Origin of the sequence: Bacillus luti (genome assembly GCF_001884105.1) — a bacterium.
Classification (GTDB): Bacteria; Bacillota; Bacilli; order Bacillales; family Bacillaceae_G; genus Bacillus_A; species Bacillus_A luti.
Genome location: NZ_MACI01000018.1, coordinates 1 through 57,671, shown reverse-complemented (window position 1 = coordinate 57,671; position 57,671 = coordinate 1). Strand labels below are relative to the sequence as shown.

The following is a 57,671-nucleotide window of genomic DNA, read 5'->3' as shown; positions in this document are numbered from 1 at the left end:
CTGGTTTATATAATGCCTTAATGGCTTTTGCAATAATCTTAGACGCATCCATAATCGATTTTGCTACAACATCATCTAATTCATCTACCTCTAACACATGTTGCTTTGGCACAATTAAAGTATGTCCTGGATAGAAAGGTTCATGATCTAAAAAACAAGTTACATAGTCATCTTCATATACTTTATATATCATTTCTTCTTCGTTTGCTAATTGACAACCTAAACATTTCATAATACTTCCTCCTCTGTTAAAAACATAAAAACGTGAGAGCCGTATTCTCACGTTTTTATGTTTCACTTTATCAATTCAATTGTTTCCGTAATTTTTATACTATCTTTTACAGATTGAACAATCGTGCAATTCTTCACTGCAAGCTGCAACGCCTTGTCCAACTGCTCTTCTGTAATGTTTTCCGCTTTAATTTTATAGTGCAAATGAATACTTTCAACTGGTTTCGATAAAGCTTCACTTCTCCCAATTTCAGTTTCAATTGTAAACGTATCGTATGTAATGCGTTTCTTTTCTAAAATTGTGCGAAAGACAATTGCACTGCATCCCGCGATAGAAGAAACGAGTAATTGTAACGGTGAATACCCGTTTTCTTTTCCAATCGCTAATGGACCATACGATAAATCTGCCTCAATATCATCGTGTTTGATTGTTAGTTTCATTTGTTGTCTCCACTTTCATCGGTTTCTTCCGTTTCTTACTCATATAATAATATATATAGCAGAAAATGATAAATGGAATACCACAATATAACGCCATTCGTTGTTCAGGAATAAACGCTAAACTAATAACAACGATACTATTTGTAATTAAAGCTAAAATAGGAACAATCGGATATAACGGTGTTCTATACTTTAAGTCCTCTAACTTTCCTCCGCCTTTTATATACTGACTTCTAAAGCGCAGTTGCGATAGAGCAATAATAATCCAACTTGATACAGCCGATAAACCAGCTATAGATAATAAGTACATGTATACTGTATCTTCTGCAAGGAAACCTGTGAATAAAGAAAGACCAGCTACCGCAATCGTTACGACTAGCGCTGTAATTGGAATACCTCGCTTATTTACTTTCTTGAAGGAAGTTGGTGCCATTCCTTCATTTGCAAGTGACCATAATATACGAGTTGCTGCATATAACCCTGAGTTCGCTACAGATAATAAAGCAGTAATAATAACGAAGTTCATAATATCAGCTGCGTATGGAATACCGATTTTATCAAATACAACTACGAATGGACTTTCAATTACGCCTGCTTCTTTCCAAGAAATTAATCCTACTAAAATTGTCATTGTTAAAATGAAGAATAACATAATACGCCATACTGTATTACGAATCGCGCGTGGAATTGTTTTTTCAGGATCTTTACTTTCTCCTGCTGCAATCCCGATTAACTCTGTTCCTTGGAACGAGAAGTTAACTGTAATCATCGTAAGTAATACCGCTGCTAGTCCATTCGGGAATAACCCACCATCACTTACAAAGTTAGAGAAAAGAGGTGCTGCTTCTTTTCCATCGTATGGTAAAAACCCTAGTAATGCACTACCACCAAGAACAACAAACGCAAGAATTGTAACTACTTTAATACTAGAGAACCAAAACTCTAATTCAGCATAACTTTTCGCTGAGATAGCATTTGAAGCATATAAAATAACGCCGAATACAAGGCACCATACCCAAACATCAACATTCGGAAACCATCTTTTCATCATTAAACCGATTGACGTTAATTCTAGTCCTACTGTTACTGCCCAGCCAAGCCAGTATAACCAGCCAATCATAAAGCCCGTTCCTGGTCCGATAAACTTCGTCGCATACTTTTGGAAAGACCCTGAAACTGGCATTGCTACCGTTAGCTCTCCAAGACAAAGCATTGTTAAATACATAATAAATCCGCCCACTAAATATGAAAGGATGGCCCCCCCTGGTCCAGCCTGATTAATAGTGTAACCTGAACCTAAGAAAAAACCAGTTCCGATCACACCACCAAGTGCGATCATAAATAAATGTCTACTCTTCATCGTACGATGTAATTGCTCATTCGTTGGTTGCTGCATCTAAATCCTCCCCCTACAAATATACCCCTATATCTTGTTAAAATTTTCTGATAATAAAAATATACACGAAAGCGGTTACAATTTCTATATAAAATTAAAACTTTTCTGATAAAACAATATAAAAATCGAATTATCGTAAGGTTTAGATTCTATTTAGAGGAAAATAAGGATAAACAAGGAAAAAACCCTTACATATTTTGTAAGGGTTAGCGTAGTTCTAATCTTCTCGATAAAATTGATAAACTATAATTTATGATAAAGTACATACAAGCTACTACTATAAAAGTCGGAATCATATAATTTACATTCTGTCCGCTAATAATTTGAGCGTTATGCATAAGTTCTGGCAATGATATAGCAACTGCGAGCGACGTATCTTTCAGTAATGAAATAAACTGACTAACAAGCGGCGGGACCATTCTTCTTAATGCTTGTGGCAAAATAATATGCCACAGCGCTTGAACATACGTTAATCCGGAAGACCTCGCTGCTTCGATTTGCCCTTTTTCGATAGATAATAGACCACTTCGAACAATTTCAGATATCATTGCAGCTTCAAATATTGTTAAAGCGACAATTACGGCTGTTATAATTTCTAATTTCAAGCCCGCTTCAGGCAGTGCAAAATACGTAAAAAATATAATTAAAAGTAACGGTAAATTCCGAATTACTTCAACGATAAAACCTAGTATTTGTGAGACGACGGGTATTTTTGTGTACCGCACAATCCCTATTACACTACCAATAATAAAGCTAAGTACAATTGCTACGAGCGCTACCTCTAATGTGATGAGCAATCCTTTTAATAAAAATAGAATATGATCACCTGTTATTGCTCCCTTAAAATCCATTTACACCGCCTCCTTTGCCAAGCGTTTTTCTAAATAACGCACTAGCATACTGAGCGGAATTGTTAATATTAAATAAAACATCCCAACAAATATATATACATCAAACGTAACAAACGTCTTCGTTGAAATTAAGTCTCCTTGATACATTAAATCTGTCCCAGCAATAATTCCGAGTATAGAAGAATTTTTAACTAAATTGAGAAATTGATTTCCTAGAGGAGGAATTACGATTTTCATCGCTTGAGGTAAAATAATGTAGTACATCGCTTGCACATATGTTAGCCCTGAAGAGCGCGCCGCTTCCATTTGTCCTTTTGCGACTGATAAAATACCAGCACGAATTACTTCCGCAATAAAGGCCGCAGTATACACAGTAAGCGTAACTGTCCCTGCTACAAAGCCATTCAAAGTGATTCCTATTACAGGTAGAGCAAAATAAAATATAAATGCAATTAATACGAGTGGAATATTTCTTACAAATTCCACAAAAGCAGATCCGATCCAATTTAAAACGCGAATAGGCGCTATGCGCATTACCGCCAAAATGACTCCTAAAATAAAACTCCCTATTAATGCAAGTACACTAGACATCACTGTATATTTAAATCCTTCTAAATACATATCAATGTTATTCGTTAATATAGAAAAATCAGGCACATATTCTCCCCTCTTTCTTTACAAGAAGAGGATGAGCATCCCTCATCCTCTCATTCTTATTATTTATTCCAATTAGTGTCACTTTATTTTTCTTGTTTTTGACCGATCCATTTTTCATATAATTTATCGTATTCTCCATTAGCTTTCATATCTTTTAATAAACTATTAATCTCTTTTGTTAAATCCTCTGCACCCTTTTGCACTGCAATTCCATACGGTTCATCCGTAAAAATTTTCCCGACAACTTCATAATTAGAATCTTGTTTTGCCATTCCGTAAAGAATTGCATTATCTGTCGTTAAAACATCACCTTTACCCGCTTTTAACGCTGTAAATGCCTCACTATAATTTTCAAATTCTAATACAGTCGCTTCTGGTGACTTTTGACGAATGTTATTTGTAGATGTTGAGCCTTTTACAGCTAATACTTTCACACCTTGTTTTATATCATCAATACCCTTAATATTGCTTCCTTTTTTCACAAGTAACGATTGCCCTGCTTTAAAATATACATCTGAAAAATCAACTTCTTTTTTACGTTCTTCCGTAATTGTCATTGTTGCGATAATTGCATCAATATCACCATTTTTCAGTAGTGGAATACGTGTTTTAGATGTTACTTCTTTCAGCTCTAGTTTCTTTTCGTCCCCAAGAATTTTTTTCGCAAGTGCCTTCGCGATATCAACATCGAATCCTTCTACCTGCCCTGTTGAAGGATTTTTCAACCCGAATAAATTCGTATCATTCTTCACCCCAACTACTAATTTCCCGCGTTTCTTAATTTGCTCTATGGCCCCGCCTTGCTTCGTATTCGTTTCTTTCGCCTCATCTTTTTTACTTCCGCACCCAGCAACAACAAGTACGAATAAACATGAGAATACGATTAAGGTAAACAACTTTTTCATTTTAAGCATGAAATTCCTCCTTTAATGATTTAACAATCGACTTAAAAATAAACGTGCTCTTTCTTGTTCTGGGTTTGCGAAAAATGATGCTGGTGTTGTATCCTCAATAATTTGGCCCTCATCCATAAATAAAATCCTATCTGCTACTTCTCGCGCAAATCCCATCTCATGTGTGACGACAACCATCGTCATCCCTTCTTTAGCTAACGTTTTCATAACATCCAGTACTTCTCCAATCATCTCTGGATCAAGAGCAGACGTAGGCTCATCAAATAGCATAATTTCTGGCTGCATTGCGAGCCCCCTAGCAATCGCTACCCTTTGCTGTTGTCCACCAGATAATTGATGCGGGAAGACACCAGCCTTCTCCGGGATTCCTACTTTCTCTAAATAAAACATCGCTGTTTCCTCTGCTTCTTCTTTTGAAACTTTATTTACTTTAATAGGTGCTAATGTAATATTTTGAAGAACCGTTTTATGCGGGTATAAATAAAAATGCTGAAAAACCATCCCGATATTTCGGCGTAATTCATTCATATCTGTTTTTGCATTGTGTACCTCCGTATTTTGAACCATTAACTCTCCGTCTGTAATTGTCTCTAGCTGATTTATACACCGAAGCAACGTGCTTTTTCCTGATCCTGAAGGACCAACTACCACTACCACTTCACCCTTTTTCACTTGCACATTAATATTTTTCAAAACTTGAAAGTTGCCGTAATATTTATTTACGTTACGAAACTCTATCAACATACTCCCCCCTTCCACTAACAAAGCATGTACATTCTTTTTATATTCAAAAACAGTCCTAAAAATAACTTCTCTCTTCATTTTTGCCCATAAAAAAAGCAAAGGGATTTCCCTTTGCTTTTTCATTTCTATTTTATTAAGATACTTCTTCTTTCTTATCTTTTCCGTATTCATGCTCCCAGAAATCAGCATTTTTAATTCCTAATGGCCCTGGATCGAATACTGGATCTTTTCCTTCTTTTTTCTGCTTTTCATAATCCTTTAATGCAACTAATGCAGGTTTTTGTAATAGTAAAATCGCAATGATATTTACCCATGCCATAATCCCTACACCGATATCACCTAAAGCCCAAGCCGTTGCTGCTGTTTTGATACAGCCATAGAATACAGCTCCTAAAAATACAAACTTTAGTACCATAGACAGCCAAGGGCGGTCTTTATCACGATTTAAGTACGCGATATTCGTTTCTGCAATGTAGTAATACGCCATAATTGTTGTAAATGCAAAGAATAGTAACGAGATTGCAACGAAACCGTTTCCAAATCCAGGGAAAACAGATTCTACTGCTGCCTGTGTATATCCCGGTCCTGGCTGCGCACCGTTTAGTTTATTAACGATAAAGTTTTTTCCGCTTGCATCAAATACGTTATACATGCCTGTAATAATCATCATAAATGCTGTTGCTGAACAAACAAATAATGTATCAATGTAAACGGAAAATGCTTGTACTAAGCCTTGTTTAGCTGGATGCGATACTTCAGCAGCTGCTGCTGCGTGCGGTCCAGTTCCTTGCCCTGCTTCATTAGAATAAATACCACGCTTTACTCCCCAAGAAATTGCTAAACCGATAATACCACCAAAAGCTGCTTCTAATGCAAAAGCACTTCTTATAATTAACATAAATGCTTCTGGCAATTTTTCAATATTCATAGCAACAATGACGCAAGCTACTAAAATATAACCTATTGCCATAAACGGTACGACAACTTGCGCTACGTTAACAATTCGCTTTACTCCACCGAAAATGATAAGAGCTAATACAACTACTAATAACGCTCCTGATACTGTAGTGTTAATTCCAAAAGCTGTTTCTAAACTTACAGCAATACTATTTGCTTGCACACCTGGTAATAAAAGTCCTGTTGCAAGAATTGTTGCTGCAACGAATACTAAAGCATACCATTTAACCCCTAAACCTTTTTCAATGTAATAAGCCGGACCACCTCGGAACTGCCCTTGATGTTTCGTCTTATATATTTGTGCTAGTGTCGATTCTACATAAGCAGAACCTGCTCCTAAAAAGGCTACTGCCCACATCCAAAATACAGCTCCTGGCCCACCGAATGCAACCGCTGTTGCTACCCCGGCTATATTCCCTGTCCCAACGCGTCCTGATAAAGAAAGTGCTAACGCTTGGAAGGAGGAAACACCAGCCTCTGATTTTTCTCCTTGAAATGTCAGCTTCACCATTTCTCCTACGTGTCTTACTTGTAAAAACCTCGTTCGAATGGAAAAATATAAACCTACTCCTAAACATAAATAAACAAGTGCGGGACTCCAAACAATATTATTTAACCAATTTACGAAAGCTTCCACCATTCCCCCTCCTTCTTTATAAAGAATATTCAGAATATATATAAAATTATAAGTGCATACCGAATCTATAACAATATTATTTTAATAAAACAAACATATTTTTGTATAAAAAAACAAAGTATATATTTATTTTACATACTTTGTTTTAAAGAAAATGTATTATATATTCACAATTGCTTCTTTGCTTATAATTCTTTCATATAATTCTTCTGATAATTTCCGGAAGTTATCTGGCATATCTTTCCCTTTAAATTTCTTTTGGAGCGTGCCGTATAGACCTATGTCACGCAAACGTAAAAATAGTGGTAATGATTCATACCAACTATCCTCCAGTCTGTGCTCATACTCATAGCCTTTCCGTAACACTTGTAGCTGTTTACGAGCAAAGTCTGTCTTCTCCTCCGCTGTCCACGGTGTAAATAAAACCGAGTAATAAAGAACCATTGCCAGATCATGAATGAAGTAATTATAAGCCGCATCATCAAAATCAAAGATTGTTAGCTCTTTTCCATCATAATGAAAATTACCTGGATGAATATCACCGTGCATAAGACCGAATGTCTCTCTTTCAATCGGAAGGACCTTTATTTCATCCATTAATATCGTAGCGATCTCTTTTACTTTCTCATCTTCTAATTCTTGAACAATGCTACTTTCGTCCTCTTCCCACGTATCACGATAATCCGTTTTAGGATACTTCATTGTAAGGCGATGCAGTTGGCCAATCGCTTTTCCCCACGCTTCAAAGTAAATCTCTCCCCAATAAGGCGATTCTTCTCCTTTTACTTGCTCACCTTTTGCATACGTAAATAAGGAAGCGAAAAAGAACGTTCCATCCTCTGCTCTGATTTCTTCTACAAGATTTTGAGACGTTGAATAAAGAGGGCCTGCTACCTTTGCCCCATTCTCAGCAACATACCGTAAAAAATCTAGTTCGGCCTCTACTTCTTTTTTAGAGCGATGAGAAGAATGCGTTAAACGTAATACATAATCTTCACTACCATCACCCTTCGCCTTAAAAATATAATTTTCAAAATCTCCAAGTGGCTTTTCTTCCACTATCACCTGAAACAAACTTGCAGCTTTTTTTAAAATCTCTTTCGTAAAAACTCGTTCTACAGCTATTTCCATATGTATCCCTCCTATATATCTTCTTAATTCGACACAAATGTGAGAAGTACTGCTATGAAATTGAATAGTGCGTGGGCAATCATAGCTGATAAAATAGAATTTGTTTTCTCATATAACCACGCAAATACTACTCCACTTAAAAATTTCACTGGTAATGTGTTATGTGTTGGAATATGAACAACAGTAAATATTATAGAACTTATAAGCACTCCACCCCATATACCATATTTATCACGATAAAATGTATAAAAAACACCTCGATATAAAATTTCTTCATAAATTGGTGATATAACTGCTGCTCCAATTACCGCAATACAGAACGAATATATTGATTTATCATTTTGGACCGTCTCCGTTTTACTATTTTCAAAAGAAATACCCATTTTCTCCATTATCATCAATACAGCAATACTAACTACAATTAAGGTAATAAATGCTATAACTGTCCATAAAAAATCTTTCCATGAAAGTTTTCGAATTCCAATATCTTTCCATGAAAGTTGATATCTTTTTATACAAAAAAGATAAACTACAGTAGTAAATATCACCGACATTATAAATCCCATTAATACTCCAGCATATAATGAGTTACCTATTATTTTTAAAGCATGGTCATAAAAAAGAGATTCAACAGTTACTGGAACAATAATAAATACAAACATAAATAAATATAAAACTTCTTTCCATCCCCACATACGTTTCAAAATCATATACACCATCCCTCTACTCCGTGTTTCCTTAAGTATAAAAGATGACGTAACGTAACTTTCAATCCTCTTTTTTTAAAAATAATTCAAGCATAAATTTCTCACAAACGACAAAAATTAACAGAAACAATTGTACTTTAAAAGAGGTGGAAATTATGACCGAACAGGAAAGTTCGCAACAAGATAATAACAAAAAGCATATGTTTCCATCACTTCCGGAGAACATTAATTACATCGAAAACAAACTTTCCCATTCAGATGATATAAAAAAACTAGATGTTCCTTTTCAAAATGGAAAAGGAACAATCTTATATATCGAATCTTTAGCAGACCCAAATTTAATTCATCAGCTCGCTCTTGAGCCTCTATTAACTCGATCCGAACTGTCTTTAGATAAAGTTTTTTCCACATTAAATATGAAAAAAGAAACAAATTTAAATTATGGTGTACAGCTTTTATTACAAGGTAAATCATTATATTTTCATGATCAAGTCGAATTCTTTTGTATTTTCGAAACGGCTCTATCTTTAAAAAGAGATATAACAGAACCTGATAATGAAGGTATTGTACGTGGACCGCATACTGGATTTGTAGAAGATTTAGCAACGAATTTAGCTTCCATTCGTAAACTCATAAAAAATCCAAACGTCGTCGTTAAATATTTCACACTTGGTGAAGAAATGCACACGAAAGTGGCAATTGCTTATATGCAAAACATAGCGAATGACGATTTAGTTACAGAAGTAAAAAGAAGATTAGAAACGATTAAGACAGATGCACTTATGCCTCCAGGATATATACAAGAATTTATAGAGGATACGTCTTTCTCACCATTTCCGCAGCAATTAAATACAGAGCGTCCAGATAGAGTTGCAGCAAATTTAATGGAAGGACGAGTTGCTATTTTATCTGATGGAGATCCAACAGCGCTCATCGTTCCTGTTACGTTATTTGCTTTCTATCAATCACCAGATGATTATAATAACCGCTGGATTGTCGGTTCTTTCGTCCGAATGATTCGCTTAGTGAGTTTTTTAATTGCTTTTCTCTTACCGGCTATATATATCGCAACCGTAGCCTTTCATCCTGATGTATTGCCGCTTGAACTTGTGTATACAATTAAAGCTTCATTAGAGAAAGTACCACTTCCTCCTATTTTCGAAGCTCTCTTAATGGAGCTAATTTTCGAGTTATTACGAGAAGCTGGTATTCGTCTACCGAGCCGAGTTGGACAAACAATTGGTATTGTAGGCGGTTTAGTAATTGGTGATGCAATTGTAAAAGCTGGACTTGTTTCTTATACGATGATCATCGTTGTAGCTTTAACTGCAATCTCATCTTTTCTCGTTCCATCAAACGATATGAGTTCAGCAGTTCGAATTCTTCGTTTTCCATTAATGATTCTCGCTGCGATATTCGGATATGTAGGAATTTCATTTGGCTTGATTATAACTTTTGTTCATTTATGTCAGCTTCATTCTTTTCATACACCATATCTTTCTCCTATTGCTCCAATGCGAATAAAAGATATGAAAGATTCTTTTGTAAGACTACCAATTTGGTCATTTGGGGAACGACCACATGATCCAAAACCGAAAAAAATGCAACGACAACATGTAACGAGAGAGGATGAGAACGGTGACAAACACGCAAAGTAAAATTTCGCTTGTTCAATTTACCTTTTTCGTTATTCAATGCCAAATCGGGGTTGGTATACTTTCTTTACCTAACCGTCTTCACCCAATAGCAAAAGGAGGCGGATGGATTTCCGCTCTCATTGCTGGGCTTGCGATTCAACTTATTATTTTACTTATGTGGCTTTTCTTAAAACGATTTCCTGATGCAGATATGTATGAAAGTGTTTGTATGCTATTTGGTAATAAGTTTGGAAAACTATTAGGTTTTGCTTATGTTTTTTATTTTACTCTTATTGGTATGACGGTTATGTTAAATGCTTGTAATGTCATAAAAGTTTGGATATTACAAGCCACTCCTTGGTCTGCCATTCTCATTCTATTTACAATAGCTTGTTGCTATGTAGCCTATAATACATTTAAAGTAATTGTGCGATTTTATGTCATGGCTTCTATTCTTATTGTCCCAATGGCACTTTTAATTGGACTTGGGCTCACGCGGGCTGACTTTTCTTATATTTTTCCAATTACAGAAGCTGGATGGTGGAATATTATTCAAGCATCCAAAGAAACAATTACAGCCATGTATGGTTTTGAAATTATTCTTATCGCTTTCCCAAAAGTAAATGGGAGTTCTATTGCAAAACTGAAGGCCATTTCTATCGCCAATGGATTTGTAACTATTTTTTATACTTTTACTGTTTGGATTTGCTTTATCGTATTTAGTCCAAAACAAGTTGAACTTATTCCAGAACCAGTTGCTTACTTATTACGTTCCTTACATATCGGGATTATAGACCGGACTGATTTACTATTCATACCAATATGGATGATAACAGTTGCGGCTTCTATTGCTAGTTATTATTGTGCTGCTTCAATTGGAATGGGACATATATTCAATCTTGCTAATCATAAAAAAGCTGTTCCAATCGTTGGTATTATTGCTTTTAGTGTAGCCTTATTTATAGATACACCTGAAGAATTAAAAGTAATTTCAACTTTCACTGATAAGTTCACCTATATTTTCATAGTTGTCCTCCCTCTATTATTTCTACTTTATTCAGTAATAAGAAATAAGAAAGGAGAACAATATGTTCCAAAAAAGAGTTAAATTACTTTTTATATTATGTACTAGTTCCCTCCTTTCTGGCTGTTGGGATCAAGAACCATTAAGAGAAGCGAGATTAGCTTATAGCATTGGATATGATATTACGGAAGAAAATAAACTCCAGCAAACAATCGAGCTCGTAAAAAGTTCAAGCGGAGAGCAATCTTCATTCGAGAATGAAATACATTCAGCAACCGGGCATAACATAAGGGATACAAGCGATGCCCTAAAAAAAAATGTGACTGGAAATATTCGTTATTTCAAATATGGTGTTCAATTACTAGGAACCAAAATTTTAAAAAAAGGTATACTACCCTATTTAGATGTCAGCTTTCGGGACCCAACAAACCCAACTGCTTTAGTAAAACTTATTGCAGTAGATGGTGAAACATCCGAGATACTAGAAAAAAAGAAAGTAGGAAATTTACTAATTGGAGATTTTCTAAAGAAAAAAGTGAAAAGCTTAGAAGATATGAGTGTATTTCCAAAAGAAACTTTAGAAACAGCTGCTACAAAAATGTTAGATCCCGGTAAAGATTTCACTCTCCCTTCTATAAAAGTAAGAGGAAAAGAAGTTATTACAAACGGATTAGCTTTATTTAATAACGACAAATTAACTGGACATTTACCCCTAAACCAAGCTGTTTTATTCGTTTTATTAACTGGGAAGATGGGAACAAGTGCCCGTATAACTCAAAAACTTACTAGCGATGAATCAGAGAAGACATCTGATTATTTAACAATGGAAGTGAGCAATCGGAAATTAAAACGCGACTTAAAAATAAAAACAGATAAAAAAGGAAATGTTTATGCTCACATTCAGCTTCAACTAAAAGTGATAGCACTTGAATCCCCGCGAGATAATCTGTATACAATGGCTGACAGAGAAAAACTAAATAAAGAACTGTCTAAACAGCTTACGAAAGAGGCGAAAAAAATAACAAACAAACTACAAAAAGCAAATTGTGATGCTTTCGGTATCGGTAGACACCTTATCGCCTATCATCCTGATCTGTGGAAGAAAAAAAATTGGAATAAAGATTATGCAAAAGTAAAATTCAAACCTGAGGTAGAGGTAAACATTTTGTATAGCGGGGTCTTAAAATAAAAGGTTGTATGCCACGCGGGCATACAACCTTTTATTTCGTATATCGATATACAATTGATTCGTATGGTCTTAAGTTAAGGGTTGTAATATCCTTGCTGGAATCTTTATAATTCGACAGTAGTACTTCTTGTTTCATGCCATCTAATTGAACGTGCTTTGGTACAGAGTACGTTATTTCTTCTCCATAGAAGTTATTAATAACAAGTAGCACTTCACTATCTGTAGTACGAGTATATGCCCAAATCTTAGGATGATTTTCATCTAAAATAGCATATTCTCCTTCTGTAATTACATCATACGTTTTTCTAAGTTCTATTAACTTTTTATAATGATAAAATACAGACTCTTTATCTTCTAATGCTTTTTCTACATTAATCTCTTTATAATTCTCAGCAACTGAAATCCAAGGTGTACTTGTTGTAAAACCACTGTTCACCTCTTCATTCCACTGCATCGGAGTACGCGAATTGTCACGAGATTTTTGTTTTAAAATTCCTATAATCTCTTCTTTAGATAAGCCTTCTTCTTGTTTTATATCATATATATTTAACGATTCCACATCACGATATTGTTCGATAGACTCAAAATTAGGATTCGTCATACCGATTTCTTCGCCTTGATAAATGTAAGGTGTGCCTTGCAACATATGCATAGCCGTTGCTAACATTTTTACAGATTCATTTCGGTACTTTCCATCATTACCAAAGCGTGACACAATACGAGGCTGGTCATGATTACACCAGAATAATGCATTCCATCCCCCGCCCTTTTGCATTTCAATTTGCCAATTAGACATAATCTCTTTTAATTTAATAAAATCAAACTCAGCCTTCGTCCACTTATCACCATTTGGATAATCTACTTTTAAATGATGGAAACTAAACGTCATACTTAATTCATTGCGCTCAGGGTTTGAATATTTAATACAATTATCAATTGTCGTAGATGACATTTCTCCAACTGTAATTACATCTTTCCCTTCAAACACATTTCGGTTCATCTCTTGTAAATATTCATGAACACGCGGACCATCTGTATAATATTTACGGCCATCACTTGTCGCCGTACTTCCGTCATCATTTAAGAACTGTTGATCTTTTGAAATTAAATTAATAACATCTAATCGGAATCCAGTTACCCCTTTCTCAAGCCAAAAGCGCATCATATCATATACTTCTTCACGAAGTTTTTCATTCTCCCAATTTAAATCCGCTTGTGTCTCATCAAATAGATGTAAAAAATATTGCTTAGTCTTCTCATCATATTTCCAAGCAGACCCACCAAACTTAGACTGCCAATTATTTTTTTCATCACGCCAAATATAGTAATTACGATATGGACTATTTTTATCTTCCTTCGCTTTCTTAAACCACTTATGCTCCGTCGAACTATGGTTTACAACGATGTCTAGCATAATTTCAATGTTGCGTGCTTTCGCTTCTTCTAAAAGCTCTTCAAACTCTCCCATCGTTCCGTAAGATGGATCAATACTGTAATAATCACTTACATCGTATCCATTATCATGTTGTGGTGATTCGTATATCGGTGTTAACCAAATATAATCTACTCCGAGTTCTTTTAAGTAATCTAGTTTCTCTGTAACCCCTTTTATATCACCGGTTTCTTTATTGTAATAGCTATTAAAGCTCTTCGGATAAATTTGATAGACTACACTTTTATGCCAATCCTTCATGTTTAACTTCCTCCTACTTCTGTTTCACTCGTTTTGCAAATAACCACGTTAACGTAAATGGGATTACAACTGCGATAATCATTCCGACAATAAACATTGGAATCGATTTCGGAATGATAGAAATAAATGCTGGTAATCCGCCAATTCCGATAGCAGGTGCTAATACACCATTTAACGTAATGAATATTGCTGCCACAGCCGATCCTATAATTGCTGCATAAAACGGAAATTTATTTCGTAAGTTCACACCAAACATAGCTGGCTCTGTAATACCGAAATATGCTGAGATTGCTGATGTCGATGCCATGCTTTTATCATTTTGATTTTTAGAAATCCAGAACATCGCAAGTGCCGCACTACCTTGTGCAATGTTAGAAAGGGCAATCATTGGCCAAATGAATGTACCACCGTGCTGTGCAATTAATTGTAAATCGATAGCAATAAACATATGATGCATACCTGTAATTACAAGTGGTGCATACAATGCTCCAAACAATATTGCTCCAACTACTGGTACTGTTTCATATACACCTACTAATCCAGCTGTTAATAAATCTCCAATATGACGTGTAACTGGACCAATAATCCCTAATGCTAACACACCTGTTACGACAATCGTTGTAATTGGTACGACTAGTAATTGAATTGCATTTGGTACATGTTTCTTTAAGAAGATTTCCACTTTACTTAATACGAATGCTGCTACTAAGACCGGCAAGATTTGTCCTTGATACCCTACCTTTTCAATTTGAAATAATCCTAAAATATCGAAGTACTCAATCTTTTGCCCGTCTAAACCAGTCGCTGCTTTTCCATAATCCCACGCGTTTAATAGGGCTGGATGCACAAGCATTAATCCCATAACAATCCCGAGTATCGGACTACCACCAAAACGCTTCGTTGCTGACCAACCGACAAGTGCTGGTAAGAATACGAATGCTGTATTCGCCATCATATTAATTAAATCCCAAAGCCCACTTAAGTTTGGATACACATCTAATAAATTTTTGCCTTCAAAAAATAAGTCCTTCGCCCCTAATAGATTGTTAATTCCCATTAGTAAACCAGCTGTTACGATTGCTGGTAATATCGGCATAAATACATCTGAAAATACTTTTACAAACTTTTGAGCTGGATTTAACTTTTGGTTTCCAGAATCTTTTACATCAGCTACTGTCGCTTCTTTCATACCTGCAAGCGTTATCAATTCGGCATATACTCGATCAACATCTCCTGGACCGATTACAACTTGAAATATCCCAGCGTTATGAAACGCTCCTTTCACTAATGCAACAGACTGTAATTTATCATTATCTATTTTACTTTCATCCTTTAAAGCGATACGGAGCCTCGTTACACAGTGCGCAGCTTGTTCGATATTGTCTTTTCCACCAATATACTGCAACACTTCCTCTGCTGTTTTACGATAGTCTTTCCCCATGTTCCCGTCCCTCTTTTCTTTTTTTGATACCGTTTACACTTACATATTAACTCGTATATATAAGTTAGTCAACACTCGTATATACGAGTTTGTGTTTTTTTATAAAAAAAAGAGGTGAAACAATATTTTGTTCCACCTCTTTACTTCCTCCGTGCCACATCCGAAAAATGAAAAATATCTAAACGGTGGCGTGATTCTGTATATTCAAACTGACTTCCATCATATAAATGCGTAAAGTTTTTCACAACGACAACATAGTCTGTTCCATTTAAATCTAAATACTTTCTGTCATCCTCTGTACACGGCTGCACTTCAATTACCCTCTGCGAATAGCTAATATGTAGCCCTAATTCTTTCTCAATGTATTTATAAATTGATGCTGTTGCAATTTCTTTCGTTAACCCTGGAATAAACTCAGATACAAAATGATTGATATCTAAAATTACTTTTTCTCCATCAATATTTCGCACTCGTTTAATATGATCTATTTCTGTTTTTTCTTTCACGTTTAATAACTTTGCTACATCTTTCGTAGCTTTTATTTTATCCATTTCTACGACATCTGTAATACAATGACGTCCTAAACGTTCATTTTCTTCTTGGAAACTTACAATACCACCAAAGTTGAATTCAATATTTTTTCGCTTTAATACAAAAACACCTTTTCCATGAATTTTTTGCACATATCCACGCTCTTGCAATAAATCTACTGCTTTTCTTACAGTACCTCGGCTTGCCTCATACTGCTTCATTAATTCAGTTTCTGATGGGATTTTGCATCCCTCTTTTAATTGCTTATTATCAATAGAATTACTGATTTCTGTATAAATTTGTTCATACTTACTCATCATCTACAATAGCCCCTTGTCACCTTCTAATTCTATATGTATTATACCATGCTACACTCTTCTGCCAATCTCTCACTTATTTTCCAGTATAGGAAAAATAAAGATAAATATTTAATCTCTAAAACGTATTTTTATAAAAATTTTTATATTTTTCTTTTCATTCAAAAAAGCATGTAGTATACTAATTTCAAAATCAGAGGAGAAAGGGAGCAAAGAACTATGCTTACTTATACAACAATTGTAGTTACATTTGCACAAAAACATCATCATCATACGTAACCCTTGAAACCTAGCGGAAAAATTACGCGTAGGTACAAGGGTTATTCCCGTTGTACCTACGTTAGGCGAAGAGCCATGTAGGTATTTTTTATCTACATGGCTCTTTTTTTATTGCCAAAAAGCTAGTAAAAAATGATGTTTAAGCAAAACTTACTACAAAGGAGTTAACAAAAATGGAAACGAAAAAATGGGGATTATGGATTTTAACAGCTTTTGTTATTGGGAATATGGTTGGCGGTGGCGTATTTATGCTCCCAGCAAATTTAGCACATGTATCAGGTCCAATGGGTTCTACACTCGCATGGAGTATTACAGGGCTTGGCGTATTTATGATCGCACTCGTATTTGGAAATTTAGCAATCCGAAAACCAGAATTAAAAGCAGGGCCACAAAGCTATGCTCAAGCGATGTTCCCTTCAAAAAAGGCGGGTAAAGTTGCAGGATATAGTATGGCATGGGGATATTGGGCTGCGAACTGGGCTGCAACAGCATCTGTTATTATTTCCTTTGCTGGATATTTATCAACATTCTTTCCAGTTTTACAAAGTAAGCAAATTCTCTTTTCAACGAACGGATTTTCACTCGAACTTGGAAAAGGATTAACTTTCCTCGTATGTAGCCTTATGTTATGGGGAATTCAATATATTCTTTCTCAAAATATTGACCAGGCTGGTAATATGAACCTTCTTGCTACTATCGCAAAAATTATTGGATTTACAATGTTTATTGTAATCACATTATTCATTTTCAATGCTTCTAATTTCGGAGACGGTCAAACATTTATGAATGAGGCAGGACAATCCATCTCGTTAGGTGGACAAATTAATTCAGCTGCTATCGCAACACTTTGGGCATTTATCGGTATTGAGTCTGCTGTAATGCTTTCAAATCGTGCAAAATCTCAGCGCGATGTAAAAAAGGCTACGATTTTCGGCTTAATCATTGCCCTTCTTATTTACATGTCAATTACTTTACTTACAATGGGAGCTCTTCCGCAAGATGCTTTAAAAGAATCTCAAAAACCATTAGTAGACGCATTAAATTTAGCAATTGGCAATAAAGGTGCCTACATCATGGCTTTACTTGCACTTGTATCTTTATTTGGATCTACAGTGGGCTGGATCGTTGTGAGTTCAGAAGTACCTTACCAGGCAGCAAAAAATGGACTTTTCCCTAAATTGTTCGCAAAAACAAATAAAAAAGGTAGTCCTTCAAAATCATTATTTATTACAAATGTGATGACGCAAATTTTCTTATTCTCAACGATTTCTGGTACTGTATCAGAAGCTTATAATTTCGCTATCGTTGTAGCAACATTAGCATATTTAATTCCATACCTTGTTTCTACCCTGTACCAATTAAAATTAGTTATTACAGGAGAAACGTACGATATAATGCCTGGCTCTCGAGTAAAAGATGGAATCATTACTATATTGGCATTGGTATACTCCATTTGGGTTATCAAAACGGGAACTGCTGATTTAAAAACGTTCTTCTTAGGAATTGGGTTGTTTATATTAGGTCTGATTCTTTACCCAATACTAATGAGAGACTCACAAAAAACAAATTAAAAAAGAGAAGCTTCTAGCTTCTCTTTTTTATTAAAAATCTGTAATTAACTTTTCTTTTAACTCTCCTACAGATAAAGGTTTCGCATAATAAAATCCTTGTACATAATCACAGCCCATGGATTGAAGTAAACTTTCTTGTTCTACGTTTTCTACCCCTTCAGCAACTACTGCTAAATTTAAACTATGAGCAATTTCAATAACAGATTTTACAATTGTACGCTCTGGTTGCGCGTGTTCATAATGAAATTCACGAATAAAATTACGATCAATTTTCACGATATCAAGTGGTAGTTGCTTTAAATAATATAAAGAAGAATAACCAGTTCCGAAATCATCTAAAGCAATTAAAATGCCCATACTTCTGATTTCTTGTAATGTAGCGATAATATAATCAAAATGGCGAACAGCAATACTTTCCGTTATTTCTAAAATTAAACGATTCGGTGGAAAACCTGTTCTTCTTAAAATACTACGTACAGACAAAATAAAACGCTTTTGCATTAATTGTTGTATCGATAAATTAACCGATAATTTTAATCCTTCTTCATACTCTGGTAATGTTTTAAACAAGCGGCATGATTTTTCTAACACCCAGTCTCCTAATTTTATAATAAGACCAGATTCTTCAGCTACTGGAATAAATTCGCCTGGTGAAATAGGTCCTTCTTCTGTCGAACAACGTGCTAAAGCCTCAACACCAGTATATTTCTTCGTTTTCAAATCAATGATAGGTTGCAGCGCCACATCTAATTCTTCATCACGAATTGCCTTTTGCAAAGCAAACTCAATCTTCATTCTACGATTTATTTTGGCACGTAACTCATCTGTAAAGAAACACGCCGCGTTCCTACCCTGTTCTTTCGCACTATACATAGCTAAATCCGAATTTTTCAATAGTGTTTCCACATCTTGTCCATCTTGTGGATAAGAACAAAGCCCTAGACTAGCTGAAATGTATACTTCGTGACCTTCCAGCATAAATGGTGCCTGAAAACATGACAATACAGATGTCGCTAGCTGCCTCATCTCATCTTGTGTATGTTTTTTGGTTAACAGTACAAATTCATCTCCACCAAGCCTAGCCAGAACATCTTTCTCGCCTAACACATAATGCAAGCGTGAAGCGACTTCACTTAAAAGTAAATCTCCTATCATATGACCTAACGTATCATTCACTAATTTAAAACGATCTAAATCAAAGTAAATCATACCAAATTCTATTTTCTCTACAATCATCTTATTTACAGTCGTAATTAACTGTAAACGATTTGGTAAACTTGTTAACGCATCATGGTATGCAAGTTCTCTATAACGACTTTCGCTTAACCGCAATCTTTGTTCTGCTTCTTTTCTACTACTAATATCATTTCGGATCGCAATAAACTGATATGGCTCTCCTTTTTCGTTTAAAAATGGAACAATTGTTGTTTTAACCCAATAATATGTACCATCTTTTGCTTGATTTCGAATTTCTCCTGTCCAAACTTTTCCATTCGAAATACGCTTCCATAGTATTTGAAAAAATGCTTTCGGATGATATCCTGAATTTAAAATACGATGATCTTTTCCTATTAGCTCTTCTCTTGTATATTTAGATATTTCACAAAACTTATCGTTTACATATGTAATAAGACCTTTTCGATCTGTAATTGCAACAATTGAAGACTCATCTAATGCCATCTTTAAATCTCGCAATGAAGAGTCATACAATGCATGATCTCTTTGTTCTAGCATGCTCATCTCTCCTTGCTTCCTATCTGACTAAAACACAACTTGTTTCTCTTCATAGAAATAGAGATATTTCATTTTCTCATAATAGACCTTTACATAAACAATAGTTTTAAATAGGTCGATTAAAATAACATAATATTATTTGTAATAAAAAGCAATATAATACCGTTTCAATTATAAGTAGTAGCTTTTCATCTCTTTAATTTTCTTTCCTTATTATATTGCACTCATTCTCTTACGTTCCTTTAACTCGCTCTTTTCAAAACCTATTTCTTACTAATTCCGCTTATATTTAACGTCCATTCCTTACACATCAGAATAGAAGTTCAAACATACTATACAACTATTCACGAATAATGATATAAAAATCTAAATTGGTATATACGTTTTTGAATTACAATAACAAAATATTAACATATTTTCACCTTTATTTTGGAAGTATTTTATAAATAAATACATTATTAAACTAAAAAAAGAGGTTCACCTCTTTTTTAGTTTAATACTGGTATGGTATTTGCTGATAACTTGGGTATGGTGCTGGATATGGCGCTGGATATGTTACCGGGTACGGCGCTGGATAATAGCCTCCACTTGTTGCACCGGTTAATGCACCTGCTGTAAGCCCGCCTAACACGCCTCCTGCAAAACTTCCAGGGAAAAATCCGCCACCCCAAGAGCCACCTCCCCAGCCCCATCCACCACCGTGATGATGATGATGATGATGATGATCATAATGATTGTGTCCACCATGATGATTATGTCCGCCGTGATTATGGTGCCCTCCATGATGATTACGATAATACAAACCGTTATGTTCTATATAGTTCATTTTCCCCTCTCCTTTTCAATTTCCTCACCTTAATAGGTGTTGTATGAATAATATGGATCTTGTTGATAACCTGTATAGTAAGAATAATCCTGGTAATACGGATAACTATATCCCCCATAACCAAAACCAGGGCTTAGTAATGCACCTGCTACAAATCCAGGAAAGAAACCTCCGCCAAAAAACGGCGAGTGTCCAAAAACACCCTGGAAGCCTCCATGCCCAAAACCACCGCCGTGACCAAATCCTCCGATTGGACGACCATACATTGTATTCATCCCCCTTTTCTATATAAAGACGTAATAAGATACTGTATGTAGGACAAATGCGGAAAGTATAGGGAAATACCTATATTTTGTAAAAAATAAAAAACACTTTATAATAAAGATGTCACATTACATCTCTTATTTAAAAAGTCTATATTCAAGGAAGATTAGAGGAATTATATAAAAATGAAGAAACCTATCGTTCAATTATTATTAGTATTTACAATTGTATCTATCGTTCTCTTACTTTTAGATATATCGGCTATCTCGCTATATACATTTGTTGGTGCCCTATGGTCTATTACAATCGTAGGGATTTCATTTGTTATTTTTATCGAAAATAGGTCTCCCCAAAGTACATTAGCTTGGTTTTTAGTATTAGCGCTTCTACCGATTGTCGGTGTACTTTTATACTCTATTTTCGGTCGTAGCCGCTGGAGAAGAAAAAAGCATCTCCATCGCTCAGAAGAACAAAGAAAATTATTCCGTGAAATTTTAGAAGGAAGAAGACTAGAATTATCACTCACAGTCCCATTACATGAACGTTCCTTACATTTAACAGAAGTCGTGCAAAAATTTGGAGGCGGTCCTGCCGCAGATAGAACAACTACACAACTTTTAACAAACGGAGATCAAACATTCTCAGAGATTTTGCAAGCTATCGAGCAGGCAAAACATCACATACATATTCAATACTATATTTATAAATCTGATGAGATTGGTACAAAAGTTCGAGATGCGTTAATAAAAAAAGCTAAAGCTGGTGTTATTGTACGCTTCCTTTATGATGGACTTGGAAGTAATACTTTAAGAAGACGATTTTTACAACCTATGAAAGAATCTGGTATTGAAATTGTAGAATTTGACCCTATTTTTTCAGCTTGGTTACTTGAAACAGTCAATTATCGTAACCATCGTAAAATCGTCATTGTGGATGGAGAAATTGGTTTTACTGGCGGGCTCAACGTCGGTGACGAATATCTTGGCCGTTCAAAAAAATTCCCAGTTTGGCGTGACAGTCATTTAAAAATAGAAGGAAAAGCGTTATATAAATTACAAGCAATCTTCCTAGAAGACTGGCTCTATGCTTCTAGCGGGTTGAATACTTATTCTTGGGAGCAATTTATGAATAGAGAATACTTCCCAGGTAAAGAAATTTTGAATGCAGACGGTGCTGTACAAATTGTAGCGAGCGGACCAAGTTCAGATGATAAAAGTATTCGTAATACATTACTAGCTGTTATGGGATCTGCCAAAAAATCTATTTGGATCGCTACACCATACTTTATTCCAGACCAAGAAACTTTAACATTATTACGCTTAAGTGCGATTTCCGGCATAGATGTACGCATTTTATACCCAGGTAAAAGTGATAGCATCATTAGCGATCAAGCATCGCAATCCTATTTCACTCCACTTTTAAAAGCTGGTGCTTCCATCTACAGTTATAAAGATGGTTTTATGCACGCAAAAATTGTACTCGTAGATGATAAAGTCGCGACAATTGGAACAGCAAATATGGATGTACGCAGCTTTGAATTAAATTATGAAATTATTGGTGTTCTTTATGAGTCAGAAACTGTTCATGATATTAAACGTGATTTTGAAGAAGACTTTAAGCATTCCACTGAAATTAAATGGAACGCTTTCCAAAAAAGAAGTATAAAAAAACGAATATTAGAGTCTTTCATGCGACTCATTTCTCCTTTACTATAAGCAATCAGTGTACTATTGATTGCTTTTTCTTTTATATTTGTCCCTCTCCTTTTCTTTGCATACCATATTAAAACAAGTTATCATAAGATGTATTGCTTTATGAAAATAATGTTAGGTGGGAAATACATGTTAGAACAATTTCATATACATGCTGATTTAAAACAGCAGCTTTCTACAATTCACGAAAAGAATAAACAAAAAGCTGGTGAAAATGCACATTTAATCGGTACAAAAATATATAAAGCGTCTGATAACAGTATTATTGAAGACGCTATTACAGCTCTTCTTCTTGGAAAAAACATTCTATTAAAAGGACCGACTGGTAGTGGGAAAACAGTACTAGCGGAAACTCTTTCTTCTTTATTCCAAAAACCAATGCATAGCATTAACTGTTCTGTTGACCTAGATGTAGAAGGTATTTTAGGATACAACACATTGCACACAAAAGATGGCGCATCTGAAGTTACCTTCGTTAACGGCCCTCTTATGAAAGCAATGCAGAACGGTCATTTCCTATATATTGATGAAATCAATATGGCAAAACCTGAAACGTTGCCACTTCTTCACGGTGCATTAGATTACCGTAAAATGATTACAAATCCTTTTACACAAGAAGTCGTATACGGTGATGACGAGTATCGTGTAATCGCTGCGATAAATGAAGGCTACGTTGGGACAAGCGAACTGAACGAAGCATTAAAAAACCGTTTCGTTATTATTGAAGTTCCTTACATCCAAGGCGACACATTAAAAGAATTATTATTAGCAGAATCAAAATTAAAAGACACTGCAACAATTGAAAAGTTCGTTGCATTTGCAAGCGACCTTATGCCTTTAGCTCACGATGGACGTGTAAGTGAAGAAGCAGCAAGTATCCGTGGTATTATCGACGCATGTGATTTAGGTGTATATATTCCTGTTATGCGCGCTATTGAAAGAAGCATTATTGCAAAATTAAATGATGAAACAGAACAAATGACTGTCCGTGAATTAGCAGAAAGTTATTTCTTTGAGGGATAATTCATGAGACAAATTTTTAGTGACAAAAAAATTGATGCGTCGCTTTTTCTACAAATGGAAAACTTAATGTATGCCCTTCTAAAGGAAGACGATGCCTATCTTGAATATGGCTATAAAGCATACTACGACGAAATTGAAAAGAAAGTTGTCATTAGTCACTTTTGGGATGATCGAAAAGAAGAAGATACAGTAATCGGATTAAAAAGCGAAGTGTTCTTAAAAGCACTTGGTAATAAACATTACTCGGACATGACTTTAATTCGTTCTTATGCGATTGAATTACAAGAATCGCCCCTAAAAAAGTTTTTAACACAATTATTTGTTCTATTAGAAGATTTACGCGTTGAGGAAATCGTAAAAAGCTTACGCCCTGGCACAAAGCATATTTTTAGACGCCGAAAAGAAATGTACCGCAATTACTTCGGCTCACAAAATGAAATAAACCGTGTTCGTAACTATCATGGTGATCGTCTATTTTGTCTCTGTTACCTTTCATTAACGAGCGATAAATATGAAATGTTTAATAATGAATATTTCGAGCACATTGAAACTATTTTGCATGAAACATTCCAAGCACGTAATACAGAAGATATTATGTATATCGTTGAGAAAATTCGCTATCGCTTAGAGGAGCTTCTTGAAAGTGATATGCTTAACAACTATTTCGGTCATGCACCGCTTTATTTATCTGTCATTGCAGACGAAAAAAACTGCCGCGTCGAAGATTTAGCAAATGATGATACGCAGCTCATAGATGACGATGAAAATAAAAACAAAATGGATGAAAGCTTCTCAACATGGCACCGTGAAAATAAAAACAATGAAAACGAGAACTTTTTACGCTTTGAATTAGAAAGCGGAACAAAGACAAATATGATGGGTGATACTGCTCGTGAATCGGAAGATGGCGATCAAGCCTTAGGTTCCGTACAAGGTACTTCTCAAAAAAGTACACAATCTAACTTTGATGGTGCTGACACAGAAGAAGCAAGAGCTTCACACGCTTCTAGCCAAAACGACGGTGCATACGGTAAGTATAACACTGGCGCTTCTCATACATTTAAAGAAGCACGTAAACCAAATCCTGACGAGAAAAAAGATTACCAAGCTATCAAATCAGTCGTTAATAAAGATGTAAAAGAATTAAAGAAAATTATCGAAAAAACAATTGAAAATAAAACAAACGCAAACAGTGATAAATATTATGGAAGACTTCGTAAGAAATTCCTTCGTATTTATACTGAAAAGCAACCACGCATGTTTTATAAAAAAGGGCAAGAATCACAAGAGCTCGACGTTGCATTCCAATTACTAGTGGACTGCTCTGGTTCTATGTATAACAAAATGGAAGAAACGAAAAAAAGTGTTGTACTATTCCATGAGGCTTTAAAATCTTTAAAAATCCCGCACGCTATTAGTGGATTTTGGGAAGATGCTTCTAGTGCTAAACCTGAAGATAAACCGAACGTTATCCATGAAGTTGTAAATTACAAAAACTCAACGCTACCAAACGTTGGTCCAGAAATTATGCAACTTCGTGAAGAAGAAGATAATCGCGACGGATATATTATTCGTATCGTTTCTGAAAAGCTTGCGAAAAGACCAGAAAAGCATAAATTCTTACTTGTCTTCACAGACGGTGAGCCTTCCGCGCTCGACTATCAACAAGACGGTATTTTAGATACGCACGAAGCTGTCAAACTTGCTCGTAAAAGTGGTATGGAAGTAATCGGAATCTTCATCGAAGAAGGCGAAGCGAAAGAAGCAACGTATCAATTAATGAAGAACATTTATAACCATCACTTCTTAGTTGCAAATCACGCTGAAGATTTACGATTGAAGATTAAACCACTATTGAAAAAGTTATTACTGAAGACGATTGAATAGAAAAACAGGAGCCTTGCGCTCCTGTTTTTTTATTTTAATCACTTTGTTTCTGGCTGAAACTTGTATGGAATGGCTACTTTTAATAACGATTCGAATCCTCCATCGTAGAATGGGAATCGCTCATTTGCGATTTTTTTATCTACCCATTCAATTGCGGAAATTTCGCCTTCATCTTCTACACAAAACTCACCTGTTACTACTTTCGCTCGGAATGTAAAAAGTAGTGCATGATGGCCTTTTTTCTCAAAAAACTTCTCATTTAATGCAACAACTTCACCTGCCACAGCAGTTAAGCCTGTCTCTTCTTTCACTTCTCTTATTAGTGCTTCCTCTAATATTTCACCTTTTTCCACAGCCCCGCCTGGCAATGACCAAACATTTTGTTCTACATTATGTACCATTAATATTTTATCTATTTCTTCATTATGTATTAGTGCATATACAACATCAACTCTTTGCATGTTGCTTTTCTCCCTTCCTAAAATAATTAAGAGCCGATCCCTAAGAATCGACCCTTCCTATTAATTCATCACTAACTCAGCTGCGAGCTTTTTTTTTAACTTCGCTAGCATGTCAGTTGTCATTTTGTCTAAATCGTATTCTGCTTTAAAGCCCCACTCTTTCATTGCCGCTGTTGCATCAATAGAGTTTGGCCAGCTATCAGCGATTGTTTGACGAGCAGGATCTACAGCGTAATCCATTGTAAACGTCGGGATGTGTTTACGAATTGCTGCTGCGATTTGCTCTGGCTCAAAGCTCATTGCTGTAATATTAAATGCATTTCTATGCACTAACTTACTTGGATCAGCTTCCATTAATGAAATGATCGCTTGTAAAGCATCTGGCATATACATCATATCCATGTATGTTCCTTCTGCAATGTATGAGGTGTATGTGCCTTTTTTAATCGCCTCATAATAAATTTCAACTGCATAATCAGTTGTTCCGCCTCCTGGAGGAGCTACGTAAGAAATTAAACCAGGGAAACGTACACCGCGCGTATCAACGCCAAACTTTTGATGATAATAATCACATAGTAATTCTCCTGCTACTTTGTTTACCCCATACATCGTAGTAGGACGCTGAATTGTATCTTGTGGCGTATTATCTTTCGGCGTTGATGGACCGAATGCACCAATAGAACTTGGCGTGAAAAACTTACAGTTTAATTCACGAGCTGCTTCTAACGCATTTACAAGTCCGCCCATATTTAAATTCCATGCAAATAGCGGATTTTTTTCCGCCGTTGCTGAAAGTAAAGCTGCTAAATGAATAATTGTATCTACTTCATTACGCTTTGCGATATCATGTAGTTTTTGTCCATCTGTTACATCTAACGTTTCAAATGGACCAGACGTTACTACTTCACTATCTGTTTCACGAATATCTGTTGCAATAACATTTGATGCACCGTATACATCACGAAGTTTCATTACTAGTTCAGAACCAATTTGCCCTAAAGAACCGGTTACTAGAATTTTTTTCATTTTCCCCACTCCTCATTTGCAAGCTATTCAAAAGATGCCCTTACTTAAATGATGCCCATTTCTTTCCCTACTTTTTCATACTTACGAATTGCTTCATCTAACATTTCTTTCGTATGAGCTGCTGTAGGCATATTACGAACACGTCCCGTTCCTTTTGCTACAGTTGGGAACACGATAGATTTTGCATATACGCCCTCTTCATTTAGACGTTTACTAAATTCTTGTGTTAATACTTCGTCACCAATAATACAAGGTGTAATTGGCGTTTCACTTTCCCCTATGTTAAAGCCAAGTTCTTTTAATCCTTGCTTTAAATAGCGGCCATTTTCCCATAAACGATCGTGCAATTCTGTGCTTTCCATTAAGATCTCAATTGATCTCATGCAAGCTGCTGCATCAGCCGGTGTTAATGCTGTAGAGAATAAGAATGGACGTGAACGAACTTTTAACCAGTCAATTAAGTTTTGTTTCCCTGCTACATATCCACCAATTACCCCAATTGCTTTTGATAATGTACCAATTTGGAAATCAACTTTATCAGACAGACCGAAATGCTTTACAGTTCCCGCACCTTTTCCAAGTACACCTGAACCGTGTGCATCATCTACGTATGTCATTAAATCTAATTCTTCTGCAATCTCAACAATCTCTGGTAGTTTTGCAACATCTCCATCCATTGAGAAGACACCGTCTGTAATTACCATTAATTTATTGTAAAGACCTGATTCTTTCGCCGCAATTGCTTTTTGGCGTAAATCTTCCATATCAGAATGCTTATACACAATAATTTTTGCTTTTGATAGACGACTACCATCAATAATAGATGCGTGATTTAATTCATCTGAAAGAATCGCATCATTTTTGTCCATAACAGCTGAAATCGCTGCCATATTACAGTTGAATCCCGATTGATAAGCAATCGCTGCTTCTGTATGTTTAAACTTCGCAATTGTTTCTTCCAATTTAATATGCAAATCTAAAGTACCGTTAATTGTACGAACAGCTCCTGCTCCAACACCGTACTTATGAATAGCACCAATTGCTGCTTCTTGCAAACGGCTATCTGTCGCTAATCCAAGATAGTTGTTTGAAGATAAGTTAATATATTCTTTTCCGCCAATTGTAATAATCGGTCCATTTGAACTCTCAAGCGGATCAATTACGTTATAAAGCCCCTTTGATTTTAAATCCTCTAAATTTTCTTCTAAAAATTTCGCAAGTGTTTTACTAGACATCGTGAAGCCTCCCATCGTTCATGTAAGCGAATTATTGTCTTAATAGTTCTAATAATCCCTCTACTAGCTTAACACGTTTTCAGAATTTATTATAGAAAAATAGTTTAAAGTAACCGCTTACAACTTTAAATTATAAATGATTCATTACAAGAAATCTATCTTTTACTTTTCATATTTGATAGAATAAAAAAAATATTTAAGGGGGCTTCAATCATGGCATTTACTGAATCTGATGTATATAATAACGAAGCATTTTTTAAACAATATATGAAACGAAGATACCGAGAAAATAGCCCAAATGAGTCACTTGAAAAACCAGCCTTCTTTCAACTCATTGGTGATGTGAAAGGAAAACAAATCCTTGATTTAGGCTGCGGCGACGCTAAATTCGGTGAGGAGTTATTAGAAAAAGGCTGCCACTCTTACACTGGTATTGAAGGCTCCGAACTTATGTATGAAAAAGCTAAAAAACAACTAAAAAATAAAAATGGCACCGTCCATTTTTTAAACCTCAAAGACTACACATACCCTCCTGCTATTTTTGATTTAGTAACATCTAGACTCGCCTTACATTATATTGAACATCTTCCTATCATTTTTCAAAATGTGTACGAAACTTTAAAAACAAATGGGGCCTTTACTTTTAGCGTTCAACATCCTATTATTACCTCTTCATTTGAAAGCTTACAAACGAGCGGGAAAAGAACAAGCTGGCTCGTCGATGATTATTTTAAAATGGGAAAACGCGTTGAGCCTTGGATTGAGCAAGAAGTTATTAAATACCATCGTACAACGGAAGAGTATTTTACATTGTTACAACAAGCTGGTTTTACCATTACAAACCTAAAAGAAGCTACACCAAATAAAGCCTATTTCCAAAATGAAGAAGAGTACGAACGACGTTTACGAATTCCCCTCTTCCTCTTATTCTCTTGCCAAAAATAAAAAAGACGATGAACCCTCATCGTCTTTTTCATTATCTTATTGCTTGAGCAACCTCTTTACGTACGCGTCTTCCTTTTCCATGTGGGATACAAAGTGGCGTCCCAAATAATGGATCCGTACTGATTTGACACTCCATTCGGAATACATCACGTACTAGCTTCTCGTCTACCACTTCTTCAGGCTTACCTTGTGCATATATTTGTTTATCTTGAATTGCTACAATGTTATCTGCATAGCGACATGCTAAATTTAAGTCGTGTAATACCATAACAATTGTTCTTTGTTCTGTTTCATTTAATTCGAATAATAAATCTAGTACTTCAATTTGATGAGTCATATCTAAATATGTAGTTGGCTCATCCAGTAAAATAATATCTGTATCTTGTGCAAGCGTCATTGCAATCCAAGCACGTTGACGTTGCCCGCCTGAAAGAGCATGCACATCACGCTCAGCAAATTCTGTCATACCTGTTGCTGCGAGTGCTTTCTGTACCATTTCCTCATCTTTTTCTGACCATTGTTTCAGCCATGTTTGATACGGATAGCGCCCTTGTTTTACAAGTTGCAAGACTGTAAGTCCTTCTGGTGCTTGCGGCCCTTGCGGTAAAATCGCCATTTGACGAGCAATTTGCTTCGTTTGCATACTTTGAATTGCTTGATTATCTAACAAAATGTCACCAGTTGTCGGCTTTAATAATCTAGCTAGTGAACGTAATAAAGTTGATTTTCCACAACCATTAGAACCGATAAAGATTGTGATTTCCCCTTTTGGAATTTCTAAGTTCAGCTCATCAATAATAATTGTTTCACCATAAGACAACGTTAAGCGTTTCGTCTCCAATGCTTTTTGCATATTCATCTCCCTTTATGAATTCCGACTTTTATAAAGTAAATAAATAAAATAAGGTGCACCGATTGCTGATGTAAATACACCTGCAGGAATTTCAAGTGGTGTGAAAACTGTGCGCCCAATTAAATCTGCAGCAAGTACTAGAATTGCCCCGACAATTGCCGCAACTGGAAGCAATGCACCATAGAATGAACCAACTAATCTTCGTGAAATATGAGGTGCCATTAAACCGACAAATCCAATTCCTCCGGCAAAAGCAACTGCTCCACCAATTAATGCTGTACTAAGTAATAACATAAATACACGCGACTTCGTTAAAGGAACACCCAGTCCGACTGCTATATCATCCCCTAGCTCTTGTGCATTTAAATGTCTCGCAGCGATGAATGATATGGTCGTTAAAATGAGAACCCAAGGCGCGAGTATCATAACATTTTGCCATGAGGAGCCATAAACCGTACCTGTAATCCATACATTCGCTTGGCTAGCTTGATAAATTGGTGCTAGCAACATAAATAAAGTTGTTGCTGCTTTCGTTAATGCCCAAAAGCCAACACCAATTAAAACAAGGCTAATCGGTGATAATCCATCATTTTTCCATGCAAATAAATATACAAAAAACGCAACAATTGTTGCCCCAGCAAAAGCTGCTAGCGGCATATAATGAATGCTTACTGTTAGTGCATTGTTTTTATCACTAAATATAGCTAAAAAGAGTACAACTGCTACGCTTGCACCACCTGTAATTCCGATGATATCCGGAGAAGCAAGCGGGTTTCGAACGAGTCCTTGTAAAATACATCCTGCTACAGCAAGTGCAATTCCTACAAGGATGGCAATTAAAATACGCGGCATACGAAACTTATTTACAACCATATTTGACATTGCATCGCCATTTCCAGTAATCGCTTGCCATACATCATAAGGAGCAATTTTCATATCCCCCATGCCTGCACTCGCAAAAAATAATCCTATTAAAACAACTAGTAAACTCACTAAGACGATACAAGCTCGTTTATACATTAAAAACGAGAATCCGTCTTTTCCTATACGAAACGGGATATACTTCTTCATTTGCTAAGCCCTCTCTTACGTGCAATATAAATAAAGAATGGGGCCCCGATAAATGCTGTCATAACCCCTACTGGCACTTCTTGTGGCATAATAACATATCTTGCTGCTATATCGGCCAAGATAAGTAGTATTGCACCTAACAATCCGCTATAAGGTACCCTCCATCTATGGTCGACCCCAACAAGAAATCTGGCAAAATGAGGAGTAATAATTCCAATAAATCCAATTGGGCCAGCAACCGCAACTGAACCACCAGACAACAATACAATAATAAGTAACACGAATGATTTCATTAAAATTGTTCGCTGTCCAAGTCCTTTCGCGACGTCTTCCCCCATCATCAATGTATTTACTTTCCCTGCCATCATAATAGATGCAATCCAGCCTATTAATAAATATGGGAATACAGATTGTAAAATTTCTAACTTTCTTCCTTGCACAGATCCAGCAAGCCAAAATAATACTTCTTCAAGCGCCTTTTCATTTAACACAAGTAATCCTTGTGTTAATGATGAAAATAACGCACTAATTGCGACCCCTGCTAATGTTAACTTAAGAGGCGTTGTCCCTTCTTTTCCTAAAGAACTAGAAGCAAATACAAGTACAGCTGCAACTGCTGCCCCTAAAAAAGCAATCCACGTGAAAGCTGATAATGATGTCACGGAAAAAATAACAATTGCTACAACTATGAAGAAAGCAGCACCTGAATTTAATCCAATAAAATCTGGAGAAGCAAGCGGATTCTTCGTTAAAGTTTGCATAAGACAACCTGCAATGGCTAAACTAGCACCAACACTAGCTGCAATTAACGCCCTTGGAAGACGCACATTTTGAATAATAATATGTTCATTGGAACCATTAAAATGGAAAAAAGCATCTAACGCTAATTTCCAACTCGTATTTGTATATCCGAAAATAATACTTCCCCAAATACAAGTAATGACTGCAATGATCCCAACAAATAATCCAATCCATTTTGCTTGATTTGTTTTTAATAACATGCAGCGTTTCCCCTTCAATGTATAATGATACGTTGTAAGTGTATTTCAACTTAATTCTCATTGTCAACGGAAATGAGAATTATTTTCAACCGTATATATTGACAATCAAAAGATAAAGGCTTAATATCATGCTTGCTATTGAAAAAACTTCTCAGTATGTAGGGGGTACATAATGAAATTCATGCAAAAGAAATCGTTTACAGTATTTGTATTTTTACTAGCCTTTTCACTACTTTTAAGCGCTTGTGGAAAGTCAAATACGAAAGAAGAAACAAAAGAAAATACTAAAAAAGAAATGATTACTGTGGAACATGCTATGGGTAAAACAGAAGTTCCTGCTGATCCAAAACGTGTAGTCATTTTAACAAATGAAGGAACTGAAGCTTTACTGGAATTAGGTGTGAAACCCGTTGGGGCTGTAAAATCTTGGACTGGTGATCCTTGGTATCCACATATTAAAGATAAAATGAAAGATGTAAAAGTTGTTGGTGATGAAGGACAAGTAAATGTTGAAACAATCGCTTCTTTAAAACCAGACTTAATTATCGGGAACAAAATGCGCCACGAAAAAGTGTACGAGCAACTAAAAGCAATCGCACCTACCGTGTTCTCTGAAACATTACGTGGTGAATGGAAAGATAACTTCAAATTTTATGCAAAAGCATTGAATAAAGAAAAAGAAGGTCAAAAGGTTTTAACTGATTACGAAAAACGTACAAAAGACTTACAAGGAAAACTTGGTGATAAAGTTAATCAAGAAATCTCTATGGTTCGCTTCATGCCTGGTGATGTTCGTATTTATCACGGTGATACATTCTCTGGTGTTATTTTAAAAGAGCTTGGATTTAAACGTCCTGGAGATCAAAACAAAGATGATTTTGCAGAGCGTAACGTATCTAAAGAGCGTATTTCTGCAATGGATGGCGATGTATTATTCTATTTCACATTCGATAAAGGCAATGAGAAAAAAGGATCTGAACTAGAAAAAGAATATATCAATGATCCTCTATTTAAAAATTTAAATGCAGTGAAAAATGGTAAAGCATACAAAGTTGACGATGTTATTTGGAATACAGCTGGTGGTGTAATGGCTGCTAACTTACTATTAGATGATATCGAAAAACGATTTGTTAAATAATATGTTTCTAACCAGCTCCCCTTCTATGGAGCTGGTTATTTTCTATTTCACGTAAATGTCATATTATTTCGTTTTGTATTTTTATTCCCAATATGTTATATTAAAAAAGTAAATAAAATATATTTTCTCTATATCAGAATAAATATTTTAATCTAAATTTTCTGATTAATCATTATTTTATTTTCTTTTAGAATTCAATTATTACATTTGAAAACGCTTATTATATAGTTTTCAGGGAAAAATACAGTAACGGTTGAAGAAAAATAGAACTTTTTTAGAAATTTTCTTTCTATTTCCATATAATTCTATTGACTTCTAAATATTTTGTGAATTAAAATAATTACATAAATATCCGTTATACAGGATTAGGGGGAAACAAAAATGGATGCAGCTTTAAAATTAGAAAAAGCTGGGGAACAACAATCACCAAAAAAACATCCACCAGGATTATATTTGTTGTTCTTAACAGAAATGTGGGAAAGATTTAGTTATTATGGAATGCGTGGCCTTTTAGTTCTTTATTTAACAACAGCTGCCGTTAGTGGCGGATTAGGATTTGATAAGGCATTCGCAGTGCAATTATATGGTACTTTTACAGCGGCAGTATATTTCATGCCAATTATAGGCGGATGGCTAACTGATCATTATATTACGAGACGTCATGCCATTACTCTCGGCGGAATTATTATGGCGATTGGTAACTTTGTACTATTCTCCATGAATACAAAAACAGGACTATTCCTTGGATTAGTACTATTAGTTATTGGTAATGGATTCTTCAAACCAAATATTTCTACACTGTTAGGTGAATTGTATAACGAAAATGATTCACGTCGTGACAGTGCATTTACTATCTTCTATATGGGTATTAACGTAGGTGCTTTCTTCGCTCCACTTATTTGTGGATTTTTAGCAGAAGATTTCTTTAAAACAAGCGTTGATGGCGTTATGGTTATGGGATATAAATACGGATTCTTAGCAGCTTGTATCGGTATGATTATTGGACAAATTGTTTTCAACTTATTAGCTCCTCGCTACCTTGGTACAGCAGGAACAACAGTTGTTGGTAAAAAAACAAAAAATCAACCTGCAATCGAAAAGAAACCTTTAACAAAACAAGAAAAAAATCGCACTTGGGCAATTGTAATTTTAACTTGTTTCGTAGTATTCTTCTGGGCAGGCTTTGAACAAGCTGGTAGTTCTTTAACACTTTATACAGATAAATTTGTTGATCGTACAATTTTTGGATGGGAAGTTCCAACATCTTGGTTCCAATCCGTTAATCCAGCGTTCATCGTACTACTTGCACCATTCGTATCTATGCTATGGTTAAAACTTTCTAAATCAAAGCGTGGCGATTTAAAAATACCAACAAAAATGGCATTTGGTATGATTTTACTAGGTATAGGTTACCTTGTTTTAACATTAGCGGTTCTAAAAACTGGAAGTAGTGAAGCTGATATAACTGTTAAAGCAAACTTATTATTCATCGTTATCACTTATATGTTCCATACAATTGGCGAACTATTCTTATCACCAATCGGTCTATCAATGGTAAGTGCAATTGCACCTGTTAAATTAGCATCATTACTAATGGGTGTATGGTTAGCTGGTTCAGGTATGGCTAACTGGTTAGCTGGTAAACTTGCTTCCTTTACACAATCATTAGGCTATCTTGAAGTATTTGCAAGTATTGGTATTATCGTTATCGTCCTAGGATTTGTACTTCTTCTCTGCTCTAAAAAAGTTGCAAGTATGATGGAATAACAAATAAAAAAGACGCTTCTAAAATTAGAAGCGTCTTTTCTATTACTTCTCTTCTAAAGCCGTCACGTCCACGTGAACGCTTTCTCCTGGATTAGATACATCATACACTTGAGCAATCCCTCTCTGCTCATCACAACTCTCAATCCATACTGGTACACCCTCATATGTAACATCAACTCTACTTGAAGAAGATAAGATTTGTTGTACACGTTTTACGTCCATTCTGTTATCCCTCCTTTTACTTACTACACTCCTTTCTATCTTTTCTTTTCCCTTTAGAATATATTCGATAAAGCAGTATGTTGATGAATAGTCTTTTCTTCCAAATAAAAAAAGACGTATATTCCACACGTCTTTTTCCATAATATTCAAATTTTAAGAAAATAATGTTTTCACTACTTCACTTACTTTATCATTATGAATTTGATAATACACTTCTAATCCTCGTCTTTCAAAGCGTACTACTTTATTTTGCTTTAATTTCGTTAAATGTTGTGAAACCGTTGATTGTGGGATTTCTAATACTTCCTGCAATTGCGTTACATTACAAGTTCCACGTTGCATTAATTCCATTACTAGGCGTAGACGTAATGGATGCGCTAACGCTCTTAACATTTGTACATCTTCTTCTGAAATATGACATTCAAATTGATTTTGGCTCATAAAGTTCCCCTCGTTTTCGTTTTCGTTTTTATTTTCTTTTTATTTATTTATATATCTGTTCTTATATTTCCTGTTACGACATAACTTTATCAACCTAGAACGCTGAAAATTTTTTCCACTTTCATCAACAAAGAGTTCAGGAAAAATCCCTGCTGATTTTGAATATTATACTATATGATATAACGAAAAAGCAAAACAAAGGGCTATGAATACTTTGCTTACAAATGTTGTTTTATCAGGCTTTTTGTTATATTTTCACTTCATTGAAACGTATAGTAACGATATTGTAAAATACCGTCTATAATTGATAACCTTTCGTAAAGTGATTGAACCATACTTAACCTTTTTGTTACGATAAAAGGTATTTTCAGTAAAAAATGATAGCGTAATAAAAAAAAATAAATACTTGTTATTTCAATTAGTATTGTAATCAATTGATTGATTGCTGTTCAAAACTTCCTATTAAATACATACACCTCTCCTGTTAGATCAAACAGATACGTGCCATCTATCCAATTATAAAGTGAAGCTTTAATCAGTGTGGGTTTTGTCTACTTTATGAACAAAATGTTACTTTTAACACTATTATGGAATAATTATACTTTTTTACGTTGACAATAGTGTTGAAGGAGAATATACTAAGCATGTAAGTTGATTGTGAATAGTTTCACAAATAATGTGAATTTCTTCACATATAAATAGATAGGAGTTGTCATTATTATGAGTACTTGGACACAAATTTATGACCCATTAAACAACATTTGGTTATCTGCACTAATCGCAGCACTTCCAATTTTCTGTTTCATCATTTGTTTAATGGGACTCAAAATGAAAAGTTACATCGCTGGGCTTTATAGTGTGATTGTCGCTATTATTCTTGCTATATTTGTTTATAAAATGCCAGCAACAGTAGCTGTAGCATCTGCCGGATTCGGTATTTTATCTGGGTTTTATCCAATTTGTACTATCGTTATCGCAGCAATTTTCCTTTATAAATTAACTGTTAAAACAGAGCAATTCAATGTCATTCGTGATAGTATTTCAAGCATTACAAATGATCAACGTTTACAAGTATTATTAATCGCTTATTCTTTCGGTGCTTTCTTAGAAGGTGCAGCTGGTCTAGGGGTTCCAGTTGCTATCACAGCTGCCTTACTTGTAGGTATGGGCTTTAATCCATTAAAAGCAGCAGGTATTTGTTTAGTAGCTAACATCGCTGGTGGCGCAATGGGTGCTATGGGTATTCCAGTTACAGTACCAGCACAATTAACTGAACTTGATGCATTAACTATTGGTCGTCAAACTGTTCTTATTTTACCTTTCATTAGCATTATTTTACCTTTCTTACTTGTTTCAATGGTCGATGGAATTAAAGGTATTAAAGAAACTTGGCAAGGTATTCTTGTAAGTGGTGTTTCTTTCGCAATCACTCAGTTCCTTGTAACTTACTTCTTAGGTGCAGAACTTACTAATATTTTCGCAGCAGTTGTAAGTATGGTTGCTCTTGCTTTATTCTTACGTGTTTGGCAACCAAAATCTTCTGCTAAAGAAGAAAAACAGGAAGAAAAAGAATCTCATACATTCAATCAAATTTTATATGCTTGGTCTCCATTCGTATTCTTAACTGCATTCGTAACAGTCTTTAATTTAAAACCGATTAAAGCTTTATTTGCTCCGGATGGTGCACTAGCAAACTTAGTATTTAACATTCAGTTCCCTGGTCTTCATAATATGGTTATGAAAACTACACCTATTACAAAAGCAGATACACCTTTCGCAGCGATTTTCAAATTCGATGTATTCTCTTCTACAACTACTGCGATCGTACTAGCAATTATCGTTTCACTTATCGTTTACCGTGTAAAAGGTAAGATGGTTAAAGAATTAATGATCGAAACAATAAAAGAATTAAAAGCTCCAGTATATACAATTTGTAGTGTTATCGCTTTAGCTTACGTAGAGAACTACTCTGGTATGTCATCTACACTTGGACTTGCATTCTCTTCTACTGGTAATGCGTTCCCAGTTCTTTCTCCAATCTTAGGATGGATTGGCGTATTCATTACAGGTTCAGTAGTATCAAGTGGTTCATTATTCGCACCACTGCAAGCAGTAACTGCAGACCAGTTAAACATCGTTCCTTCTACACTCGTTGCCTTAAACGTAGTAGGTGGTACAATGGCAAAAATGGTTTCACCACAATCTGTAGCAGTTGCTTGTGCAGCAGTTGGACTAGTTGGTAAAGAATCTGCTCTATTTAAAACAGCAATGAAATATAGCTTAATTTTCTTAGCTGTTATTAGCTTACTTCAATTAAACGCTGTATTTAATATCTTTTAAAAATAAAACACCGATCCAAATGGATCGGTGTTTTTCGTATTACATTTTCTTATTCTTTAATAAAGAAGCTCCAGCAATTTCAGGATGCGTCATTTCGAATGGATCTAAAATAATATCCAATTCTTCTTCTGTCAGTACACCATGTTCTAAACATAACTCCCTAACAGATTTTCCTGTTTCAATTGCTTCACGCGCAATGCGAGATGCTGCTTCATAACCAATATGAGGGTTAACTGCCGTAATAATTCCAACACTTTTCTCAACATATTGCTTCAGCAATTCTTCATTAGCTGTAATTCCTTTAATACAATATTCACGGAATACACGGAATCCATTATTCATAATACTGATAGATTGAATTAAATTAAATACAAGTACAGGCTCCATTACGTTTAACTCTAATTGTCCTGCTTCTGACGCTAAGCAAATTGTATGATCATTTCCAATTACTTGGAAAGCAACTTGGTTAATTACTTCTGCCATAACCGGATTTACTTTCCCTGGCATAATTGATGAACCTGGTTGACGAGCTGGTAATTGAATTTCAGCTAATCCAACACGTGGTCCAGACGCCATAATGCGAAGATCATTTGCAATTTTAGACATATTCATCATACATACTTTTAGCGCTGCAGATACTTCTGTATATGCATCTGTATTTTGCGTTGCATCAACTAAATGCTCTGCACCAACAAGTGGGAATCCACTAAACACTCGTAAGTGTTTAACTACTTGTTCAATATACATAGGATTTGCATTTAATCCAGTCCCAACAGCTGTCGCCCCCATATTTACTTCATATAGATGTTGACGAGACTGTTTAATTCTTTTTATATCACGCTCAAGTACGCGGCTATATGCTTCAAACTCTTGTCCAAGGCGAATCGGAACTGCATCTTGTAAATGCGTACGCCCCATTTTAATGACATGATCAAACTCTTTTGCTTTTTCACGGAAAGCAGAATGAAGTTCTTCCATTGTAATAAGAAGTTCTTCTAACATCATAAGAGTTGCAATATGAATCCCCGTTGGAAATGCATCATTTGTTGATTGAGCCATGTTCACATGAGTGTTTGGGCTAATTTTCGCATACTCACCTTTTTCGTATCCCATACGTTCTAGTGCTCTATTAGCAATTACTTCATTCGTATTCATATTAATGGAAGTCCCCGCCCCGCCCTGAATCGGGTCTACGATAAATTGATCGTGGAACTTTCCATCAACAATTTCTTGTGCTGCTTCTGCAATTTCGTGTCCAATATCTTTAGATAAGTAACCCGTATCCATATTCGCAAGTGCCGCCGCTTTTTTCACAATCGCCATTGCTGTAATGAGTGACGGATGAATACGATATCCTGTAATTGGGAAGTTTTCCACGGCGCGTAATGTTTGTACACCATAATAAGCTACACTCGGTACTTCCTTCTCACCTAAAAAGTCTTTTTCGATACGTATATCCTTCGTTGCTATCATTTTCATCACCTATACTTTTCATTCTAAATCCTTATCTAAAAAATTCGCTCTCTAAATATACGAGTATCACTCAGAAGAATTTTTCAGTATCCACCTTCACTATATAGTACCTATTTTGAAAGCGCAAACATTTATTTTTCTATATATCCTTTTTATTAAAGTTTATAGAAATTCATTCTTCTACTTTCTTTATTTCCACTCGCTTAATTTGATGCATATCCTTTTCAAGGACTTTAAAATAAAAACCGTGTTTCTCAATAACATCCCCTTCAGCAACGATTTGTTTTTGTACCATAATCCAACCACCAATTGTATCTACATCATCAGCGATTAAGTGTATGCCCAATAAATCATTTACTTCGCTAATAAGCACTTTTCCCTCTACAATCTTACACCCTTCACTAATATGTTCTATCGGTGGGTGTTCATCTTCATCATATTCATCTCGGATTTCTCCAACAATTTCTTCTAAAATATCTTCTAACGTAACAATCCCTGCTGTACCACCATATTCATCATATAATACAGCTAATGGAATGTGTCTTCTTTGCATTTGTAATAGCAAATCATGAATAGGTATATTTTCCAACACTTCAATAACTGGACGTGTATATGGTGTAATTGAGCATTCCTCATCTTGATTGCCATCCATATAACGAATAAACAAATCCTTTACATTAACCATTCCAACAATTTCATCTTTATCTTCGCCAAATACAGGATATCTCGTGTACTTTTCTTGTGCGATTACTTTAATATGTGTTTCAAACGGTTCATCTTCATATAAGCCTACAACTTCCGTACGAGGCACCATAATTTCCTTTGCAACCCTATTATCAAATTCAAAAATGTTATTTACGTATTTGAATTCTCGTTGATTAATCTCACCACTCTCATAACTTTCAGATAAGATTAATCTAAGTTCTTCCTCTGAATGAGCTACTTCGTGTTCAGAGGCCGGATGCAAACCAAATAACCCTGTTACAAGCCTTGCTGAACCATTTAAAGCCCAAATAAATGGATACATAACTCGGTAAAAATAAATAAGTGGCTTTGATAATAATAAGCTAACCTGCTCTGCTTTTTGTATAGCAAACGTCTTCGGAGCAAGTTCGCCAATGACAACATGTAAAAATGTAATTACTGCAAAGGCAATAATAAACGAAACTGTACTGGAAACTGTAGGAGATAAATGTAATTTTAAAAATAACGGCTCGAGTAGATGTTTAATGGTTGGCTCCCCTAACCACCCGAGCCCTAAAGCAGTAATTGTAATCCCTAACTGACATGCTGATAAATACTCATCTAAATTTGAAGTTACTTTTTTCGCCGCTAATGCTCCTCGTTTTTTTTCACTGACGAGTTGATCAATACGACTACTACGCACCTTAATAATTGCAAACTCAACAGCCACAAAAAAGGCTGTTAACCCAATAAGAATGGCTACCATCAATAATTTTAAAATATCCACATATGTTCTTTAGCTTTCTTAGCTAAAGTTACACCTCCTTTTAAAAAGAAGTTTCACTTTAGTTTCTTCATTTATTTGAAAGCAACCCTATATAAAATTCACCAATTTTCAGCTCTCATACAATTCTAAAGGCAAGCCATCAGGGTCTTGGAAAAAGACGAATTTTTTATCCGTGATTTCATCAATACGTATCGCTTCAGTCTCCACGCCGCATTGCTTTAAATGGTTTACAGCTTCCTCTATATTTGTAACAGCAAATGCTAAATGTCTAAGCCCAGCTGCTTCTGGAAAACTTGGTCGCCCAGGAGGAGTTGGAAATGAAAATAACTCGATTTGATACTCTTCTCCCACACATAAATCTAACTTATAAGAGTCTCGTTCCTTTCTATATACTTCATTTAATGCTTTAAAGCCTAATATTCTAGTGTAAAAATCCTTTGATACCTCATAATTCGAACAAATAATTGCAACATGATGTACTCTACATATATTCATGGTCTCTCGATTCCTTTCTTTACCAAAGATGCATATTCTCCCTTGAAATGAAAAACATATATAGCAGAATATTTCTTTTAGGGGGCTTATTATGAAATTTATTACTTTTTTCGTCGGACTGATTGTTGTTTTCTTACTCGCTTATATTGCTAGCAATAATAAGAAACACATTAAATTTAAACCAATTTTTATCATGCTTATTATACAGTTAATTTTAACCTATTTATTATTAAATACAGAAATCGGTCTCATACTTATTAGAATCATTTCCAGTCTATTTACAAAGCTACTCGATTACGCTGCTGATGGTATAAACTTCGTATTTGGTGGTCTTGCAAATAAAGGTGAAATGCCATTTTTCCTCACTGTATTATTACCAATTGTCTTTATCTCTGTCTTAATTGGTATATTACAACACTTTAAAATACTACCATTTTTCATTCGTTGGATTGGTTACTTTCTGAGTAAAATAAATGGTCTTGGGAAGTTAGAATCTTACAACGCTATCGCCTCTGCCATTGTCGGCCAATCAGAAGTTTTTATTACGGTTAAAAAACAATTAGCTCAAATTCCAAAGCACCGTCTTTATACACTTTGCGCCTCTGCTATGTCAACAGTATCTATGTCTATCGTAGGTGCCTATATGACAATGATTGAACCTAAATATGTAGTAACCGCACTCGTTCTTAATTTATTTAGTGGCTTTATTATCGTACTCATCATTAATCCTTACGACGTAAAAGATGACGAAGATATTTTGGAAATAAAGGGTGAAAAGCAAAGTTTTTTTGAAATGCTTGGAGAATACATTCTTGATGGTTTTCGTGTAGCCATTGTCGTTGGTGCTATGCTCATCGGATTCGTCGCATTAATGAGTTGTATTAACGACCTATTCCTCATTATATTCGGCATTACTTTCCAACAATTAATCGGTTATGTATTTGCTCCTGTTGCATTCCTGATTGGTGTACCAAGTTCTGAGATTGTCACCGCTGGTAGCATTATGGCCACGAAACTTGTAACAAATGAATTTGTAGCCATGATAGATCTTAGTAAAATTTCCAATAGCCTTTCTCCCCGCACAGTTGGTATAATTTCCGTCTTCCTCGTTTCTTTTGCCAATTTCTCTTCCATTGGAATTATTTCAGGTGCGGTAAAAGGATTAAACGAAGAACAAGGGAACGTCGTTGCACGATTTGGTTTAAAATTACTATATGGAGCTACTCTCGTTAGTATTTTATCTGCGATTATCGTAAGCATTATGCTGTAATTAGGTAAAATTTTATCATTTTCTTATCCCTATCTTTTGTATACAATAACGAATAGATGTCTTATAAATAATCAAGACGTCTATTTTTTATACATGTACAATCGCTTTTATTTAGCGTACAATATTTTTTATGTGTTTGAATACGCTTTTAGATGTATACACTTTGATAGTTTTAAAGGAGAAAAAATGATGAAATCCGACATGAACAAAGATACACGAGCCAAAAAAGGACGCTCAAAGAAAAAACGCCTACTTTGGCTCCTTCTTATTCCGTTGCTAATTGTAGCACTGGGAGCAGGAGGCTACTCCTTCCATATATACAGTAAAGCAAAATCTGTTTTAAGTAATGCTTATGCTGAACTAGGTCGCGGAGATAAATCCAGCAAACGTGAAAAAGCTGTTAAACCTATGACTGATAACATTTCTGTACTTATTATGGGTGTAGATGAAAGTGATATTAGGGAAAAAAATTATGGGAAAGCAACTCGTACAGATGCATTGTTACTTGCAACAATTAACAAAAGCGATAAATCCGTTAAACTTGTCAGCATTCCACGTGACTCACGTGTTTACATTAAATCGCGTGATAAATATGATAAAATTACACACGCACATGTATTCGGTGGTGTAGATAGCACAATTGATACAGTAGAGAATTTTTTAGATGTTCCAGTTGACTACTATGTAAAATTCAACTTTACATCCTTTATTAAAATTGTCGATTCCCTTGGTGGTATTACTGTCGACGTACCAGTTGAGTTCACAGAACAAAATAGTAAAGACGAAGCAGATGCAATTCATCTAAAAAAAGGACGTCAACATTTAAATGGAGAAGAAGCCCTTGCATTAGCTAGAACTCGTCATATCGATAGTGATTATATGCGCGGTCAACGACAACAGCTTGTTTTAGAAGCAATTGCTGAAAAAGCACTATCCCTTAATTCAATTAATAAAATTGGCGGCCTACTAGATGCTGTCGACAAAGACTTAAAAACAAATTTAACTTTTGATGATATGATGGCAATTGCCAAAAATTCAATGGATTCAAATTTAAAAATGGACAAATTACAAGTAGAAGGTACTGATAAATATATAGATGGTATTTATTATTACGTTCCTAACGAAAAAAGCGTCAATGATATATCGACAACCCTTCAAGAACATCTCGGTGTTACGAATAAAAATGAGCATAAAAAATTATAATAAAAAGGCTGCTAGATCTTTCTAGACAGCCTTTTTATTATAATTTTCAACATATTTTTCACGCATATTGTGACAAAAAGAGACAATTATTACAACAGTGTAACGTTTTTTATAAAAACATTACACACATAGTGAAAATAATAGTATACTAGGACATACATACTGTTATTTTCATCATTTTTATACAAAAAATGTAATACATATATTTATACCAATTTTTCTGGGGGGAAATAAATGAAGAAAAGTAAAATACTAATCGGTTCCGCTATCGCGGGTGGCATATTACTTTGTGTAGGTGGTATTAGTGGATATCAATATGTATCCACATTAAATAACCAATTAAATACTACCGCATTACCAAACACTACATTTGAAGGTATTTCTCTTGATGGAAAAAATAAAACAGATATTCAAGCTATTATTAGTAAAAAGGTGAATGAATTAGATCAAAAATCCCTTAACTACGTATCCCAAGATACTAAACAAACATATATATGGAAAGAATTAGGTGTGGAATATAACGAAAAAGAAATTGTCGACACTATTTTTAAAGAACAAGAAGGCAATATGATTAATCGCTATAAAATGCGTAAAGAAGCTGAGAATGGCGAATTAAAACGAGACTATAAATTAACATCGAAATTAAATACAACCACTTACGAGAGCTTTATAAAGGATAAATATAATGAAACATTAAAAAATCCTGTTAATGCAGAATTAAATGTTGAAGGCTCTACTGTAAATATTAGCCAAAGTCAAAATGGAGAAAAAATTGATAAAGGAACATTAACTGATTTAACGAAGAAAGCCATTACTGCTGGTACATCAGACGTTACATTACCAGTTACACTCATAAAACCTGAACGCTCTACAGAAGATATACAAAAAATGGGGATTAAAGAAGTAATCGCTGAATACTCGACTCCAATGGCTGGTCGTAATGGCAATCAATCCTTTAACGTAAATAAGTCAGCTAATACTTTAAGTGGCGTTATTGTAGCACCTGATGAAACATTTAGTTTTAATGGCCGTGTTGGCGTAACGGATGCTGCACATGGTTATAAATCCGCAGCAGTATTTTCAGAAGGTAAAGTTATACAAAGTGCAGGCGGAGGCGTTTGCCAAGTTAGTAGTACTTTATATAGCGCCGCTTTAAGGGCAGATTTAGGAATTGTTTCTCGAAGCAATCATTCCATGCCCGTAAATTATTTACCACTTGGGCAAGATGCAGCAGTGGCAGATTATGGTCCGGATTTAAAATTTAAAAACAATACAGGCAATCATATTTATATTCAAGCATTTTCAAATGGAGGTAGTATTACTACTCGTATTTTCGGCACAAATACTGGTAAAAATGTTGAAGTTTCTTCTCAAGTAATTAGTAGAGCTAATGACAAAATAACAGCGGTAACGTATAAAAAAGTAACACAAAACGGTGAGGTAATCTCAAATGGACAAATTTCAAAAAGCGTATATAAAAGCGCTCCAAAACAATGAGATGCTAATAAACAGGCAAATTCCCAAAAAGAAAAAGGCGTGAGTAGATCACGCCTTTTTCTTTTGCAATAATAGTAAAAAAGCTTCAAGATGGTCTTTCGTTTCTTCTAAAGACCACATACGATTCCCTTGCTTCGCAGCTAATACGCACGCTTCTTCCCACGCATTCTTTTTTTTCATCGCTACTAATTCATCACGCAATTTCAAAACAATTTCTTCCTCTTCTTGCTCTATAAATTCTTCCATCACGTTCACTATTTCATCCTCATGAATACTTAACGTACAGTACGATTTAAGAAAGTATTGTAATGTCGTATACATATGTACTCCCCCTTCTTATTTGTCAGATGGATAAGAAGTAATGATCTTATATCCTAATTCTCCTGACTTATCTCTCGCTAAAACAGTAACTGTTTTTACTAACTTGTCTTTCACATTCATGTTTTTCTTTATTACCGTTTTTCCAACTGGGAATGAATGAGTTGTATTTAATACGAGACGAGCCTCTTTAGAATTTTTTAACCACTCTTGAATTTCCTTATCATGTTGCTTCAAACTATCTTTTACAGCTTTCGTCGCTGTTTCCTTATCATAGTATGTACTCGCTGCTGATACTTTATCGTTCTTCAAGCGATTCTTCAAATCTTCTTCTGATTTGCCTACATGTCTTTCAATCGTGTGACCATTTTTAGGTGGCCCTTCCATTTCATCTAAAATATTATCACTAATTTTTTCTACTGATGTCGATTGATTCCCTGTTTGTTTCTCTGTTTTTTGTTCTTTTCCTGCACATCCACTTAAGATCAGCATTAGTGCCAATAAACTACTCAAGAAAAGACTATTTATTCGTTTCATCATATCACCTCTTTCATGATTATTATCGTAACTTCACTAAAAGTCAATTTCACAACGAAAAAACATACCCATTTTTTAAATCCTTTATCTATTTTGCTGTATTTACCACCCGATTTCATCAAACCACTATTTTTCCTCCTTTTTAAAATATACCCCTATGTTTTTCTAATTATTTCCCGAATTGAATTCCTCCTAAAATAACCAAACAAACCCTTTAAATCCAGGGTTATTTGGTTATTTTTGAACATTTGAAATATACCCCTCATTTCTTATACCTAATACCCTTATATAGTATAAGGATGGTGTTTTATCAACGTTTTTCTACATTATGTAAATTTGCACTTGCCTACACAATAGAAATATGGTGTAATGCAAAAAAAGATAAAGGATTTTAAACAATGGCTGAAACAATTCAAAACTTCTTAACAGACTATTATTCAATCGCAATTCCACTTAGTATCTTAATCAACATCATCATCAGTCTTTTAGGTGTTATCCCTAGTATTTTTTTGACCGCTATTAACATACAGCTCTTTGGTGTAACAAACGGAACCATGATTTCGATCGCAGGTGAGGCATTAGGGGCTATTATCTCGTTTTATATTTATCGTATAGGCCTTCAGAAATTCACTCACAGCAAAGTAAATAAGTATCCAAAGGTAGAACGCCTTCTTTATGTAGAAGGCAGAGAAGCCTTTCTACTCGTTCTATCGTTTCGATTGATACCTTTCATCCCATCAAGTATCGTGACTTTATTTGCCGCTCTAGGCAAAATGTCCTTACTATCCTTCAGTATTGCCAGCACAATAGGTAAAATACCGGCTTTGTTAATCGAAGTATATTCTGCCTACCATGTCATGAATGGAACGAATGAAGCAAAGTGGATTGTAACAATCGCAGGTTGCATTGGATTGTTTTATTTGTGGAAAAAATGGAGAAAAAAATAAAGAAGGAGCCTATGCTCCTTCTTTATTTTTGAGGTATTTTATTAATAATACTCTCTTAAAGCCTTAGTTTATACCAACAGCACTAAATGATTGCTTAACTGCTGCTACTTCCGCAGAAGTCGCACCGTATAAATCAGCTGCAGCTTGTACTGCACCAGCACGAGCTTGGCTAAATGTAGTAGATTGCGTGAAATATTGTGTATTTGCACGGTAATAAATTGCACCTAACTTATCTTTACCAATGCCAGTTACAGTTACACCAGAATGCGTACCACCATTTGCTAATAAATAAGCTTGTTTGTTAATGATACCACTGTTCGTATGAACCCCACCGTTATCACTAGTACCAGTGTAACGCTTAGAATAATGGTCTGGGTCACCATATTTCGCTGGATCACTCATAGAGCGCAGCGCATCTCCTGCTTTACCAGGCGTGTAAATATCTTCACCAATCTCCCAATCTGGGTTACGGTTATCATAGTACTCTACTAACGTACCAAAGATATCGGAAATCGCTTCATTTAGCGCTCCTGATTCATTTTGATAAATTAAATCTGAACTGTTTTCCGTAACAGCATGTGTTAATTCATGACCAATTACATCAATTCCACCAGATAATGAAGTGAACGTTACACCATCCCCATCTCCGTATACCATTTGTGAGCCATTCCAGAATGCATTATTATACTTACTTCCATAATGCACAGTTGATTTTAATGGTGCTCCTGCATCATTAATAGAGTTTCTGTTAAATGTAGCTTTATAGTAATCATATGTTTTACCCGCATAGTAATGAGCGTCTACTGCTGCTGCATCATACGCTGCATTAAAAACATTATCTGTATCTGCCCATAATGTTCCTGGTAATGTCGTACGATTTTTCGCATCATAAGTGAAAATCGTTGCTCCGCGCGTATTATCTTGTAAGTAATAAGAAGATCCAGATAACGTTGTATTAAGCGACTTTGTATCTCCTAATACACCTTTACCTGTTCCTACTTTATTTGTTCCAGTTACAGGTTTTCCAGCTGCTTTTGCATCCTGTTTAGGAGCATCTTGTTTCACCGGTGACTTATCATCATTTACGTGATCAAGTTTATTGTATTTATTTAACACTTTACCGCTGTCCGCCTCAATGAAATAGTAATAGTTTCCTGGACTTGGATCTAAAAAGTTTAGATTTACAACGTATGCATATGTTGCTTCTTCACCGTTTTGATATACATATAAGTCCGCTTTTGGTTCTACCTCATATTTCGGTGTTACACCTAAATCTTGCTGTGCGATTTCAATCGCTTTTGCGCCTTCAATCTTATTTTTATTTTTCAATTTTTCCTTCTTGTCCAAATCAGGCGCAACTGTACCTGACAACACTTTTAAAGAGCCATCTTTACTTACGTGAGCTACTTGAGTAGAACCCCATACAGGTACTCCTTCATAAACTTGTTGCATACGTACTACTGTTGAATCAGTTACAGCATCTTTCTTCACTTGTTTCACTTTGAAAGAATCTTGTGCACTCTTTTCCCCTAACTTATAATCACCTTTTGCTGCGTTTAAATAATCAAACACAACAGATTCCGCTTTCTTGCCAGTCGCTCCAGTTAGATCACCAGAAATAAACTCAGGTGACTGTACTGTCTCATTGTACTTCTTCGTAGAGAGCACATTTTTAGAATCCGCAAATGCAGATCCTGCCCCTCCAAACGTTGTAACTGCCATTCCTGTCGCTAACACTAACGCTAAACTTTTCTTTTTCATGAACCTTCCCCCTAATAAAAAATTTTTTTGAAAAAGAGTAGTTTCATATTAGCATTATGTTTTCACTATTAATATACTAAAAATTCAATTAATTTTTTTCTCAAGTTTTGTAGAATTTTAGGAGGCAAATATTGAGAAACCCCTTTCCGATTGGAAAGGGGTTTTTTAAATATTATACATTTACAGTTTGTGATACACCGGAATCTAATCCATAAGTATCTGGTTTACTCGTATAATTTACTCCACCGACAATTGTAAGTACTACTGCAACTGCTAAAATTCCAGCTAATGTTTTTTTCATTTTTCATCCTCCTTATGATTTTCTAACATTTCAATAACTAACTTATAATAGTGATTACTTTGCTCAAATTGGAGTGCTTTAGAAAAATATTCTGCAAGCTCCACATATACTTTCTTCAATTCTATTTTATTGCCCGCTGATTTATAAAATGGAGTAGCTTCTAATTCCAAAAAATGTTTATAATCTTGCGCTTCTTCAAAATACTTATATTTAAGCATAAGAATTAAATACAATTTTGTATTAAATCTCTCTTCAGACTTAGCTGCACTAATACCTTTTTCAATCCACTCTCTCGCTTCTTCAAACTGCTCTAATTTAATATATGCTAATGCGATTTCATATAATGTGTCTATATAATTTAAATCTATTTGTTTTTGAAGTCGCAAACTCTCTAAATAATAATCTTTCGCTTGATTATATTGTTTCTTTTTATAGTATATATTCCCGATATTACTTAAAGTGATCGCCATTAGAACGTCTTTATCTGCAAAAGCCTCTGATTCCCTCAGTATATTCTCATACATCCCTAAAGCTTCTTCATATTGTCCTTGTTCCGCATAACTTAATGCAATGAGAATTTGGCAGTTTATCACATTCCGGAATTTATACTCATTCCTAAATGCCTCTAGTGCAATATTTGCAAAGTGCAACGTAAGATGTTGAATTTCCAAATGGCTATAAGTAAGGGCGATATTATAATAAATTCCAGTCTCATGATATCCCAGCTCTTTTGCCATGATTTCTGTCTCTAATAAATAACTTAATCCTTTTTTCCACTTATATTGTAAACAGCATAATAATCCCTTACTATACGTATACAACAACTTCTGAAAAGGCGAAAATTTCTTATATGCCTTCTTAAGTTTATCCAACTCCGCCGAAATTTCCACAAAGTCCCTTTTTATCAGTAAATAACGTATATTAAGTAGTTTATAATAATTTATAATTTCAAAATCTAAAACATGTTGCATGTCTTCTTGCAATTCATTATATATACGTTCAACCTGTGCCTTGTCCAAACGGACGAGTGCATTCAACCATTCATCCAGCTTCCCCTTCACATCTTCCTCTACATCTCTCAAATCCGTCACAGCAATTTCTAACCTTGTGCAGAGCAATTGTAGAATTTCTTCTGATGCTTCAATCTTTCCATTTTCTATTTTACTTAAATATGAGACAGAACAAATGCCCTGACATAATTCTTCTTGTGTCATTTTTTGCTGTAGCCGTTTGTAAAAGACTTGTTTGCCTATTTTTTCTAATGTTTGTTGCATTGTCCTCCTCCATTCTCATTACCCCCATTACTCTAATAATACATAAAATCTAGAGAAATATAAATTGATAAATGCTAATTTTCTAAAAAATATGCATTATTTCATTTTTTTCTCTCTTGACTTCATTTCAATATTCCTTCTTTGCTACGAACGGTGAAAAATTGGTATACTATAACCAAATTATGGAGGTGTTTTCGCGATGACTTATTATAAAGACGATAGTTATGCCTTACATACAGATTTATATCAAATCAATATGGCTTATACATATTGGAAAGACGGTATTCATAATCGCCGTTCCGTGTTTGATTTATATTTTCGAAAACTTCCATTCGAAAACGGTTATGCTGTTTTTGCTGGTCTTGAGAAAATTGTAGAGTACATAGAAAATTTCAGTTTTACCGAAAGCGATATCGCTTATTTAGCAGAATTACAATTTGAAGAAGAATTTCTTCATTATTTACAAAATATGAAATTTACCGGGACGATTCGTAGTATGCAAGAAGGTGAAGTTGTTTTTAATAACGAGCCTTTATTACGTGTTGATGCACCGCTCGGCGAAGCACAAATTATTGAAACTGCCCTATTAAACATTGTGAATTACCAAACATTAATCGCAACAAAAGCTGCTCGTATGAAGCATGCTGCAAATAACGATGAACTTTTAGAGTTCGGCACAAGACGTGCCCATGAGTTTGATGCTGCCCTTTGGGGTACACGAGCGGCCTTTATTGGTGGGTTTTCATCTACAAGCAACGTTCGTGCCGGAAAACGTTTTGGCATCCCTGTAGCCGGTACTCATGCCCATTCTTTCGTTCAAGCGTATCGTGATGAATATGTTGCGTTTAAAAAATATGCTGAGACACATAAAAAGTGTGTATTTCTTGTTGATACATACGACACTTTAAAATCAGGTGTTCCAAATGCAATTCGTGTCGCGAAAGAATTCGGAGATCGTATCGATTTCTATGGCATTCGTCTTGATAGTGGCGATATGGCTTATTTATCTAAAAAGGCAAGAAAACTACTCGATGAAGCTGGGTTTACAAATACAAAAATTATTGCTTCTAGCGATTTAGATGAATACACGATTATGCACCTTAAATCTCAAGGCGCAAAAATAGACGTATGGGGTGTTGGAACGAAATTAATTACGTCCTTTGAACAACCAGCATTAGGAGCCGTCTATAAACTAGTTGCGATTGAAGATACTAACGGAACATTAAATGATACGATTAAAATTTCATCTAATCCAGAAAAGATTACTACTCCAGGATTGAAACGAATTTACCGTATTATCAACCGAGTTAATAACCATGCTGAAGGCGATTATATTGCATTAGATGCTGAAGAACCTGGAAAAGAAGAACGATTAAAAATGTTTCATCCGGTTCACACATATATAAGTAAATTCGTAACAAACTTCGAAGCATGTGAACTGCATAAAGATATTTTCGTTAACGGCAAACGAACATACGAATTACCAAGCATATTAGACATTCAAAAATATAACGAACAGAGCCTCGCGCTATTTTGGGAAGAATATATGCGAACTTTAAATCCCGAAGAGTACCCTGTCGATTTAAGCCAAGAATGTTGGGATCATAAAATGAATTACATTCAAACTGTTCGAGAACAAGTTGAAAAAAACATACAAAAATAAACAGAGAAGTTGCCCCTTCTCTGTTTTTTCAATACTATATGTATCTTCTTGGAAAATATATTAAAATAAGAAGACAAATATATATTATTCGTAAATTTTAATATTATGTTATTTTAAAACAAAATAATATTTGGTATTATTTTATTGAGTCAATTTCAACAAAATAACCAATAAAAAAGAGGACGCAACCCGCGTCCTCTTTTTTATAAATCTTTCACTCGTAATACACGCATTGCATTTAATACTGCAATTAACGTCACACCCACATCTGAGAATACCGCTTCCCACATTGTTGCAATACCGAACGCACCAAGTAATAAAACTAACCCTTTAACACCTAATGCAAATATAATGTTTTGCCATACAATGCTTCTTGTACGTTTTGCAATTTTTACAGCTGTCGCGATTTTCGAAGGTTCATCAGTCATTATAACGATGTCTGCCGCTTCAATTGCTGCATCGGATCCTAAACCACCCATCGCAATACCAACGTCTGCACGTGCTAATACTGGCGTATCGTTAATACCATCACCAACGAAAGCAACTTTTTCTTTTCCATGCTTCGCTGCATCGATTTTTTCGATTTCTTCTACTTTTTGTTGTGGTAACAACTCTGCATGAACTTCATCTAAGCCTAACTCTTTACCAACTGCTTCACCAACTGGTTTTGCATCACCAGTTAACATGACCGTCTTCTTAATGCCTAGTTCTTTTAACTTTTGAATCGCTTGTTTTGAATCCTCTTTTACCTCATCAGAGATAACAATATAACCTGCATATTTACCATCTACAGCAACATGAACGAGCGTACCTACTGTTTCTGGTTGCTTAAATGTAATATTTTCTTTTCTCATTAATTTCGCATTACCTGCAAAAATTTCTTTTCCTTGTACTTTTACAACCGTACCATGACCAGAAATTTCACTATAGTCTTCAATACTATTTTCATCGATTGATTTTCCGTATGCATTTCGAATAGATTGTGCAATCGGATGATTTGAATACACTTCTGCAAATGCTGCATATTCTAAAAGCTCTTCAGCTGTAGTACCTTCACTCGGCTGCATCTTCGTAACTTTAAAGACACCCTTTGTTAATGTTCCTGTTTTATCAAAAACGATATACTTCACATCATTCAATGCTTCTAAATAGTTACTTCCTTTTACTAAAATACCACTTTTAGATGCTCCACCAATTCCTCCAAAGAAACCAAGAGGAATTGATACAACTAGCGCACATGGACAAGAAATAACTAAGAATACTAACGCTCTATAAATCCACTCTGAGAATGTAGCGCCTTCTAAAATAAGTGGTGGAATAAACGCCATGATCGCCGCTGTAATAACTACGACTGGCGTATAATAACGCGCAAACTTCGTAATAAAGTTTTCAGTTGGTGCTTTTTTGCTACTTGCATTTTGTACTAAATCTAAAATTTTTGATACAGTAGATTCACCAAATTCTTTTGTCACTTCAATTGTTAATACACCATTTTGATTTACAAAACCACTTAATACATCATTTCCAACTTCTACTTCACGTGGTACAGATTCCCCTGTTAGTGCTGAAGTATCCATCATCGATGTTCCTTCGACTACTTTTCCGTCTAATGGTACTTTCTCACCTGGCTTAACGATAATATAATCGCCAATGTGCACATCTTCTGGTGATACTTGTTTCGTTTCATTTCCAATCTTCACATTCGCATAATCAGGACGAATGTCCATTAATGACGTAATTGATTTTCGAGAACGATTTACCGCAATACTTTGGAATAGTTCCCCTACTTGATAAAATAACATTACGGCAACAGCTTCTGAATATTGCTGAATCGCAAAAGCTCCTACAGTTGCAATTGCCATTAAAAAGTTTTCGTCGAACACTTGGCCGCGAGTTATATTTCTTATCGCTCTCCAAACGATATCTCCACCTATTAATAAATACGCAAGGACGAATAATGGAATTGTTATCATTTGTGGTAAATCAGCTAAGGCAGCAATTCCTGTCAAAATTCCACCGACTACTAATCGCCCTATCATCTTTTTCACATTTCCATCACCGTGATCATGACTGTGCCCGTGGTCGTGTCCTGTTTTCTCTTCACGAACAACTTTTACATCCGGCTCTAACTTTTGAACAACATTTGTTATGTCTTCTATAGTTGCTTCTACTTCTCTTTTATTTACAACTTCTACTCGCAATTTCTTGGATACGAAATCAACAGTTGCTTCTGAAACGGACGGCATTTCCTTTACCTTATTTTCAATCTTCATTGCACAATTTGCACAATCTAAGCCTTCTAATATAAATACTTCTTTTGCCGATTTTGTTTTTTGTTCTTCTTGTACTTTAATATGTGGCTCTAATTTTGTAACGAGTTGTTTCGCTTCCGTAACAACTTCATTCTCTCTATTTTGCGGTGTTTCTAAAACCATCGTCTTTGTTGCGAAATTTACAGAGCAAGAATTCACTCCTTCAATATTCCCAACACCTTTTTCAATTTTCATTGCACAGTTCGCACAATCTAAACCTTCTAACATCAGTTTCTTTTTCACTAATGCTTCAGCCATCGTTATCTCCCTCCTCGCGTTCTTATTTATTCTTCCTCGTTTACGTGTTCAAACGCTTGCTCGAAGATATGAATTACGTGCTGGTCAGCTAACGAATAATAAACAACTTTTCCTTCTTTACGATTTTTTACAAGCTTCGCTTGCTTTAGCACACGAAGCTGGTGCGAAATAGATGATTGTGTCATTCCTAATAAATAAGCTAAATCACAAACGCACATTTCAGCTTCAAATAATGCATGTAATATTCTCGTACGTGTACGGTCACCTAATACTTTAAATAATTCTGCTACTTTACTTAAACTTTCATCAGTTGGAATTGTTTGTTTTACTTGATCCACGATTTCTTCATGAATTACCGTTTGAGAACAAGTTTCTTGCGGTGTTACTACTTTATTTTCAGCCATTATAGCTCACCTCTTTAATTGAACATATGAACAATCATTCATATATCTTATACCTTTATTATATGAGCGCCTATTCATATGTGTCAATAAAAATCAAAAGATTTTTTTGACAATTCCGTTCACATTTCAACATAAACATACCAATATTCTCCGCATCTATCATACTCTTCATACAAAAAAGGATGCACGAAAACTACTGTGCATCCTTCTCCTCTTTATTCACTTTCACTCCATCCACAATTAACGAAGTAAATTCTAATTTACCATCTTAATTTCTGTGATCAAAACATTTCAAGCAATAAATGAATCCTTCAAAATTCGCCAAAGTAACATAGGTCCCCTTTATTTTAACAAAAGAAAAAGCCTTGCGCGCTCCCTAGACGCACAAGGCTTACTATCTTATATCCCTTTTAATTAGCTTCTTCTAAATTATCCTGCGAACTTCCATCGTCTTTTAAATGACTATGTTTTTTCGAATAAACAAAGTATACAACCACTCCGATTGCTAACCAAACACCGAAGTAAATCCATGTTGTTAGTGGCAAGTTGAACATTAAGAATAAACAACATGCAACCGAAATAATAGGTAGCGTTGGTACAAGCGGTACCACAAATCCACGCTGTAAATTCGGATGTGTTTTACGAAGAATAATAACCGTCACACCAACCATCGCAAATGTTAACAACGCTCCAATATTCGCTAAATTCGACAATTCTTTTAAATCGACAAATCCAGCAATTAGAGCACTACCAATACCTGTTAACCATGTTGAGAATACTGGCGCTTCTGTCTTCTTATTAATTTTCGCAAACGATTTCGGTAATAAACCATCACGGCTCATCGCGAAGAATACACGTGTCGTTGCATAAATGTAAGCAAAAATTACAGCCATAATACCAATTACAGCTCCAACTGCGATTACACCTGCTACTTTATCTTGTCCCACAACCTCTAACACATATGCCATAGCCTCTGGTACATCTAATTCTTTATAAGAAACCATACCTGTCATAACGAGACAAACTACAACGTAAATGATTGTACAAATAACTAACGAAGCAATAATACCAATCGGTAGATCACGTTGTGGATTTTTTACTTCTTCAGCAGAAGTTGCTAATGCATCAAATCCTAAGAAAGCAAAGAATACTGCTGCTCCTCCGGCAAAGACTCCGCTAATACCGTACGGCATAAATGGTGTCCAGTTTTCTGGTTGTACATAAAACGCACCAACAGCAATGAATAAGACAACAATACCAATTTTAATTAATACCATTATGTTATTCACACGCTTACTTTCTTTCGTACCTCTTGATAGTAACCAAGTTAAAACTAATGTAATAACGATTGCTGGTAAATTCACGATACCACCTTGTGACGGAATCTTTAACAACTCTGTTGGAATGTGTAATCCAAATCCACTCACTAAGTTATTGAAATAACCCGTCCATCCACCGGCTACCGCGGCAGTTGTTACGACATATACAGATAGTAATGTCCACCCCATTAAATGGGCAATAAACTCACCAATTGTTGCATATGAATATGTGTATACACTACCTGAAACTGGAAGTGTAGATGCAACCTCTGCATAACATAAAGCTGCAAATCCACAAACAATCGCTGCAATCATGAATGAAAAAATAACTGCTGGACCAGCATCTCTTGCTGCTACTAATCCTGTTAATACTAGAACTCCTGTACCAATTATCGCACCAATCCCTAGCATTGTTAGGTCAAATGCCCCTAGCGTTTTCGTCAAAGTTTTACTTTTACTTTCCCCTAACAATTGCGTAACGGATTTCTTTTTAAATAGGTTGGCCACGATGAATGCCCCCTTTTACCAAGAAGAGCTAAGAGGTATTATCTCTTAGCTCTTATCATGTTGTTTTATATATTGTTCGATTTTGTTTTGTATAATGCTTTTATTAGCAAGATACTGTTGCTGTTTCTAATAATTCTTTAGCACCTTTGTACTCTACACCGTGAGCTTCTGCAACTGCTTCGAATGTTACATAGCCATCTAATGTGTTAAGACCTTTTAATAATGCAGAGTTGCTTAGGCAAGCTTCTTTGTAGCCTTTGTTCGCAATTTGTACTGCATATGGTACTGTTACGTTTGTTAATGCAAGAGTTGATGTACGTGGAACCGCACCTGGCATGTTAGCAACTGCATAGTGAACAACGCCGTG

Annotated in this window: 51 protein-coding genes and 1 pseudogene (1 of these 52 running past the window's edge); 16 read left to right on the top strand and 36 right to left on the bottom strand. The window is 35.2% G+C overall.

Annotated features, from left to right (window positions below; translation table 11 throughout):
* The 10 genes from BAQ48_RS05080 to BAQ48_RS05035 form a co-directional block, all read right to left on the bottom strand.
* Nucleotides 1–283, bottom strand: partial view of an HIT family protein gene (locus tag BAQ48_RS05080; RefSeq protein WP_071710230.1) — the 5' portion only. 203 nt of this gene lie to the left of the window's left edge; 283 of the gene's 486 nt are visible here — the first part of the coding sequence; its start codon is at nucleotides 281–283; its stop codon lies beyond the left edge, outside the window.
* 11 nt (nucleotides 284–294) lie between these two features.
* Nucleotides 295–672 (bottom strand): OsmC family protein, encoded by a 378-nt coding sequence (locus BAQ48_RS05075; protein ID WP_071710229.1) that lies wholly within the window; start codon nucleotides 670–672, stop codon nucleotides 295–297.
* Complete coding sequence (locus tag BAQ48_RS05070; RefSeq protein WP_071710228.1) at nucleotides 647–2,068, bottom strand: amino acid permease; 1,422 nt, start codon at nucleotides 2,066–2,068, stop codon at nucleotides 647–649. Before BAQ48_RS05070 ends, BAQ48_RS05075 begins: the two co-directional genes overlap by 26 nt.
* Nucleotides 2,069–2,274: 206 nt before the next feature.
* Nucleotides 2,275–2,919, bottom strand: a complete 645-nt coding sequence (locus BAQ48_RS05065; RefSeq protein ID WP_071710227.1) for an amino acid ABC transporter permease — start codon at nucleotides 2,917–2,919, stop codon at nucleotides 2,275–2,277.
* Nucleotides 2,920–3,576, bottom strand: coding sequence for an amino acid ABC transporter permease (locus BAQ48_RS05060; protein ID WP_071710226.1), 657 nt, complete (start codon nucleotides 3,574–3,576; stop codon nucleotides 2,920–2,922).
* Between the two features lie 83 nt (nucleotides 3,577–3,659).
* Nucleotides 3,660–4,490, bottom strand: coding sequence for a glutamine ABC transporter substrate-binding protein GlnH (gene glnH / locus BAQ48_RS05055; protein WP_071710225.1), 831 nt, complete (start codon nucleotides 4,488–4,490; stop codon nucleotides 3,660–3,662).
* A 12-nt stretch (nucleotides 4,491–4,502) separates the two neighbouring features.
* Nucleotides 4,503–5,231, bottom strand: coding sequence for an amino acid ABC transporter ATP-binding protein (locus tag BAQ48_RS05050; protein WP_165613780.1), 729 nt, complete (start codon nucleotides 5,229–5,231; stop codon nucleotides 4,503–4,505).
* A gap of 136 nt (nucleotides 5,232–5,367) precedes the next feature.
* Complete coding sequence (locus BAQ48_RS05045) at nucleotides 5,368–6,828, bottom strand: alanine/glycine:cation symporter family protein (RefSeq protein WP_071710224.1); 1,461 nt, start codon at nucleotides 6,826–6,828, stop codon at nucleotides 5,368–5,370.
* Nucleotides 6,829–6,987: 159 nt separating this feature from the next.
* Entirely contained in the window at nucleotides 6,988–7,959 is a 972-nt protein-coding gene (locus tag BAQ48_RS05040) for a phosphotransferase enzyme family protein (RefSeq protein WP_071710223.1), read from the bottom strand.
* A gap of 23 nt (nucleotides 7,960–7,982) precedes the next feature.
* Nucleotides 7,983–8,669: a CPBP family intramembrane glutamic endopeptidase gene (locus BAQ48_RS05035; protein WP_071710222.1), complete on the bottom strand. Its 687-nt coding sequence runs from the start codon at nucleotides 8,667–8,669 to the stop codon at nucleotides 7,983–7,985.
* Nucleotides 8,670–8,821: 152 nt separating this feature from the next.
* Between BAQ48_RS05035 and gerKA the strand changes: the two genes are divergently transcribed.
* From gerKA to gerKC, 3 genes are read left to right on the top strand one after another with little or no spacing between them, the layout of a single operon-like run.
* Nucleotides 8,822–10,324 carry a spore germination protein GerKA gene (gene gerKA / locus BAQ48_RS05030; protein WP_071710221.1) on the top strand — a complete coding sequence of 501 codons (1,503 nt, stop codon included), beginning with the start codon at nucleotides 8,822–8,824 and terminating at the stop codon, nucleotides 10,322–10,324.
* On the top strand, nucleotides 10,305–11,411 hold the full coding sequence (locus tag BAQ48_RS05025) for a GerAB/ArcD/ProY family transporter (protein WP_071710220.1): 1,107 nt from the start codon (nucleotides 10,305–10,307) through the stop codon (nucleotides 11,409–11,411). The genes gerKA and BAQ48_RS05025 overlap by 20 nt, the downstream gene beginning before the upstream one ends.
* Complete coding sequence (gene gerKC, locus BAQ48_RS05020; protein WP_071710219.1) at nucleotides 11,392–12,516, top strand: spore germination protein GerKC; 1,125 nt, start codon at nucleotides 11,392–11,394, stop codon at nucleotides 12,514–12,516. Before BAQ48_RS05025 ends, gerKC begins: the two co-directional genes overlap by 20 nt.
* A gap of 31 nt (nucleotides 12,517–12,547) precedes the next feature.
* On the opposite strand, the gene treC is transcribed toward gerKC, so the two are convergent.
* From treC to treR, 3 genes are all read right to left on the bottom strand, one after another.
* Nucleotides 12,548–14,209, bottom strand: a complete 1,662-nt coding sequence (gene treC, locus BAQ48_RS05015; RefSeq protein ID WP_071710218.1) for an alpha,alpha-phosphotrehalase — start codon at nucleotides 14,207–14,209, stop codon at nucleotides 12,548–12,550.
* Nucleotides 14,210–14,222: 13 nt separating this feature from the next.
* Nucleotides 14,223–15,650, bottom strand: coding sequence for a PTS system trehalose-specific EIIBC component (gene treP / locus BAQ48_RS05010; RefSeq protein ID WP_071710217.1), 1,428 nt, complete (start codon nucleotides 15,648–15,650; stop codon nucleotides 14,223–14,225).
* A 140-nt stretch (nucleotides 15,651–15,790) separates the two neighbouring features.
* Entirely contained in the window at nucleotides 15,791–16,501 is a 711-nt protein-coding gene (treR, locus tag BAQ48_RS05005) for a trehalose operon repressor (protein ID WP_071710216.1), read from the bottom strand.
* Between the two features lie 449 nt (nucleotides 16,502–16,950).
* On the opposite strand from treR, the gene BAQ48_RS05000 reads away from it, so the two are divergent.
* Nucleotides 16,951–18,348 carry an amino acid permease gene (locus tag BAQ48_RS05000; protein ID WP_071710215.1) on the top strand — a complete coding sequence of 466 codons (1,398 nt, stop codon included), beginning with the start codon at nucleotides 16,951–16,953 and terminating at the stop codon, nucleotides 18,346–18,348.
* A gap of 30 nt (nucleotides 18,349–18,378) precedes the next feature.
* Here BAQ48_RS05000 and BAQ48_RS04995 read toward each other — a convergent pair whose 3' ends face one another.
* The 3 genes from BAQ48_RS04995 to BAQ48_RS04985 all read right to left on the bottom strand — a co-directional run bounded on the left by BAQ48_RS04995 (nucleotide 18,379) and on the right by BAQ48_RS04985 (nucleotide 21,174).
* The gene (locus tag BAQ48_RS04995; RefSeq protein ID WP_071710214.1) at nucleotides 18,379–20,082 is read right to left on the bottom strand and encodes a putative bifunctional diguanylate cyclase/phosphodiesterase; all 1,704 of its coding nucleotides are present in this window, start codon (nucleotides 20,080–20,082) and stop codon (nucleotides 18,379–18,381) included.
* A gap of 493 nt (nucleotides 20,083–20,575) precedes the next feature.
* Nucleotides 20,576–20,908, bottom strand: coding sequence for a cobalt transporter (locus BAQ48_RS04990; RefSeq protein ID WP_071710213.1), 333 nt, complete (start codon nucleotides 20,906–20,908; stop codon nucleotides 20,576–20,578).
* A gap of 29 nt (nucleotides 20,909–20,937) precedes the next feature.
* Complete coding sequence (locus BAQ48_RS04985) at nucleotides 20,938–21,174, bottom strand: hypothetical protein (protein ID WP_071710212.1); 237 nt, start codon at nucleotides 21,172–21,174, stop codon at nucleotides 20,938–20,940.
* A gap of 183 nt (nucleotides 21,175–21,357) precedes the next feature.
* Here BAQ48_RS04985 and BAQ48_RS04980 point away from each other — a divergent pair, with 183 nt between their 5' ends.
* The 3 genes from BAQ48_RS04980 to BAQ48_RS04970 all read left to right on the top strand — a co-directional run bounded on the left by BAQ48_RS04980 (nucleotide 21,358) and on the right by BAQ48_RS04970 (nucleotide 25,794).
* Nucleotides 21,358–22,887 (top strand): cardiolipin synthase, encoded by a 1,530-nt coding sequence (locus BAQ48_RS04980; protein WP_071710211.1) that lies wholly within the window; start codon nucleotides 21,358–21,360, stop codon nucleotides 22,885–22,887.
* Between the two features lie 126 nt (nucleotides 22,888–23,013).
* Complete coding sequence (locus BAQ48_RS04975; protein WP_071710210.1) at nucleotides 23,014–23,907, top strand: ATP-binding protein; 894 nt, start codon at nucleotides 23,014–23,016, stop codon at nucleotides 23,905–23,907.
* A gap of 3 nt (nucleotides 23,908–23,910) precedes the next feature.
* Entirely contained in the window at nucleotides 23,911–25,794 is a 1,884-nt protein-coding gene (locus BAQ48_RS04970) for a vWA domain-containing protein (RefSeq protein ID WP_071710209.1), read from the top strand.
* 38 nt (nucleotides 25,795–25,832) lie between these two features.
* Here the strand turns inward: BAQ48_RS04970 and BAQ48_RS04965 are convergent, their stop codons facing one another.
* From BAQ48_RS04965 to BAQ48_RS04955, 3 genes are read right to left on the bottom strand one after another with little or no spacing between them, the layout of a single operon-like run.
* Entirely contained in the window at nucleotides 25,833–26,255 is a 423-nt protein-coding gene (locus tag BAQ48_RS04965) for an NUDIX hydrolase (protein WP_071710208.1), read from the bottom strand.
* Between the two features lie 60 nt (nucleotides 26,256–26,315).
* Nucleotides 26,316–27,281 (bottom strand): L-threonine 3-dehydrogenase, encoded by a 966-nt coding sequence (locus BAQ48_RS04960; RefSeq protein ID WP_071710207.1) that lies wholly within the window; start codon nucleotides 27,279–27,281, stop codon nucleotides 26,316–26,318.
* Between the two features lie 44 nt (nucleotides 27,282–27,325).
* The gene (locus BAQ48_RS04955) at nucleotides 27,326–28,516 is read right to left on the bottom strand and encodes a glycine C-acetyltransferase (protein WP_000095906.1); all 1,191 of its coding nucleotides are present in this window, start codon (nucleotides 28,514–28,516) and stop codon (nucleotides 27,326–27,328) included.
* A gap of 213 nt (nucleotides 28,517–28,729) precedes the next feature.
* Between BAQ48_RS04955 and BAQ48_RS04950 the strand changes: the two genes are divergently transcribed.
* A complete protein-coding gene (locus BAQ48_RS04950; protein ID WP_071710206.1) occupies nucleotides 28,730–29,461 on the top strand; it encodes a class I SAM-dependent DNA methyltransferase in 732 nt (243 codons plus the stop codon).
* Nucleotides 29,462–29,492: 31 nt separating this feature from the next.
* On the opposite strand, the gene BAQ48_RS04945 is transcribed toward BAQ48_RS04950, so the two are convergent.
* From BAQ48_RS04945 to BAQ48_RS04935, 3 genes are read right to left on the bottom strand one after another with little or no spacing between them, the layout of a single operon-like run.
* Complete coding sequence (locus BAQ48_RS04945; protein WP_046951909.1) at nucleotides 29,493–30,314, bottom strand: ABC transporter ATP-binding protein; 822 nt, start codon at nucleotides 30,312–30,314, stop codon at nucleotides 29,493–29,495.
* A 12-nt stretch (nucleotides 30,315–30,326) separates the two neighbouring features.
* Entirely contained in the window at nucleotides 30,327–31,385 is a 1,059-nt protein-coding gene (locus BAQ48_RS04940; RefSeq protein ID WP_071710205.1) for a FecCD family ABC transporter permease, read from the bottom strand.
* Nucleotides 31,382–32,386, bottom strand: coding sequence for a FecCD family ABC transporter permease (locus BAQ48_RS04935; protein WP_000925207.1), 1,005 nt, complete (start codon nucleotides 32,384–32,386; stop codon nucleotides 31,382–31,384). Before BAQ48_RS04935 ends, BAQ48_RS04940 begins: the two co-directional genes overlap by 4 nt.
* Nucleotides 32,387–32,558: 172 nt before the next feature.
* Here BAQ48_RS04935 and BAQ48_RS04930 point away from each other — a divergent pair, with 172 nt between their 5' ends.
* Together BAQ48_RS04930 and BAQ48_RS04925 are read left to right on the top strand one after the other, a co-directional pair.
* Entirely contained in the window at nucleotides 32,559–33,524 is a 966-nt protein-coding gene (locus BAQ48_RS04930; protein WP_071710204.1) for an ABC transporter substrate-binding protein, read from the top strand.
* 381 nt (nucleotides 33,525–33,905) lie between these two features.
* Nucleotides 33,906–35,291, top strand: a complete 1,386-nt coding sequence (locus tag BAQ48_RS04925) for a peptide MFS transporter (RefSeq protein ID WP_000338332.1) — start codon at nucleotides 33,906–33,908, stop codon at nucleotides 35,289–35,291.
* 42 nt (nucleotides 35,292–35,333) lie between these two features.
* On the opposite strand, the gene BAQ48_RS04920 is transcribed toward BAQ48_RS04925, so the two are convergent.
* Together BAQ48_RS04920 and BAQ48_RS04915 are read right to left on the bottom strand one after the other, a co-directional pair.
* Entirely contained in the window at nucleotides 35,334–35,513 is a 180-nt protein-coding gene (locus BAQ48_RS04920) for an acid-soluble spore protein H (RefSeq protein WP_071710203.1), read from the bottom strand.
* A 153-nt stretch (nucleotides 35,514–35,666) separates the two neighbouring features.
* Complete coding sequence (locus BAQ48_RS04915; RefSeq protein ID WP_000081427.1) at nucleotides 35,667–35,954, bottom strand: ArsR/SmtB family transcription factor; 288 nt, start codon at nucleotides 35,952–35,954, stop codon at nucleotides 35,667–35,669.
* A 720-nt stretch (nucleotides 35,955–36,674) separates the two neighbouring features.
* Here BAQ48_RS04915 and BAQ48_RS04905 point away from each other — a divergent pair.
* On the top strand, nucleotides 36,675–38,294 hold the full coding sequence (locus BAQ48_RS04905) for a lactate permease LctP family transporter (protein WP_071710201.1): 1,620 nt from the start codon (nucleotides 36,675–36,677) through the stop codon (nucleotides 38,292–38,294).
* 39 nt (nucleotides 38,295–38,333) lie between these two features.
* Here BAQ48_RS04905 and aspA read toward each other — a convergent pair whose 3' ends face one another.
* From aspA to gloA2, 3 genes are all read right to left on the bottom strand, one after another.
* Complete coding sequence (aspA, locus tag BAQ48_RS04900) at nucleotides 38,334–39,767, bottom strand: aspartate ammonia-lyase (protein ID WP_071710200.1); 1,434 nt, start codon at nucleotides 39,765–39,767, stop codon at nucleotides 38,334–38,336.
* A gap of 172 nt (nucleotides 39,768–39,939) precedes the next feature.
* Entirely contained in the window at nucleotides 39,940–41,238 is a 1,299-nt protein-coding gene (locus tag BAQ48_RS04895; protein ID WP_071710199.1) for a hemolysin family protein, read from the bottom strand.
* 108 nt (nucleotides 41,239–41,346) lie between these two features.
* Nucleotides 41,347–41,733: an SMU1112c/YaeR family gloxylase I-like metalloprotein gene (gloA2, locus tag BAQ48_RS04890; protein WP_071710198.1), complete on the bottom strand. Its 387-nt coding sequence runs from the start codon at nucleotides 41,731–41,733 to the stop codon at nucleotides 41,347–41,349.
* 91 nt (nucleotides 41,734–41,824) lie between these two features.
* Between gloA2 and BAQ48_RS04885 the strand changes: the two genes are divergently transcribed.
* From BAQ48_RS04885 to BAQ48_RS04875, 3 genes are all read left to right on the top strand, one after another.
* Nucleotides 41,825–43,003, top strand: a complete 1,179-nt coding sequence (locus tag BAQ48_RS04885; protein WP_071710197.1) for a NupC/NupG family nucleoside CNT transporter — start codon at nucleotides 41,825–41,827, stop codon at nucleotides 43,001–43,003.
* Nucleotides 43,004–43,189: 186 nt separating this feature from the next.
* Nucleotides 43,190–44,206: an LCP family protein gene (locus BAQ48_RS04880; protein ID WP_071710196.1), complete on the top strand. Its 1,017-nt coding sequence runs from the start codon at nucleotides 43,190–43,192 to the stop codon at nucleotides 44,204–44,206.
* 234 nt (nucleotides 44,207–44,440) lie between these two features.
* On the top strand, nucleotides 44,441–45,703 hold the full coding sequence (locus BAQ48_RS04875; protein ID WP_071710195.1) for a VanW family protein: 1,263 nt from the start codon (nucleotides 44,441–44,443) through the stop codon (nucleotides 45,701–45,703).
* Nucleotides 45,704–45,751: 48 nt separating this feature from the next.
* On the opposite strand, the gene BAQ48_RS04870 is transcribed toward BAQ48_RS04875, so the two are convergent.
* Nucleotides 45,752–46,024 carry a hypothetical protein gene (locus BAQ48_RS04870; RefSeq protein ID WP_071710194.1) on the bottom strand — a complete coding sequence of 91 codons (273 nt, stop codon included), beginning with the start codon at nucleotides 46,022–46,024 and terminating at the stop codon, nucleotides 45,752–45,754.
* Between the two features lie 15 nt (nucleotides 46,025–46,039).
* On the bottom strand, nucleotides 46,040–46,558 hold the full coding sequence (locus BAQ48_RS04865; RefSeq protein WP_071710193.1) for an RNase A-like domain-containing lipoprotein: 519 nt from the start codon (nucleotides 46,556–46,558) through the stop codon (nucleotides 46,040–46,042).
* Between the two features lie 398 nt (nucleotides 46,559–46,956).
* Between BAQ48_RS04865 and BAQ48_RS04860 the strand changes: the two genes are divergently transcribed.
* Nucleotides 46,957–47,505, top strand: a complete 549-nt coding sequence (locus tag BAQ48_RS04860; protein WP_000852203.1) for a TVP38/TMEM64 family protein — start codon at nucleotides 46,957–46,959, stop codon at nucleotides 47,503–47,505.
* Nucleotides 47,506–47,568: 63 nt separating this feature from the next.
* Here the strand turns inward: BAQ48_RS04860 and BAQ48_RS04855 are convergent, their stop codons facing one another.
* From BAQ48_RS04855 to BAQ48_RS04845, 3 genes are all read right to left on the bottom strand, one after another.
* The gene (locus BAQ48_RS04855) at nucleotides 47,569–49,266 is read right to left on the bottom strand and encodes a M4 family metallopeptidase (RefSeq protein ID WP_071710192.1); all 1,698 of its coding nucleotides are present in this window, start codon (nucleotides 49,264–49,266) and stop codon (nucleotides 47,569–47,571) included.
* Nucleotides 49,267–49,438: 172 nt separating this feature from the next.
* On the bottom strand, nucleotides 49,439–49,567 hold the full coding sequence (locus BAQ48_RS27455; protein ID WP_071710191.1) for an NprX family peptide pheromone: 129 nt from the start codon (nucleotides 49,565–49,567) through the stop codon (nucleotides 49,439–49,441).
* Nucleotides 49,564–50,841 carry a tetratricopeptide repeat protein gene (locus BAQ48_RS04845; RefSeq protein ID WP_071710190.1) on the bottom strand — a complete coding sequence of 426 codons (1,278 nt, stop codon included), beginning with the start codon at nucleotides 50,839–50,841 and terminating at the stop codon, nucleotides 49,564–49,566. The genes BAQ48_RS27455 and BAQ48_RS04845 overlap by 4 nt, the downstream gene beginning before the upstream one ends.
* 199 nt (nucleotides 50,842–51,040) lie before the next feature.
* On the opposite strand from BAQ48_RS04845, the gene BAQ48_RS04840 reads away from it, so the two are divergent.
* The gene (locus BAQ48_RS04840; RefSeq protein WP_071710189.1) at nucleotides 51,041–52,504 is read left to right on the top strand and encodes a nicotinate phosphoribosyltransferase; all 1,464 of its coding nucleotides are present in this window, start codon (nucleotides 51,041–51,043) and stop codon (nucleotides 52,502–52,504) included.
* Nucleotides 52,505–52,707: 203 nt separating this feature from the next.
* Here the strand turns inward: BAQ48_RS04840 and BAQ48_RS04835 are convergent, their stop codons facing one another.
* The 4 genes and pseudogenes from BAQ48_RS04835 to BAQ48_RS04820 form a co-directional block, all read right to left on the bottom strand.
* Nucleotides 52,708–55,074, bottom strand: coding sequence for a heavy metal translocating P-type ATPase (locus BAQ48_RS04835; RefSeq protein WP_071710188.1), 2,367 nt, complete (start codon nucleotides 55,072–55,074; stop codon nucleotides 52,708–52,710).
* A gap of 26 nt (nucleotides 55,075–55,100) precedes the next feature.
* Nucleotides 55,101–55,478 carry an ArsR/SmtB family transcription factor gene (locus BAQ48_RS04830; protein ID WP_071710187.1) on the bottom strand — a complete coding sequence of 126 codons (378 nt, stop codon included), beginning with the start codon at nucleotides 55,476–55,478 and terminating at the stop codon, nucleotides 55,101–55,103.
* A gap of 410 nt (nucleotides 55,479–55,888) precedes the next feature.
* Nucleotides 55,889–57,304 carry an amino acid permease gene (locus BAQ48_RS04825; protein ID WP_001284882.1) on the bottom strand — a complete coding sequence of 472 codons (1,416 nt, stop codon included), beginning with the start codon at nucleotides 57,302–57,304 and terminating at the stop codon, nucleotides 55,889–55,891.
* Between the two features lie 103 nt (nucleotides 57,305–57,407).
* Nucleotides 57,408–57,671 (bottom strand): annotated as a pseudogene (locus tag BAQ48_RS04820) (alanine dehydrogenase); the annotation flags it as partial.

Excerpts from the sequence above, each read along its gene's own strand:
- BAQ48_RS04940 (WP_071710205.1), bottom strand. The coding sequence starts at position 31,385 with ATGAAGAAGTATATCCCGTTTCGTATAGGAAAAGACGGATTCTCGTTT.
- gloA2 (WP_071710198.1), bottom strand. The coding sequence starts at position 41,733 with ATGAATATATGTAGAGTACATCATGTTGCAATTATTTGTTCGAATTAT.
- BAQ48_RS04830 (WP_071710187.1), bottom strand. The coding sequence starts at position 55,478 with ATGGCTGAAAATAAAGTAGTAACACCGCAAGAAACTTGTTCTCAAACG.
- BAQ48_RS04875 (WP_071710195.1), top strand. The coding sequence starts at position 44,441 with ATGAAGAAAAGTAAAATACTAATCGGTTCCGCTATCGCGGGTGGCATA.
- treP (WP_071710217.1), bottom strand. The coding sequence starts at position 15,650 with ATGGGGAAAGACTATCGTAAAACAGCAGAGGAAGTGTTGCAGTATATT.
- BAQ48_RS04870 (WP_071710194.1), bottom strand. The coding sequence starts at position 46,024 with ATGTATACGACATTACAATACTTTCTTAAATCGTACTGTACGTTAAGT.
- BAQ48_RS04995 (WP_071710214.1), bottom strand. The coding sequence starts at position 20,082 with ATGCTAGAACAAAGAGATCATGCATTGTATGACTCTTCATTGCGAGAT.
- BAQ48_RS05035 (WP_071710222.1), bottom strand. The coding sequence starts at position 8,669 with ATGATTTTGAAACGTATGTGGGGATGGAAAGAAGTTTTATATTTATTT.
- BAQ48_RS04975 (WP_071710210.1), top strand. The coding sequence starts at position 23,014 with ATGTTAGAACAATTTCATATACATGCTGATTTAAAACAGCAGCTTTCT.
- BAQ48_RS04855 (WP_071710192.1), bottom strand. The coding sequence starts at position 49,266 with ATGAAAAAGAAAAGTTTAGCGTTAGTGTTAGCGACAGGAATGGCAGTT.
- BAQ48_RS04945 (WP_046951909.1), bottom strand. The coding sequence starts at position 30,314 with ATGCAAAAAGCATTGGAGACGAAACGCTTAACGTTGTCTTATGGTGAA.
- BAQ48_RS05065 (WP_071710227.1), bottom strand. The coding sequence starts at position 2,919 with ATGGATTTTAAGGGAGCAATAACAGGTGATCATATTCTATTTTTATTA.
- BAQ48_RS27455 (WP_071710191.1), bottom strand. The coding sequence starts at position 49,567 with ATGAAAAAAACATTAGCTGGAATTTTAGCAGTTGCAGTAGTACTTACA.
- BAQ48_RS04980 (WP_071710211.1), top strand. The coding sequence starts at position 21,358 with ATGAAGAAACCTATCGTTCAATTATTATTAGTATTTACAATTGTATCT.
- BAQ48_RS04990 (WP_071710213.1), bottom strand. The coding sequence starts at position 20,908 with ATGAACTATATAGAACATAACGGTTTGTATTATCGTAATCATCATGGA.
- BAQ48_RS04925 (WP_000338332.1), top strand. The coding sequence starts at position 33,906 with ATGGATGCAGCTTTAAAATTAGAAAAAGCTGGGGAACAACAATCACCA.
- BAQ48_RS04955 (WP_000095906.1), bottom strand. The coding sequence starts at position 28,516 with ATGTCTAGTAAAACACTTGCGAAATTTTTAGAAGAAAATTTAGAGGAT.
- BAQ48_RS04950 (WP_071710206.1), top strand. The coding sequence starts at position 28,730 with ATGGCATTTACTGAATCTGATGTATATAATAACGAAGCATTTTTTAAA.
- BAQ48_RS04840 (WP_071710189.1), top strand. The coding sequence starts at position 51,041 with ATGACTTATTATAAAGACGATAGTTATGCCTTACATACAGATTTATAT.
- BAQ48_RS04880 (WP_071710196.1), top strand. The coding sequence starts at position 43,190 with ATGATGAAATCCGACATGAACAAAGATACACGAGCCAAAAAAGGACGC.
- BAQ48_RS04985 (WP_071710212.1), bottom strand. The coding sequence starts at position 21,174 with ATGTATGGTCGTCCAATCGGAGGATTTGGTCACGGCGGTGGTTTTGGG.
- BAQ48_RS04915 (WP_000081427.1), bottom strand. The coding sequence starts at position 35,954 with ATGAGCCAAAATCAATTTGAATGTCATATTTCAGAAGAAGATGTACAA.
- gerKC (WP_071710219.1), top strand. The coding sequence starts at position 11,392 with ATGTTCCAAAAAAGAGTTAAATTACTTTTTATATTATGTACTAGTTCC.
- BAQ48_RS04970 (WP_071710209.1), top strand. The coding sequence starts at position 23,911 with ATGAGACAAATTTTTAGTGACAAAAAAATTGATGCGTCGCTTTTTCTA.
- BAQ48_RS04835 (WP_071710188.1), bottom strand. The coding sequence starts at position 55,074 with ATGGCTGAAGCATTAGTGAAAAAGAAACTGATGTTAGAAGGTTTAGAT.
- BAQ48_RS04920 (WP_071710203.1), bottom strand. The coding sequence starts at position 35,513 with ATGGACGTAAAACGTGTACAACAAATCTTATCTTCTTCAAGTAGAGTT.
- BAQ48_RS04960 (WP_071710207.1), bottom strand. The coding sequence starts at position 27,281 with ATGAAAAAAATTCTAGTAACCGGTTCTTTAGGGCAAATTGGTTCTGAA.
- BAQ48_RS04865 (WP_071710193.1), bottom strand. The coding sequence starts at position 46,558 with ATGAAACGAATAAATAGTCTTTTCTTGAGTAGTTTATTGGCACTAATG.
- glnH (WP_071710225.1), bottom strand. The coding sequence starts at position 4,490 with ATGCTTAAAATGAAAAAGTTGTTTACCTTAATCGTATTCTCATGTTTA.
- BAQ48_RS04930 (WP_071710204.1), top strand. The coding sequence starts at position 32,559 with ATGAAATTCATGCAAAAGAAATCGTTTACAGTATTTGTATTTTTACTA.
- aspA (WP_071710200.1), bottom strand. The coding sequence starts at position 39,767 with ATGATAGCAACGAAGGATATACGTATCGAAAAAGACTTTTTAGGTGAG.
- BAQ48_RS05040 (WP_071710223.1), bottom strand. The coding sequence starts at position 7,959 with ATGGAAATAGCTGTAGAACGAGTTTTTACGAAAGAGATTTTAAAAAAA.
- treR (WP_071710216.1), bottom strand. The coding sequence starts at position 16,501 with ATGATGAGTAAGTATGAACAAATTTATACAGAAATCAGTAATTCTATT.
- BAQ48_RS04845 (WP_071710190.1), bottom strand. The coding sequence starts at position 50,841 with ATGCAACAAACATTAGAAAAAATAGGCAAACAAGTCTTTTACAAACGG.
- BAQ48_RS04935 (WP_000925207.1), bottom strand. The coding sequence starts at position 32,386 with ATGTTATTAAAAACAAATCAAGCAAAATGGATTGGATTATTTGTTGGG.
- BAQ48_RS04965 (WP_071710208.1), bottom strand. The coding sequence starts at position 26,255 with ATGCAAAGAGTTGATGTTGTATATGCACTAATACATAATGAAGAAATA.
- BAQ48_RS04905 (WP_071710201.1), top strand. The coding sequence starts at position 36,675 with ATGAGTACTTGGACACAAATTTATGACCCATTAAACAACATTTGGTTA.
- BAQ48_RS04885 (WP_071710197.1), top strand. The coding sequence starts at position 41,825 with ATGAAATTTATTACTTTTTTCGTCGGACTGATTGTTGTTTTCTTACTC.
- BAQ48_RS05000 (WP_071710215.1), top strand. The coding sequence starts at position 16,951 with ATGGAAACGAAAAAATGGGGATTATGGATTTTAACAGCTTTTGTTATT.
- BAQ48_RS05075 (WP_071710229.1), bottom strand. The coding sequence starts at position 672 with ATGAAACTAACAATCAAACACGATGATATTGAGGCAGATTTATCGTAT.
- BAQ48_RS05070 (WP_071710228.1), bottom strand. The coding sequence starts at position 2,068 with ATGCAGCAACCAACGAATGAGCAATTACATCGTACGATGAAGAGTAGA.
- gerKA (WP_071710221.1), top strand. The coding sequence starts at position 8,822 with ATGACCGAACAGGAAAGTTCGCAACAAGATAATAACAAAAAGCATATG.
- BAQ48_RS04860 (WP_000852203.1), top strand. The coding sequence starts at position 46,957 with ATGGCTGAAACAATTCAAAACTTCTTAACAGACTATTATTCAATCGCA.
- treC (WP_071710218.1), bottom strand. The coding sequence starts at position 14,209 with ATGAAGGATTGGCATAAAAGTGTAGTCTATCAAATTTATCCGAAGAGC.